Below are 52828 nucleotides of genomic sequence, written 5' to 3'. Positions count from 1 at the left end.
CATCGGATGCTGTCTCGTCGGGCTGCTCTGCGCCCTCCGCCGGAGCGGACTCTGCCTGCTGAGCCTGAGCGTAGATTGCTTCACCGAGCTTGACCTGGCTCTCGTTGAGCTTGTCGTACGCGGTCTTGACCGCGGCCTCGTCGTCGCCGGCGAGGGCGGACTTCAGGGCGTCGACGTCGGCCTGCACGTCGCTCTTGACGTCATCGGGCAGCTTGTCACTGTTCTCACGGATGAGTTTGTCGATCGAGTAGGCGAGCTGTTCGGCGGTGTTGCGCGTCTCGGCTGCCTCACGGCGGGCCTTGTCCTCTGCAGCGTGCTCTTCAGCTTCACGCACCATGCGCTCGATGTCTTCCTTCGCGAGCGAGGAACCACCGGTGATGGTCATCGACTGCTCCTTGCCGGTGCCCTTGTCCTTCGCGGACACGTGCACGATGCCGTTGGCGTCGATGTCGAAGGTGACCTCGACCTGCGGGATGCCACGGGGGGCGGGGGCGATTCCGGTGAGCTCGAAGGTTCCGAGGTTCTTGTTGTCGCGGGTGAACTCGCGCTCGCCCTGGAACACCTGGATCGCGACCGACGGCTGGTTGTCGTCAGCCGTGGTGAAGGTTTCGCTGCGCTTGGTCGGGATGGCCGTGTTGCGCTCGATGAGCTTCGTCATGATGCCGCCCTTGGTCTCAATGCCGAGGGAAAGCGGAGTGACGTCGATGAGCAGAACGTCCTTGCGTTCGCCCTTCAGCACACCGGCCTGGAGTGCCGCGCCGACGGCGACGACCTCGTCCGGGTTGACACCTTTGTTGGGCTCCTGTCCGCCGGTCTCTTCCTTCACGAGGGCCGAGACGGCGGGCATGCGGGTCGATCCACCGACGAGCACGACGTGGGCGATGTCGCTCACCTTGATGCCGGCCTCACGGATGACGTCCTGGAACGGCTTCTTCGTGCGGTCGAGGAGGTCGCTGGTCATCTGCTCGAACTGGGCGCGGGTCAGCGTCTCGTCGAGGTTGGCCGGGCCGTTCTCGGTGAGCGAGAGGTAGGGGAGCTGGATCGAGGTGGACATGCCGGAGGACAGTTCCTTCTTGGCCTGCTCCGCCGCTTCCTTCAGACGCTGCTTGGCGATCTTGTCGTTCGAGACGTCGACGCCGGTGGTCTCCTTGAAGCGCTTGATGAGGTGCTCGACCACGCGCTGGTCCCAGTCGTCTCCACCGAGGCGGTTGTCACCGGCGGTGGCACGCACCTGGATGGTCGAGAAGTCGTCGTCCTTGCCCACTTCGAGCAGGGAGACGTCGAAGGTTCCACCACCGAGGTCGAAGACGAGGATGAGTTCGTCTTCCTTGCCCTTGTCGAGGCCGTACGCGAGAGCGGCAGCGGTCGGCTCGTTGATGATGCGGAGCACGTTGAGGCCGGCGATCTCGCCGGCTTCCTTCGTGGCCTGACGCTCGGCGTCGTTGAAGTAGGCGGGGACCGTGACGACGGCATCCGTCACCGTGTCGCCGAGGTACTGCTCAGCGTCGCGCTTGAGCTTGGCGAGGATACGTGCCGAAATCTCCTGCGGGGTGTACTTCTTCGAGTCGACCGCGAAGGTCCAGTCGGTGCCCATGTGGCGCTTGACCGACGCGATGGTGCGGTCGACGTTGGTGACGGCCTGGCGCTTGGCGGTCTCGCCGACGAGCACCTCGCCGTCCTTCGTGTATGCGACCACCGAGGGGGTGGTGCGAAGGCCCTCGGCGTTCGCAATGACGGTGGGCTCGCCACCCTCGAGGACGGCAACAACTGAGTTGGTGGTTCCGAGGTCGATTCCTACTGCACGTGCCATGTGTTTTCTCTCCTTTGGACCGGTGAGGGTCTGTTCGATGTCGGCCGGGATGCGGCCCGCATATCAAGTTCGTGAGGCCGCGTCAATAGTTGAGCGGCGATGACTCAAGTTTACCGGCTGCCTGTGCGCTGTCAACTTTTCATGGCAAATCTTGAGCCCCGGCGGCTCAAGTTTCTCGATGTGATAGCCGCAAGAAACGGGCGGTCACCGCAGTGACCGCCCGTTCCGGGCCGGACGGATGCCGCTCAGTCGGTTCGCCGGAATGCGGCGGCGATCCCCGCGGCGACGAGGAGCACGCCGCCGGCGACGAGGGCGACGATGATCCAGGTGCCCGGGTCGACGATGAAAGGCACAATCGCGTTCGTCACCATGAACGCGGCGAAGACCAGCAGGATCACGCCCCAGAAGATTGTCCCGAAACGGGCCCGGAGGCGCTCAGGTTTCGCGGACGCGGCGGGGGCGGTCCAGGCCTGAGCGGGGAGCGGCCCCTGCCGTGCGCTGTCGCCAAACAGGACGTCGGTGGCATCCTGGTCCGCTACCGGCGTCGCCGGGCGGATCGGTGTCGTATCGTTTGCATCGGTCATCGTGTGCTCCTCGAGGTGTCAGCAATGTCGACGCTTCCGGCGCCGAGCCAGATCCGGACCGTTGTCGTGTCGTCGTCGGAGGTGTCACCGAAGCGGACAACTTCGCGGTAGACCGGCGCCCCGCGCTCACGTGTCTCGCCGTCTTCGGTCGTGTAGCTGAGCCCGGCGATGCCGCCGGCGACTTCGAGGACCACCGGGACGTCCTCAGGGAGGACCAGGTCGACCGTTCCTGCACCCAGCCAGAGTTCGACAACCCCGCCGACGTCCGCACCGCGGTCGTCGAGCGCGGAGAGGTCGAGGGTCGGTGATCCCGCAGCCATCGAGTAGCCCGTCGTGGTGCCCTCGGCGGCATCCTCCACTTCCCAGGTGGTGTTGCCGACGACCGAGACGGCGGTGCCGCGGGGGAAGACCCCGACGAAGAGCAGCACGAGGATGGCGACGACGGCGAAGAAGCCGAGCGCACCGCTCTCCTTGCCGCGGATGCCGGCGAGGATGGTTGCCAGGGCGATCACACCGAGCGCGGCGCCAACGCCGACCAGCACCGCGGTGTCCGAGAGTGTGGTGTAGCCGAGTGCGATGGCGGCGAAGACTCCGGCGAGCAGCGCCAGCCCGAGCGCGATCGAGACGAATGCTGCCCCCGGCTGGCGCCGGCGGTACCGTTCCTCGTGCTCACGTCGCTGCTCGGCACGCGCCGCATCGCGGGCACGCCGCTGGGCGTCGCGCTCAGCCTGACCTGGGGCCTGCGCCCAGGCGCCCGGTGCCGCGGTGCCGGATGCGGCGTGAGCGGCTTCCGGTGTCGAGTACCAGAAATCGGCGCCGCTCGTCATCGGCGCAGCTGTCGAGCTCGTCGCCCCAGCGGAAGCTGGGGTGTCCGCCGGAGCCCCGGTAAAGGGATCGAACGCCGACGAATCGGCCGGGGTGGCCGAGCTAGTGGGGGCGGTGCCCGTTGTCGCTGAACTGGTGGTGGCTGAACTCGTCCAGAAGTCCGCATGCGCGCGCGGCTCGGGAGCGAGCGGCGCGGTCGACCCGGCGGGAGTCCGCCTGGCGATCACCACCGTCAGCCAGATCAGGCCGGCGACCAGCGCGAGCACCCAACCGGACCGGAGGATGGACTCGAGCCACCCGGGCATGTTCCAGAAGTCGGGGACCCCTTGCCACCAGATGCCCTGCATGAACGGCACGAAGGTAAGGACGACGAGCACGCCGATGGCGACCATCGCCGGGTCGAAGATGCCCTTGATCGCCCGCTCGGCGTGGATGCGTCCCTGACTGTCCGGGAGCAACGCCCAGGCGACGGCGTAGAGGAAGAGTGCCGGGCCACCGAGGATGGCGACCACGAGGATGATGCCGCGGATGATCAGCGGGTCCAGGCCGGTGCGTCGTGCGATCCCGCCGCCGACACCGGCCAGCCAGGCCTCATCGGTGCGGACAAGCCCGGCGCTGCGGATCCAGTCAAAGAAAGAGCCCTGTGGCGCCGTCGGCGCGTTCGCCGAAGTCGGGCCAGGGGTGGGGGGTGCTTCGTTCATGACTCGAGTCTGGCGGCGGCTGCGGGCCGTCTGCCATGGGGTATCCCCCTGATCGGACCCTGAGATCGCCTGACCGGGTCCCTGCCCGGGGGTCGGGGGTGCTTGGATTGCTCCATGGACACCCCTCGCATGACCCGCCCGCGCGTGCGGCTCGTCGGCGGCGTGTGCGCCGGGTTCGCCGAGCACACCGGCCTTCCTCTGCCGCTCGTGCGAACGATCACGGTGCTCCTGACCGCGTGCGGCGGAGCCGGGTTGCTCCTCTACTGCTGGTTGTGGGCGACCACACCGATCGCCCAGGATTCGACTGACCCGCTGAAACGCGTGCTCACCCGTCCAAGCGATCCCGCGGCCGCTGACGGCGACGACGCTCCGGCCCGATCCGCACCGGTCACCGAGATCCTGCTCGGGGTCGCCCTCCTCGCCGCAGCGGGTGCGCTCGTGGCATCCCGTATGGGCGTCGACGTTCCCCTCGCCTTCGTCATCCCCGCGATCGTCGTACTCGGCGGCGCCGGGCTCGCCTGGCGGCAGTTCGACGACCTGCGCAGCCAGCGGTCATCGTCGTCCTCCGCGCTGCTCGTGCGTGCACTCGGCGCGCTGGTTCTCGTCGCGCTCGGCATCCTCTTGTTCTTTGTGACCGGCGAGGAGCCAAACGTCTGGACGGTCTTCATCGCGGCTATCGCTGTGCTGTTCGGGGTCGCCATCGTCGTCGCGCCGTGGCTCTTCCGGCTGACGCGCGACCTGGCCGAAGAGCGGGCGGCCCGCGTGCGCGAAGCGGACCGCGCTGAGATCGCCGCGCACCTGCACGACTCGGTGCTGCAGACGCTCGCCCTGATCCAGCAGAAGGCCGACCCTGCCAGCGACGCCTCCCGGCTGGCCCGCGCGCAGGAGCGTGAACTGCGGGACTGGCTCTTCGCCGGCTCCCCCGGATCGTCGGTCGACCTCGCCGATGAACTGCGCCGGCTCGCCGCGGTAGTCGAGCAGGAATACGCCGCCCAGATCAACGTGGTGGCCGCCGGGCAGAGCCCAAGTTCGGTGCCCGACGCGTTGCTGGGCGCCGCCCGCGAGGCCATGCTGAACGCGGCACGCCACGCCGGCGGCACCGTCTCGGTCTACCTCGAGTCGTCGCCGACAGCCGTCGAACTGACCGTGACCGACCGGGGTCCGGGTCTCAGCCTCGACGACATCCCCTCCGACCGGATGGGGGTGCGCGAATCGATCCTCGGCCGGATGCGACGGATCGGGGGCACGGCCGAGCTCTCGCCGGGACCCGGCGGCGCTGGAACCGAGGTCCGCCTTCTTCTCCCCCTGACCGATGGAGCACACCATGTCGATGTCTGATCCGAGCGCAGCCGACCTCACCGTGGTGATCGTCGATGACCACTCGATCTTCCGCTCCGGCCTGCGCGCCGACCTGGCCGACGGCATCCGTGTTCTCGGGGAAGCCGCCACCGTCGACGAAGCGATCGCCCTCGTCGTGGCCACCCAGCCACGCGTGGTGCTGCTCGACGTGCACCTGCCTGGCGGCGCAGGCGGCGGAGGGGCCGAGGTCATCCGCCGGTCCGCAGCGCAGGCGCCGAACACGCGGTTCCTGGCGTTGAGCGTTTCGGATGCGGCCGACGACGTGGTGACCGTCATCCGCAGTGGTGCCCGCGGGTACATCACGAAGAGCGCCTCGGGAGCCGACGTGTCGGATGCCGCCCGTCGCGTCGCCGACGGGGACGCCGTCTTCTCGCCCCGCCTCGCCGGATTCGTGCTCGACGCGTTCGGTGCGGTGTCCGGGGAGACCGCCGAAGCATCCGACGAACTCGACCGCCTCTCGGCACGCGAACAGGAGGTGATGCGGCTGATCGCCCGCGGCTACGCCTACAAGGAGGTCGCCGCCTCGCTGTTCATCTCGGTGAAGACGGTGGAGACCCACGTTTCGAGTGTCCTGCGCAAACTGCAGCTGTCATCACGTCACGAACTGACCGCATGGGCACTGGAGCGCAAGCTGCTCTGATCCAGCGAGAAATCCCGGGCCGACACGGATTTCGCGGTGTTCACCCGTACGTCTCCGGATGCCACTACCCTGACCTCATGACGAAGAACGCCAGCGACGGCTCACCGGATACGGCCGCACCCGCTCTCTCGGAGGCGCCGGCCAAAATCAGCCCGAAACGGGTGTTGGCGTGGGGGTTGTGGGACTGGGGATCTGCCGCGTTCAACGCCGTGGTGACGACCTTCGTCTTCACCGTGTACCTCACCTCGGACGCGTTCGGCGAAGAAGCCGTCGTCTCGGCCCAGCTCGGCTGGGCGCTGGCCACCGCCGGTGTTTTGGTTCTTCTCTTCGCGCCAGTCACCGGGCAGCGCTCCGACAGTGCCGGGCGGCGCAAATTGTGGCTCGGCGTCAACACGTACATCGTCGTCGCCCTCACTGCGTGCATGTTCTTCGTCGCCCCATCCCCGGACTTTCTCTGGCTCGGACTTCTGCTCGTCGCAGCCGGGAACGTGTTCTTCGAATTTGCCAACGTGAATTACAACGCGATGCTCGCCCAGGTCTCGACGCCGAAGACGATCGGCCGGGTCTCCGGCATCGGCTGGGGGCTGGGCTATCTGGGCGGAATCGTGCTCCTTCTGATTGTGTACTTCGGCCTGATCCAGCCCGAGGTCGGGATTTTCGGCATCACTGACGAGAACGGCATGGATGTCCGCGCCACCGTGCTCGTGTCGGCGATCTGGTTCGGCCTGTTCGCCCTGCCCGTTCTCCTCGCCGTCCCCGAGTACGAAGGCGTCGGCGCCCGTCGCACCAAGGTGGGTTTCTTCGCCTCCTACCGTCGTCTCTTTCAGGACATCCGCAAGCTCTGGCGTGAAAGCCGCCAGACCGTCTACTTTCTCTTCGCCAGCGCGGTCTTCCGCGACGGCCTGGCCGGAGTGTTCACCTTCGGCGGCGTTCTCGCTGCGGGCTGGTTCGGCTTCTCTCAAGGAGAAGTGATCATCTTCGCCATCGCGGCGAACGTCGTCGCCGGGATCTCGACCATCACCGTCGGCCTTCTGGACGACCGACTCGGCCCGAAACCGGTGATCATGGCGTCCCTCATCGGCCTCGTCGCTACTGGGCTGTTGATCTTTTTCCTCCATGACGGAGGCAAGCTCACGTTCTGGATCTTCGGACTCGCCCTGACCCTCTTCGTCGGGCCCGCACAGTCGGCATCCCGGTCGTTCCTGGCCCGGCTGATCCCGGCCGGGCGCGAGGGTGAGGTATTCGGGCTGTACGCCACGACCGGGCGTGCCGTCTCGTTCCTGGCGCCGGCCGCTTTCGCGCTCTTCATCACGGTCGGTGGTGAACAGTACTGGGGCATCCTCGGCATCGTTCTCGTCATCTTCATCGGGCTCCTGCTGCTCATTCCGGTGCACGCAAAGCAGCAGCAGCTGCGGTAACCCGCCGTGTGCCCCCACGAAGTCACTCAGTCCGGACGCACACACCCGGTGTACCGCGTGACCCCGTCCGCATCAAGTGACCTCGTGCCGGGCAGCGCATGCCTGCTCCCGTCAGAGGACGGGCCGCCGGTTACAGCCCGTCGGCGACCGCCGCCGTCACCTGCAGCCACGCCTCACGGGTCTGCGGGGTGAGCACCTCGACGTTGAGCGGTCCCCCGCTCTGGAATCCGGGGTCGTACGGAACTTCGAGCACCACCCGGGTGAGCGCTGAGAAATGTGCGTGCAGGCGTCCGGACAGTTCTGGCTGCGCAGCGTCTCCGGGTGCTGAGAGGATCGTCACCGCCTGGCTGACCTTGTCCTGGTGACCCTTCTGCCGCAGACCATCGAGCAGCCACGCCGCACTCGCCGCGGTTTCCTCATTCACCGTCGTGACCACGACGAGCTGGTCGGCCGCTTCGACCGCCGCCTCCCAGTTCGAGGCGCGCATGTTGTTGCCGGTGTCGATGACGAGCAGGCGGTAGAACCGGCTGAGCGTGGAGTGGAGGCTGTCGAAGGCCTTCGCGTCGATCGTCGACGACGCGGCGGCATCCTCGTCGGAGGCGAGGACATCGAACTGGGCGTCCCCCTGGCCACGCACGTAGTTGTCCAGGTAGCCGACACGCGCGGACTCCACGTCGGAGAAGAGGCCAACGTCGCGGAGCAGGTCCACCGCCGTGTTCGAATGCCGTGACGGCTGGGCGCGCCAGCCGAGCGTCCCACGGGTTTCGTTGTTGTCCCAGGCGAGTGTGGAACCGCCGCGGTGGATGCCGAACGTCGCCGCGAGCAGCAACGTCGCTGTCGTCTTGTGCGCGCCACCCTTCGGGTTGAGCACCACGATGGTGCGCGGCCCCTTGAGGCTGCGCTGGACGCGACGGATGGCATCCCGGTGCGCCTGCTCAGCCTTGCCCGGGCGCGGCGAGATCACACCCCCGGTGATGCGGCGGAGGAAGCCCTGCCAACCCTGCTTCGCCGGGCCCTCCGGGGCCGATGGGCGGGACTGGAGGAAGTCTTCGAGCGTCGGCACAGCTTCGTCCCCGGTATCGGCTGGCACCGAGAACACCGCGGGCTGGGATGGCGTCCCGGGCGAATCCCCGGCGTCAGCCGGTTCGTCTGCGGCGAACTCGGCTTCGAACTCGGCGATGGCCTCTGCCGCGGGCCGGTCGTCGGGCGTGGCATCCGGAGCGGAATCAGCTGTCGCGGCAATAATTCGCGTGGCGGTGTCGGCGGGCAGGGCGACCTCCGGCAGCGGGGGGAACGGAGCCCCGTGGAGGGGCGGGCCGTCATATCGGTAACCGAGGTCATCTGTGGAGTCCGGGATGCTTGGCTCGTCGCCCGGCGCCCGGAAGGTCGATCGTCGGGTCGGGGCGGGTTCGAAGGATGTGGCTGGCCGGCGTTCCGCTTCGTCGTCGGCGAAGTCGACGAGGTCCTCGATGCCGAACGGGGGCAGCGGGATCGCACCCTTCTCAACCGGACCGGACGATGGCACGTACGCGTCGTCAGTGACGTCTTCGTCGTGCTCGTCATGCTCGTCATGCTCGTCGTCGTGCTCGTCATCGTTGGGGGTGTCGTCGTCCTCGTCGTGCCGGTCGGCAGCCTCGTCGGCATACCCATCGTCGTCGACGAGGATCGCGCCTTCCGACTCAACGTTGCCGTCTGGGTGGACGATCAGCGCGTAGACGCCGTCGAGGTCGGTGGTGGCGACCCGGACCGGGCGGTCGCGGACCGCCGCTTCCTCGGCGACGCGGGCAATGACCCCGGCTCGGGCACCGGCAACGTCGGCCGCGTGCACCTCGGACCTGTGGCCGTCGACGGTGACTTCACCGGTACCGTCGGCTCGCACGATCGCAGTGATATGTGGCTCGTTCGACTCATTCGACACGTCGGGGCACCGTTTCTTTTCCACGGCCGAAGGACGCCCTGTCGGCGTCGAAGCGACCAGTTTCCGAGTACCAGTATTGCGCGACCCGCATCCGGGGGCCGAATTGAGCCCTTTGCCAGGCGGGTGAGCTCGTTGCTACGCCGGGATGAGGCCTCTCTCGCCCAGCGCCGTCCACAGCGTTTCGGGAACAATCTCGGCCATCCACACGGCATTCCGACGCAACTGTTCAGGCTTGCTTCCCCCGATCACGACGGAGCGGACGGTGTCGTCGCGCAGGGTGTAGTGGAGGGCAGCAGCGGGCAACGACACTCCGAATTCCCGGCAGATTTCAGCGATCGACCGTACTCGCTCGAGCACCGCCGCTGGCGCGCTGCCGTACTCGTAACGGCTGTCGGCATCCGGGTTCTCGGTGGCAAGGAGCCCCGAGTTGAAAACGGAGGCGGTGACGATCCCCACCCCCTGGGCGCGGCAGGCCGGTACGACGTCGGCGAGCACCGGCTGTTCGGCGAGCGTGTAACGACCGGCGACCATGAGCAGGTCGATGGCCCCGGTGTTCGCCGAGGCGAGGAGCGCGCCGGTGTCCATCGAGCCGACGCCGATCGCCCGGGTCACCCTCTGGTCCCGAAATCGCGCGAGCGCCGGAATCGCGACGTCCAGTCCCTCGTGGAGATCGTGGTTCTCCGGGTCATGCAGGTAGAGGATGTCGAACCGGTCGAGCCCGGTGCGCTCGAGCGATTCCTCGACGCTGGAGCGAATGCCGTCGGCCGAGAAATCCCACACCCGCCGGTGGTCGGCGGGTACAGCGAAGTTGTTCTCGGAGTCGAGCTCCGCGGCACCTTCGGGGTGCGGCACCAGCAGCCGTCCGACTTTCGTCGACACGACGTACTGGTCCCGGGGTTTCGTGGCAAGGAAAGCACCGAGCCGCCGCTCGGAAAGCCCGAGGCCGTAGTGCGGAGCGGTGTCGAAGTAGCGGATGCCGGCATCCCATGCGGTCTGCAGAATCTCCCAGGCCGTGTCGTCGCTCATCGCCCGGTACAGGTCGCCGAGATTCGCGCCGCCGTATCCGAGCCTGGGAAGGTGCAGTTCGCTCATGAGCCGCAGCGTACTCCGTCCGATTCGCCGAGCGCTCCCCCTGTCAGCCGATGCGGCGGCCTTCGTTGTGCTCGTTCAGCACCCAGGTCGCACCTTCGTCCTCTGAGACGAAGCTCTCCCAGATGTACGAGGTGTCGGTGATCTTCGAGAAGTTCCAGCGGATCAGAAGTCCGTCGTTGCGGGTCCCGTCCTGGCGGATGCCGTCCCGTTTGTGCGCGGTCGCGACCAGGTGGGCGTACTCCCCGCGTTCCGGCTCGAAGTAGCTGACCCGCCAGGCGCCCATGTCGCGGTCGTACACCCGCACGGCGGTGGCGAGCGCGTCGTAGCCGCCGTCCTCGCGAGGGTGCAGGGCGACATCCTGCACCGCCTTACCGTCGAGGATGAACGACATCACCCAGAGAAAATCGGTCTCGTGCCAGTGCCCGGTCTTTTCGTCCATTCGCTTCGAGTGCACCTGCCAGCGGCCGACCATGCGGCCGAACCGGGACATGCGATTGGGGTACTGCGTAGTAGCGGCATCCGAGATGAGGGCTTCAGCGAAGTGGAGGTCGGCGTTCTCACTCATGGCGGAGTCTTTCTGTTAGCTGCCGGGGCTTCCAACGTCGACGACGCCGACGTCTGTGCGGTGGAAGTTCTGGAATGAGCGGGATGCCGTCGGGCCGCGTTGCCCCTGGTACCTCGAACTGTATTCCGCCGAGCCGTACGGCTTCTCTGCCGCTGAGCTCAGCTGGAAGAAGCAGAGCTGGCCGATCTTCATGCCTGGCCAGAGCTTGATCGGGAGGGTGGCGACGTTGCTGAGTTCGAGCGTCACGTGCCCGCTGAATCCGGGGTCGATGAATCCAGCGGTCGAGTGGGTGAGCAGACCGAGGCGACCGAGGGAGCTCTTGCCTTCGAGGCGGGCTGCGACGTCGTCCGGCAGGCTGACCTGTTCGAACGTGGACCCGAGTACGAACTCGCCCGGGTGCAGGATGAACGCTTCGTTCGGCTTCGCCTCGATGAGACGGGTCAGCTCGGGCTGGTCTTCGGCGGGATCTATGTACGGGTATTTGTGGTTGTCGAATAGCCGGAAGTACCTGTCGAGGCGCACGTCCACGCTCGACGGCTGGACCATCTCGGGATGCGACGGATCGAGTCCGATGCGTCCGGAGGCCAGTTCAGCTTTGATGTCGCGGTCGGAGAGAAGCACGAGGTCAGTTTATAAGGGCCGGGCTTGATAGTATGGCGAGACGCCTCCGGGCGTAACGTGCGGATGTAGTTCAATGGCAGAACTTCAGCTTCCCAAGCTGATAGCGCGGGTTCGATTCCCGTCATCCGCTCCAGTACTGGGATCCAAGCCCCTCCGGTCTTCAAGCCCGAGGGGCTTTTTCGTGCCGATCCACGGTTTACTCACGGTATTGGCCGAAAACGTCGAGCTGCGCAGACCGATCGGTTCGCTGCATCTGCTGCTCGATGTAGTGCTTCCGCGTCACTCCCTCGTCGGCGTGGCCGAGCTGCTCCTTGGCCGCCTCCGGACCGAGGATCGTCGCGACAGCCTTCCGGCACGCCTTCGTCGTCATCCACTCCACAGGTGTCCCCTTCACTGCGACCGCCCACTGCGCCCGGACGTTCTCCGGCCAGCGGAGCTTGCCATTCGCTGACGGGAACACCCACTCGCAGTACGAGTTCACCCGCCTCGACACGAGCACGTCGATGGCGAACTGCGGGAGGAACAGGGTGCGGTTCGATTCCTCCGACTTGGGGAACGCCTGACGATGAATGCCCTTCCCGCGGGTTCGTGTCACGGTGCCGGAGACGGTGACCTTGCCGTGCTCGAGGTCGACATCGGACCAGCGCAGCGCGAGCAGTTCACCGATACGCCAGCCAGTCCCGACGAGCAGGTCGGCGATGTCGGCGAGATCTCTGATTGAGTTGCCCCGCGCCGGCGGCTTCGCATCGTAGGCGCGCATCACTGTTCTGAGCTCATGCACATCCTCGATGCTCGGCGCCCGGACGGCTTTGCGTTCCACGGGCGGCAGGAGGAGATCTCTGGCGACGTTGGAGTCAGCAGCGTTGTGTCGGACAGCGAGCCCGAACATGCCCTTGAGAACAACGCCCAGCATCCGTGCCTGGCCCTCACCCGAGCCCTCGGCGACGCGATCGACGAGTCGTTGCATCACAGGCACCGTCGCCTCACGGATCCGCACTGAGCCGACAGCCTTATTCACGTGCGCCCGGATCGTTCCCTCGTAGCGTTCCTTCGTGGCGTCGGCTCGCTTGGACTTGCGGATCTCGATGACCCACTGCTCTGCGAGTGCAGTCAGCGTCGACTCCCGGGTGAGGTATTCGTTCGTCGGGGTCAGCCGGTCACGGAGGGACTCACGCAGGAGGTTCGCCGCCGCGCCCTTCGTCCGGCCGAACTTCTGCGCCCGACGAGTCACCCCGTCGAAGTCGCGATAGTAGGCGACCGCTGCCGGCTTCCCGTCAATCGTCTTGGTCTTGATCTCGCCCCACGTTCCGAGAGGCAGTGGTGGGCGCGCCATCACGCCACCTCGATCAGTCGGACGAGTCCCGGGCGACCGCCTGCGCTGCTTCCTGCATGACGGACTCGAATGGCAACCCGAGCAGATCGCACAGACCTTGCACCTGGTCGACGTCGAGCACACGCTTGCCGCCGAAGATGCGCGAGATCTGCGCCTGCGACAGCCCAATGCTCTCTCCGAGCGCCGTCTGACTCACGCCCTGCAACTCCGCTTCCCGGCGCAGAATCGCCGCGATGTTGCGGGAGTACGCTCCCGGCGTTTTCTTGACTGACGGCACGCAAGCCAATGTAGCGAACATTCACCCCAGCACTCATGCTCGACGCACTATGCCATTTGGGATACCATCGGGGCATGATCCACACCACGCGGCGTGTCATGGTCGCCACAGCGATTATGGCGCAGTTGCGGGCGCAACGGATGACGCCAGAAGATCTCGCCCAGGCAATCGGGTTGCCTGCGGATGACCTTGCGGAGCGGCTGAACGGAGCCGTGGCGTTCGACGTCGACGAGCTTGATGCCATCGCTGTGGCTTTGCGGGTGGAGATCGACGCGCTGCTCGGTACCCGATAGCTTCCCGCCAATGTCGGTGGGTTAGTCGAAGCTGTGTTCGAACATGCCATTTGGCATCCAATGTTCCAGGGGGGACAAATAATGACTGTGGGATTCGAAAGTTCGAAGCTTGTCATGGGACGACTCACTGCCGCGGGGGCGCCGGTTGATCGAGTCGAGTCGCAACACCCGGACATGGTGCTGCTTGGCACGGTTCTAGGGTTGGCTGAGACGCTGGGCGCGGATTACCGGCTGTTGTTTGCTGCGCCGGTCGAGGATATTTCGGCGGCCTTCTTCTTGGCGAGACCCATCACTTCGCCCGGCTCCAGCCCGAGTGCGTCGACGAGCTCGAAGAACTGACCCATTCGCATGGGGCGCTCCCCACTGAGTAGTCGCGAGAAGGTGCGCTCGGGGATGCCTGACTTTGCAACGAGATCGTCGTTGCTCATGTTCAGCTCCGCCTTGCGTCCGCGCAAGATGGCCGCAATTGCCTGGGTATAGCTTTCGGTGTCCATATGGGCACTATATGGCCAAAATGGGCCGACTTCAAGGTGCCCCCCGGAGTGGGGTAAGCCCGATTTGGGCAACACGGCCCGTTTTGACTTGAGGTAGCCCGTTTGGGCCGTACATTGTCTGCATGGGCCGAATCAATCACACAGAAACCATCGCCAAGCGGGTGGACGCAAGCCGCTGCTCGCTCGACATCGCCGTCAATCGACTGGCGGAAGACTCGGGCATCCCCCGAACTACCCTTCAGCGGAAGTTGAAAGGCGCCGCTGAATTCACTGGAGGCGAGCTGATCGTCCTCGGCGACCAGATGAACGTCAATCCTGAGATCTGGATCCAGGGACTCGCGAAGGCCGCACAATGAGCGCCGACCGCAGCGGACCCGTTCTCGGCGTCAAGGCGGCTGCAGAGTACGTGCAGCGTGCGCCGAAGACGCTCTACAACATGAAGGCCGCCGGCGTCGGTCCGAAGTCGTTCAAACACGGACGACAGACCGTCTATTACCCCGCAGACCTGGACGCGTGGCTCAAGTCTCAGCTAGTAGCTGCCGAGTGAGCCTCTACACCGGCTCCGTTCTCGGCCTCGAACGCCCTGACACGGGAGAGGAGGACGAATACGAGCCGATCGATGAAGACGACCGCAAATCCGACTACGAGGACTAACCCCCACCAAAACGAATCGCCACCTGCTGGAACAGACGGCGACTCAGTGACACGAAAGGCACGAAAACCTATGTCAACCACAGATACTACCGCCCCGGTCCAGAAACCGCGCGGTTCTGCAACGAAGTTCACCGTCCCGGCTGTCCTTCTCCGCGACCTGGTCGCTGGCATCCTCCCCGCCACCTCGAAGGATGATGTCACTCCGGTTCTCTGCGCGGCGCAGTGGATCATCGAGGACTCCGTACTCCGACTGGTCGGCACCGACCGGTACCGGATCCACACGGCAACCGTCGCCCTCCCGGGCAAGCCGAAGGCGGGACACTTCATCGTCCCCCGGAGTGCACTGATCTGGATCTGGAAGAACGCCAACTTCTACGGACGCGCTCGGAGCAACGCAACGATCCCAGTCGTCGACATCGAGCTGACTGTCCCGGCGAACGCGGACTCGGCGAACCCGGGAACGATCACAGTCAAAGTGCGTCGGTCCGTCGATGAACGGCTGCACGTGCTCTCGTTCGCGGACAAGCTCGTCGTCGGCATCTTCCCTCCAGTGATGAAGCTGGTCGAGAAGGCGCGAGCGGCCGAGATCGCGTCGGCCACAGCGAAGGTGAATCTGCGATTCGTCGCAGACGCCCAGAAGATGGCCGGAAACGGCTACGTCGCCCCGCGGATCAAGTTCACGGCCGCCGAGGACGGTTCGTCGAAGCCCGGCGTAGTTCTTGTTGCGTTCGAGAACGACGACAAGACGCCGTACGCCGAGGCGCTCATCCAGCCGAATCTGGAACTCCGCTGATGCGCGCGCCGAAGTGGCTGGTCGCCAACGACCCGCACCCCGCGTACTCGGACTGGGACGGTCGTGACGGCCTGACCGAAACACCGAAGGTCATGGTCCGCATGGACGAGTACCCGCGGCTCGCACCTCAGCCGGTGCACCCGACTCCCCCGACCGAACCGGTCCTCCCGAAGACGCACGACGAGAGCAAAGCACCGTTCATCGCCTGCACCGTCGTCCTTGTCGTCGTGTTCATCATCCTCGGCTGGACGGCATTCGACCTCCTCGCCGCCGGCGTCAAGTACTGAAAGGCAACACCCACCATGACACTGCAAATCGTCAACCTCCAGGCCGAGAACTACAAGCGAGTCAAGGCCGTCAACATCACCCCTGAGGGGAACGTCGTCTTCATCGGCGGCCGAAACGCTCAGGGCAAAACGTCGGTCCTCGACGCCATCTGGGCCGCTCTCGCAGGCGGCGATGCCTCGCGGGCAACTCAGCAGCCAATCCGCGACGGGCAGGAAACCGCTGTCGTCCGCCTCGACCTCGGCGAGTACATCGTCACCCGCCGCTGGACGAAGGACGACTCGGGCACCCTCACTGTTGAGTCAGGCGACGGGGCGAAGTACTCCTCGCCGCAGAAGCTCCTCGACGAGGTTGTCGGCGCCCGAGCCTTCGACCCGCTGGCGTTCACCCGCCAGTCGGCACGCGACCAGGTCGCGACGCTGGTCTCCACGGTGAAGCTGCCGTTCGACCCTGCTGCCGTCGAGCGGGAACGCAAGGGCATGTTCGACACCCGCACCGAGGTCAAACGCGAGGTCACGAAGCTCGAAGGACAGCTCGCAGGATTCGCTCCGACCGACGAGACCCTCCCGGCTGAGGAGGTCTCCGCGGCATCCGTGCTCGACGAATACGAAGAGGCGAGCCAGCACAACGCAGCCATCGACCGCCTCTACAACGCGGCCGCTGACGCTCAGACGGAGCGCGAGAACGCCGCCAAGCACGTCGCCAAGCTGGAAGAGCAGCTCGACGCCGCACGCACGTACCTGACCATGGCGATCGAGACCGAGGAGACGACAGTCGCGAAGGCTGCGGCGAGCGTGCGGAAGGACCTCGCGGCGATCAGTGCCCGCCTGGCGTCCGTCGAAGCGACGAACGCGAAGGTGCGGGCACAGCAGCACCGTGCAGCCGTGGCCGCCGAGCTCTCGGAGCGGAAGCAGCGCGCGGCACAGCTCACGATCCAGCTCGAGCAGATCGATAAGCGAAAGGCTGGCGCTCTCGCTGCGGCGAACTTCCCCGTCGACGGTCTTTCGTTCGATGACTCGGGCGTGACGTACAAGGGCATCCCCTTCTCTCAGGCATCCGCCGCTGAGCAGCTCCGCGTCTCTGTGGCTCTGGCCATGGCCGCGAACCCGACGCTCCGCGTGCTGCGGATCCTCGACGGGTCGCTGCTCGACTCCGACTCGCTCAAGATCATCGGCGAGCTGGCGACGGAGAACGACTACCAGGTGTGGATCGAGATCGTTGACGAGTCCGGCAAGGTCGGCGTCGTCATCGAAGACGGTCAGGTGAAGGCATGAGCGCCGTCGACCACAAGGCCGAGGCGATCCGCCTCGACAACGAGGCGTACAAGACGCACGCGGGACCGGAGGTAGCGGCTCTATACGCCGCGCGGGCGCAGACGCACGCAACGCTCTTCGCCGCCGAGCAGCAGCGTCTCGCCAACCTCATCGAGTGGTTCGGAGACGGGGAGTTGTCCACGGACCCAGCAAAGCGCGAAGCACAGCTCGCGGTACAGCGGGAGACCGAAGAAGGACTGGGCCTCTCATGAGCATCAACGACTCCGGCGTTCTCATGAACGCAACCGCCGCCACTCCGACGCTTGTCTCGTGGGTGGTTGGTCTCGACCTCTCCCTCACCGGCACAGGCGTCGCGGTGATCGGCGAGGACGGCATCCGTACCTCGCTGGTTACCTCGAAGGGGAAGGCGGATGCGTCACTCCAGCAGCGCTCCGCCCGCCTCATCGACCTCTGCCAGCAGATCGCCGACCTCATCCCCGAAGGTGCGCTCGTCGTCATCGAGCAGCCCGCCTACTCGCAGACGGGCGGTTCACATCACGACCGCTCCGGTCTCTGGTGGCTGATCGTCGCTTACCTGCACGGCATTCACCATGTCGTCGAGGTCGCGCCCGGCACCGTGAAGAAGTTCGCCACCGGGAAAGGCAACGCCGGTAAGGACGAGATGCTCGCCGCCGCGATCAAGCGCTACCCCGGCGCCGACGTCGTGAACAACAACGTCGCGGATGCAGTGCACCTCGCGGCCATGGGTGCCCGGTTCCTCGGCCACCCGCAGGAGACCGAGACGGTGAAGATCGTCGAAGCGATGGCTGTGCCGAGGTGGACAGCATGAGCGCCTACGACCTCGACGACCCGAAGCACCCCGGCTACGCCGACCGCCTCTTCGAGCGCCGTGATGACCTCGTGAAAGAGGTGTGCGTCTTCTGCGGGTGCGTCGGCGGTCACTTCACCGGTTGTCAGGTGGCTCCGCGATGAGCTACCTCGACAGGGTCCTTCACGACGGCTCCGACCGGGACGGCTGGCTCGAAGCTCGCCGTCCTGTGATCGGGGCGTCGGATGCCGCGAAGCTCGCCAAGCCGGGATCGGTGGACAAGTACCTCGCACAGAAACTCGGCGACAGCGGATTCAGCGGGAACAAGTACACCGACTCCGGTAATCGGTGGGAACCGATGATGCTCGCGTGGGCTGGCATCCCCGAGAACAAGGCACTCATCCACTCCCCCGGAGAACGCGGTTTCGCTGCCACACCGGACGGGGCTGGCGGGACGGTCGGCGCCGAGTGTAAAGCAAAGCACGGTCGCGTCGTCGACGGCCCGTCGCTCGGTGAATGGCGGCAGCTCGCGTGGCAGTTCGTCTGCGTCCCCGAGTTCGAGTCCATCGAGTTCATCTGGGTCGAACTGATGGACGGCGAGATTCGCGCCGGCTGCCACGGCGAACCGAAGAGCATCACCGTGCGCCCCGACCATTCCCGAATCCGGGAGCTGACACCGTTCATCCTCCCCATCGCAACAGACCTCCTCGCGCGGCTCACCGCCGCGCTCGATTTCGAAAGGCAGCTCGCCTCATGAGCACTGACATCACCCCTTACCGCAACGCCTCGCTCGACGAGAAGTACCGCTACGCCCGCGCACTCGCTGAGGCCGGCGACCTCCTCCCCAAGGGCCTGTGGGCCAACGTCCGCAACGCTGAGACGGGTCTCATGGAGAACCGGCCGTCACCAGGCAAGGTGATGCTCGTCGCCGAGACTGGCGCCATGCTCGGCATCCACCCGATGGCCGCCCTGCAGGGCATCGACGTCATCGAGGGCAACCCGACGATCAAGCCGTCACTCATGACAGCACTCGTCCGCGAGGCAGGACACACGCTCCGCATTAAAAAGACCGGGACGATCGAGGGCGGCGACATCGCCGTCACAGCGACGCTCATCCGGTCGGACGATCCCGACTTCACGTACGAGTCGACTTGGGAGCCGAAGGACGCTATCCGCGCCGGATTGATTGATTCCTACAAGCCGAACGCCGAGGGCGTGTGGCAGGTCCGGGCTCGATCCCAGAACGACAACATCAAGCCGTGGGAGGCGTACACGCCCGCGATGCTCCGTTGGCGTGCCGTCGGCGACGTCGTCCGCGAGGGCGCGGAGGATGTGCTCCTCGGCGTGCACTACACCGCCGAGGAACTGACCTCGGGCCCGACCGACGCCGGCGAGATGGTCCAAGTGACCGCGGCCCCGGCCGAGGACTGGGCGGCCCTGATTGCCGCGGCAACCACGAAGACAGAGCTGACCGCGATAGCGAACCGTGCGAGGGCAGCCGAACAGTTCACCGACGCGATCCGGACGCTCGTGCTCGCCCGCTCCGGGATGATCCACCGCGGCGAAACACCCGCAGAGGAACCGACCGCTGAGGAACAGGTCGAAGTCGTGGACGGTGAACTGTCCAAGGAAGAGTACGAGCGCCAGTCGGCAGCCGAGCACGCAGCGGCGGTGCAGTCATGACTGTCGAGATGAAGCCGAACCCAGCGACCGGCGAGATTGCGAACCTCGCGGCCGACGACCTGGTCACGTACCAGCCGATGCACCCGCTCGACATCGAGCAGGCCATCCGTGCGATCGGCGAACGGCTCGAAGCATCCATCCCCGCACTGAAGGAACTGTGGGAGAAGCGCTACGCCGCCGAGCGTGCACTGATCAAGGCGAAGGCCGAGACCATGCTGCGTTCGAAATACGACACCGTCGCTGAGAAGCGCGCCGAGGCAGAGCTTGCAACGCTCGAGCTGCGTCGGGAGTTCGACGCAGCGAAGGAGATCCTTCACGCTGCCGAGGAACTCCAGAAGGCGTTGCAGGCGCGGATGTTCGGATTCCAGAACATCAACCGTGTCCAGGCGTCGCTCTACAACATGGGCGGTGGTCCCAGGTGAGCGCCGTGCTTGAGCGGGTCGGATACCGCCAGCCCGCCGTCGAGTGGAACGGCCTCACCGTCACGGACCTCTTCTGTGGCGCGGGCGGATCCTCCTCCGGTCTCGTCGCCGCCGGATTCAAGGTCGTCATCGCGGCGAACCACTGGGCGCAGGCGATCGACTCGCACCAGATCAACCACCCCGAAACGGACCACTCGAACGCTGACATCTCGCAGGTGAATCCCGGGTTCTTTCCGCGCACCGACATCCTTTGGGCGTCGCCGGAGTGCACCAACCACTCTGTGGCGAAGGGGGTGAAGCGTCAGCGAGTCGAGGACGCCGCACTGTTCGAGGCCGACGGCACTCGCCCGCTTCCCGACGAGGCAGCGAACCGGTCCCGGGCGACGATGTGGGATGTGCCACGGTTCGCCGAGCACCACAACTACCGGGCGATCATCATCGAGAACGTCGTCGACGCCGCCCGCTGGGTTCCGTTCCCGGCATGGCTTCAGACGATGGAGCTGCTCGGGTATGAGCACGAGATCGTGTGGCTGAACTCGATGCACGCTCAGGGCATGGGGCTCCCCGCCCCACAGTCACGCGACCGGATGTACGTCGTGTTCTGGCGGAAGGGCGAGCGCAAACCCAACCTCACGAAGTGGACCCGTCCGCAGGCGTTCTGCGAAATGCACGGCATCGTGCACGCGGTCCAGGCGTTCAAGAAGGAGGAACGCTGGGGCCGTTACCGGGCGCAGTACGTGTACCGGTGCCCGCGGGTTGAGTGCCGCAACGCGATCGTGGAACCTGCGTGGCTGCCCGCCTCCTCGGCTATTGACTGGTCCATCCCGGGCGAGCGCATTGGTGACAAGAAGAAGCCGCTCGCCGAGAAGACGAGGGCCCGCATCGAGAAGGGCATCGAACGGCACTGGAAGCCGCTGGTCGTCGCGGCGGCCGGGAACACGTACGACTCAGCATCAGGCAAGCCCGGCACCTATCTGCGGGCGTGGCCGACTGAGGAGGCTCTGCGCACGCAAAACGGCACCGCCGAGTACGGCGTCGCGGTCCCTCCGCTCATCACGGACGGCATCCACGGCGGAGGCACGGTTCAGTCGTCGGATAACCCGATGCTCACGCAGACGACAGCTCAGACGAAGGGCCTCGCGTATGCCCCGCTGATGATCCCCGTGGAAGGTCGCGAGGGTAAGAGCGCGGCGCCGACCACGGGACCGCTCCGCACGCAGTCAACCCGCAACGAGACGGCACTCGTCGTCCCGCTGCGAAACCACGGCGTCACGAAGCCCGCAACACACCCGATCGACACCGTGTCTGCTGGGGGCAACCACCACGCCCTGGTCATGCGGAACAACGAGGGCGGCGCGGAAATGTCGACGCCCGTCACGGAGGAGCTTCGGACGATCACCACGGCGGGGCATCAGTCCCTGCTGGTGCCGTACTACTCGGCATCCCTGACCGCGAAGCCGACAAGCGAACCTCACGGAACGCTCACCACGGGCGACCGGTTCGGACTCGTCGAGTCCGAGATCAGCCTCGACGTCGACGACGTCCTGTTCCGGATGCTGACCCCCGACGAGATCAAGATCGGCATGGCATTCGCCCCCGACTACTTCCTCGGCGGAACGAAGCGCGAACAGGTCAAGCAGGCAGGCAACGCGGTCACCCCTCCTGCTGCTCGGGATCTCGGGATGGCTGTGGCCGAGGCGCTCAACGGAACGAACCTGGAGCGTGCGGCATGATCCGGCAATCAGTTTCGCGTTCTCAGGTCATCCCAGTGCGCCATGTGAAGGGCCATTTCAAGGGAGCTGTGCATGTAACCCGTAATGTATCCGGGCGACCCATCCTGCCGCTCGTTCACAGGAAGGTCCGAGAAGTACGCCTCCACGGAGAAACGACGCTCGTCAGCAGCTTCGCCACGATCGAGCACATTGACGGTGACTTCTTCGTGTCCCATGAAGAAGGTGTAGGTAGTCAGCTTCGCTGGCTGCGCTCCGTCAACGAGGAGGGTGAGGAACTTCAGGGTTTCTTCTACGTCATCCATCCCCGCAGCCTATTGGCGGTGACGTCATGAGCGGGTTTTCTCCGGCGACGATCAAGGCGCTCAAGAAGCGGTCCCGTGGCCTCTGCGAGGGCTGCGGACTGGAGCCGGCCACAGAGGCACACCACGCCCAGTACAAGTCGCGTGGCGGCCCGGACACGCTCGGCAACGCACTGCACCTGTGCGGCTGGGGCAACCACACCGGCTGCCATGGCATCGCGCACTCCGGTGCACGGGGCGAGTCGCTCGGCTGGGCAATCCGTTCAGGGCACAACCCGCTGCTGGTGCCGAAGTTCCGGCGGTTCGATTCGAAGTGGTGGCGGTACGACGACGAGGGCGGCGCCGTCCAGGTGTCCGCAACAGACGCGATCGAGTACCTCACGATGATCGGCGCGATGAAGCAAGGGATCACCTAATGGCTTCACTCTCATGGGTCCGCGTAGACGCCGCGCTCGCGTCCAACCACAAAACGCTCGCACTTCTGGGGCAAAAAGGAGGAGATCGTGCACTCAACACCTACATTTTCGGCCTCGGACACTGTGCGTCGCAGGGCACTGACGGGTTCATCCCAACTGCCGCTCTCGGACTCATTCACGGGACAGCGAGAGCAGCGCAGCAGCTCGTCGAGGTTGGGCTGTGGCATCCGCTCCCTGGGGGCTGGGATGTCAACGATTACACCGATTATCAGCCGTCGGACGACGAGTCGAAGGCGCGTTCCGAGAAGGCCCGGAAGGCAGCCGAAGCACGGTGGGGAGCACGCAATGTCTGATGCCCCAAGCAATGCGCCAAGCATTGCTCAGCCGATGCCCGAAGCAATCCACGCAACGAACGCAACGTACGCAACTAACGCACGTGACCAAGACACACAGAGAAAACCTCGCGTTTATAACCGCGGGAGTGGGGCTGTGGATAACTCAAATCTGGCGACAGGAGAGAGCATCTTTCAGTCCGACATTGACCTCGCCGTGTTCCTTGCAACCCGAAATCCGAACCGAGTCCGTCACGAGAAGCCTCGACGAACCGCAGCGGAACGTGCCCGCCGGGAGTACGACCGCGAGACCACCAACCAACTGGCATTCATCCACGGCCAGCAGGCCGCCGAGACAGAGAAGAGAACCACATCATGAACTACTGGCCCAGCGGCATGAAGGTCGACCCGATCGGATCCTGGCCTTCAGCCCTCACTGAGAAGCGTCGCGCGTCGAACTTCGCCTCGACGATGTCGTCGACACTCGCCACGCTGCGCCGGGAGCTGTTCCAACTCGACGCGGAGGACGTCCGCCTGCAGGTCGCCATCCCCGCATCGCAGTTCCGCCTCGACGGCTACCCACGGGCGACGGCGAAGGCCGAGCATCCCGGAATCATCCTGACGATGCAGACGAACGTCGGCGCCCTCTCGTACCCGTGCGACACCTTCACGACGTGGGAGGACAACCTGCGCGCGATCGCCCTGGCACTCGAAGCGCTGCGGAAGGTCGACCGATACGGGGTGACGAAGCGCGGCGAGCAGTACCGCGGATTCATGGCGATCGAAGCCACCGCGGTGCCCGCAGGCTTCACCTCGGCCGACGACGCCCGCGAGTTCCTCCGGTCAGTCACCGGGGATCTCTGGAAGGACGTCTCGGCGTCGGACTCCCACCTGGTGCGAACAGCGAAACGGTGGGCGCACCCCGACATGCCCGGCGGCGACGCCGACAGATTCCAGCGAGTCACTCTCGCCGAGCAGTACCTCAAACAGAACGGAGCCATCTAATGGCCGGAGAAACAGTAATCACCGTCGTCGGGAACCTCACGAGCGACCCGGAGCTGCGGTACACGCAGAACGGCCTCGCAGTCGCGAACTTCACGATCGCGTCCACCCCGAAGGTGAAGGACCGCAACTCGGACGAGTGGAAGGACGGCGAGGCGCTGTTCCTCCGCGCATCCGTGTGGCGGGAGTTCGCCGAGCACGTCGCCGGATCGCTCACGAAGGGCTCCCGCGTCATCGCCACTGGCCGGCTGAAGCAGCGCTCGTACGAGACGAAGGAAGGCGAGAAGCGCACCAGCATCGAGCTGGAGATCGACGAGATCGGTCCGAGCCTTCGATACGCGACCGCCCAGGTGACGCGTGCGCAGTCGTCAGGCGACTCTCGTGGCCCTGCTGCGGTTCAGGACGAGCCGTGGGCGGCAACAGCACCCGGGGCCGCTCCTGCTGCGTCTCAGGAGCCGTGGAACAGCTCGGCACCGTTGGGAGGGTACGGAGATGACACCCCGTTCTGAAGCCAGCAGGTTCGTGCGGGCGATCCCCACGAACGGTGACGTCGTCCACGCACTGAAGGTCGATGTGCCCGTCTACTGGAAGTACCCGGGGATCCACAAGACCGATCCGAAGTCATTCATCGGCCGGTTGCTCGGCGGACGTTCGCTCTGCGGAGTCCGGGGAACCGACGCGTACGCCATGGGCGGCATGGCGGCAGTCCTTGATGCTGAGGGCGACCTGGTCGACTTCGACACCGAGAACATCCCGGAACCGAAAACGGCGTGGAACGGCGACACGATGAACGTCGTCTGCCCTCGCTGCGTCGGCCGCGTTCGCCGCATCCTCAAGAACCGGGGTGCCTGATGCTCGGCCACAGCCACCGTCCGAACCCACTCGCGTCGCAGATCGACTCCGAATGGGCACGCATCCAAGCGGAGATGCCCCGCAAGCCAGAGCACCTGTGTGCGAAGTGCAAGACACCGTTCGGCAAGTCCGCCGTCCGGTGTGTCAACGAACCGATAGGAACACGATGAGCACCTGTCATTGCGACGGACCACCGCACTCCTACGACCCGAAGTGGCGCAGGGAAGGCCGCGATAGCCAAGGCCGCCCCATTGCGCAGACCGTCTTTATCTACCCACAAGGAGGACGACGATGAGCCGCTCCACAGAGTCCCAGCTCGGCACAGCCCGGATGCTGCTCGCCATGTTCGACGCACAAATCGCCTCGTTCGATGAGCACATGAAATCCACTGAGGCGGTCAAACGCAAAGCCATCAAGGCGAAGAAGTTCGACCCGACGCTCCTCGAGCGTATCGAGGGGGTTCGGGAAGGCCGCGAGAAGTGGGCGGCCCGAGTCGAACAGCTCGAAAAGGAGACCGAAGCATCATGACACTCGTCTGCATAACGAACCAGATGCCGGAGGTCCGCGCCTGCACCATCACCGGTGAGCACTACGACACGTGCGACGGCGCCCTCTGCCACGGCTGCATCCCCCGGGAAGCGACCAACGGCCTGCTGTGCCACGGCTGCTACGTCCGCGTCCTCGACGCCCTCGGCAAGGTCGCCCCATGGTGGGAGGCACTGCAGGGTGTCGACCGGGCGGTGCAACGCGACAACGCCGGCGTCCGCACTCAGTCCGGCCCGCCGATCCCGATTCCACCGATCGGTCTCGCCATCGACGAGGTGTTCTCCTGGTACCGGTCGTACCCGGCGGACGTCGACCTGTGGGTGTCGTCGGTGGACGGCGCCCGTCACGCGATCATGTTCACGAAGACAGCGCTGGCAGCGTTCCGTGCTCACCCGATCGAGGAACGCACCACTCGAGTCGCCCGTATCCGGTGTGGGGAATGTCAGCAGATGAACCTCATCCACAAACCACCCCGCCACGTCGACGACAGCGTGCACATCCTGTGCCCGTGCGGAGTCACCCTCACGCTCGACGAGCTCGAGGTCGAACGAGAACGGCAGGTACGGAACATCGCCAACCCGATCATCGACGCCGGCCAACCAATCACGTTCGACCGGAACCAGGCGGAACCGTACTCGCGGGAGAACCCGGACCACGACCACCTCGACCCGCTCATGACACGCACCGTCAAGGAACTCGTCGCCGTCGCGGAAGGCCTCGAGGTTCCGAAGGCGCGCCAGCTCCGCAAGAACGAACTCATCACCACCATCCGAGAAAGGCAAACAGCATGAGCACCATGAAGCCATGGCTCACCGTCGCCGAGGCAGCCGTCCTCGTCAAGCGCCACCCACGCAAGGTGTACGCGTGGATTGAGAACGGCACTCTCAAGGCCCGCCGGTCCGCTGACGGCAAGTACGAAGTGTCGTCGACGGATGCGCTGCGGGTGGAGTCAGTAACGAAGCGAGGGCGACCCGCAGGCACCGCAAGCCACAACAGTAGCTCGATCGAGTAAGAAAGAGGCGGCCGCGACGTTATGGTCGCGGCCGCCTCATCCCTGCCTATTCGCGCTGGCCATCCGGGTCGCGTTCCGGCGCTACCGAATCTCGGGCAGCGGAATTGTCTGCGATTCACGACGCTTGCGACTGTACGGTGCACGCCACGTCACGGTCGCGTGCGGCTTTCCACTCGCGAGTACACTCTCGTTCCAATCGCCACGGGATATGACCGGCCGCATTGCTCGGTCTGTGCCACGGTAAGGAACGTCCGTCTGCCGGTCAACGAAGGACCACGTCCCTTTCGGCAGGAACACATGTCCGGGATCGAAGTCGATCACCATCTCGACGTCGTGAGCGCGACTGTCTCCCCTGTTGGACAGAGTCATAGCGATATCGATCCCCGAATCTATCGCCGATCGGTCAGCCTCGAGGACCCAGTAAGCGGCGCTGCTAACGGCTGCGCGACGGTATGCCAAGAAACTCACCACCAGAGCGAAGAGGGCAATAGCCGCGGCAATCCAATCAGGCCAACCAGCGTTCATGTTGCCGAGTCTAAGTGGGAGCGTGCATTAATTCGGCAATCACGGCACGATAAGAACTGTTAGCTGGAACACCCAGCCCGAAAGCCCCGCACAGAGCGATCCGGTCGGTGTGTTTCGGTCGTCAGCCAATCGTTGCCGCTCCTCCGCGAAGCAAGTCAACCTACAACGGTAACGACGGAACCCAAAGCGGAAGCGACGACACCGAGTCCAACCCACACCAGGTCGGAAGTTACGCTCGACAAAGCCTGCGCCAGGACCATGCGCCCCGCCATCGCCGGCGCGACATCAATATCCGCGTATCGCACCCTCGGGAGCCCCCAGAACTTCCATTGGCGCATTCGCCTGTCACTGGCCCAGCGCCGCCACGTGTCCCGCGCCCAGTCGTCCTCCAGCGCCCCAAACCGATCGAAGTCGCGGGAATAACGAGCATTGAGATACCGCATCCTGGCTTCCTGACGAAGCGCGCGGAGGTACTGGGTGCGGACAGTGGAATGAGCCTCAAGTAGACCAAAGATGGTCAGCGCAAGTCCCAGGACGGTGAGGGCTATCCCCCAACTTTGCGCGTTCATCGCCTCAGCGTAGCCTCGGCCGCGACTTAGGAGTGGGACATTACTTCGCTGTAAATGACTTGCAGAGTTGGGAAGCTCTGGGACGGCAGCTCACCGTGCAAGAAACGAGCAGCGACCATCTGACGGCCGCAACAACTTCATAAAACAGTCCACCCCGTGCTGGCATAACGGGGCATGAGAGCCGCCCGGACAGGTAACCTGTCGCTCTACGGCACACCGACCATCCGGGCGGCTCTCACACTCTCTTAGGTTCCGCGTCAACACGAGGTTTCATAGTGCCTGGTGAAGGACGTACCAAGATGTGCCGCACCTTTCCGGACGAGGCGTACCTGCGCGGAACTGCACTACTTCGATTCGACGGAGACCGCTCCCGGCTGCTGGCCGCCCACGACATACCGGAACGCAAGAGCGAGATCCCTCACGGCCGACGCCCGCCCAGCAGCGTTCATGTTCGCTTCAGTGACTCTGGCAGTCTCCTTCTCGATGATGCGCAGAATGGCAGCCTGTGCATCCGCCTTGGCGTCGATCATTTCGTCCCGGGTTACGGACATGGATTATTCCTTTCGTATAGCCACAGCAAGACGCGGCAGCTTTCGAACCGTACCGCCCGCCCCTGACACTCCTGAGGCCAACGCCTCCCCCGCAGCCACAAGAGGTGGCGAACCGAGGTGATGACCGATGCCGCGTTCACCAATGAACGAGCAAACGCGCACTGAGGCCCGAGCTTTGTTCGACGCCGGTCTGAGCCGCAACGAGATCGCCCGCCGTCTGGACCTTGATCCTGCGACGATTACTCGCTGGGCGAGGGGCGAGGGCATCGAGTTCGACCGCTCCGCTACTGAGGCAGCCGTGAAGGCTCACACCGTCGACCTCGCTGCTGCACGCATCACACTCGCTGAGAAGATGGCCGCCGTCGCAGAGAAGATGCTCGACGAGGTTGACGACCCGTACCTGGTCTACAACTTCGGCGGTAAGGAGAACGACTACAACGAGCACCTGCTGGACACTGCACCTGTTGAGGTGAAGCGCTCCATCGTCGTGACGGCGGGGATTGCGTTCGACAAGCTGACTCGGATCGTCGAGAAGTCCGACAACGGTCTTGAGCAGGCTGTCGGCGTGCTCGACACCATCGCGGAGGGCTTCGCTGCCGCGGCTGATCGGTACCGGGAAGAGACCACAACCAATGAGGCTTGACGCGCTCGAGCGGCTCGTGTCGCGGGCGCAGATGCTGTCCCTGGTCGATGCGCTGCAGTTCAAGCTCGCGCTTTGGTACGGGGCTGTGTCGTCGGGCAAGACGGTGATCAGCCTGTGGGCGTTTCTGCTCGCGGTGCGAGCCGCCCCGCGGACCGGCATCATCGTGATCGCGGGGCGAACGATGACGACGGTGTACCAAAACATCTTCGTGCTGTTCCAGAACACGTCGATCTTCGGATCGGTGATCTCGTCGCAGATCGTCTACACTCCGGGCGCCGCGTCGGCGCGCATTCTCGGCCGCGAGGTCATGGTCATCGGCGCACACAACAAAGAAGCCGTTGGCCGCATCCAGGGTTCGACTGTCGCGCTCGCGTACGTCGACGAGGCTGCGCTGATGCCGGAAGAGTTCTGGAACATGCTGATCTCCCGACTCCGAGTCGAGGGCGCGCGTCTTCTCGCGACCATGAACCCGGCATCCCGTAACCACTGGATTCGGAAGAAGTGGATCGTTCCCGGCGCGACCAAGAACCTCGTGTCGTTCCACTTCACGATGAAGGACAACCCGAACCTGCCGGCCGAGTACATCGCGGACATGGAAGCGTCCTTCTCCGGTGTGTTCTACGACCGGATGATCAAGGGTGAGTGGACGAACGCCGCCGGCGCCGTGTACCCAATGTGGGACGACAAACGCCACGTGATCCCGTTCGACAGCATGCCGCGCCTGCAGGACATTGTCGGTATCGGCATGGACTACGGAACCACGAACGCCACCACTGCGCTCATGCTCGGCATCACTGACGAGTACGACCCGCGGGGCAACCCGAAGGCGCGGCTCGTGCTGATGGACGAATGGGGTTACGACTCCAAGGCATCCAACGTCCGCCTCACAGACGCGGAACTGTCCAAGCGGTTCCGGGCATGGCTACCGCAGGAGCACACACCGTATCCGACAGCGTTGCAGCCACGGTTCATCATGCTCGACCCCGCGGCCGCATCGTTCCGGCAGCAACTCCACAACGACCTCCGCGGTCAGTCACTGTCCCCCTGGGCGGCAGACAACAGTGTGCTCGCCGGCATCGCCACCATCGGCAACCTGCTCGACCGTGACCAGCTGATCGTCACCGACCGGTGCGAAGGATTCCAGTCCGAAGTGACGGAATACCGCTGGAACGAGAAGGCATCCGCCAAGGGCGAAGACGAAGTGGTCAAGGAAGACGACCACTACCTCGACGGCAGCCGGTACATCACCCACTCCACGAAGAACATCTGGTCACCGTACGTCCAGACTCACGTGGCTGCTGCTTAGTTGGCGACGACCGCGGCCGCTTGAGCGAATGGCCATAACGACAGTAAAACCAGCGCCGCGCCCAACAGGATGTACTGATTCACGACTTGGTAGTTCGCCATTGGGTGCTCAGACATCTCGTTCTGCACGTTGAAATCCAGGATGCGCGTTTTCGTGGGCTCAGGCAGTCCGTAGGCCCGTTGGAGCTTGAGATCCAGTTCCCGTTCGTACTTCTGCACCTCCAGGTATCCTCCAGCGAACGAGTAGTCGCGAGTCATCACGAATTCCTTGATATGGGTCCTCACTCTTCGCTCGCGTCGGAGCTGATGACTGCGAACCAGCAGTGTCAGTCCCGCATACAGCGATGCGGCTATTGGTAGCAACGCGGCTGCGTACTGCGCCGCCGTCAACCAGAAGTTCATTCGTGCCTTTCATACAGTCAATTGAACCTATCTACTTGGAGGTGCACGATGGCGCTTCCCGAGCCGAATTCAGCATGGCCACCACCCGCATGGGCTGCCGCTTACGCCACATACGCGGAGAACGAAGCGTGGTACCTCGGCGACGTCGACAAGCTGACGAAGGTGTACCAGCGGAACGGTGCAACACGCCCCGTCGAGGTGCGTGGGCAGCGGAACGGTGGCGTCGTCGGTGCGGTGTCCCGGTTCTTCTGGGGCCGCCCGGTCCCCGCAGGGCAGAACCGCACCCGGCTGCACATCCCCGCACCGGCTGACCTTGCCACGCTCTCGTCGGACCTGATGTTCTCCGAACCGCCCGAGGTTCGCATCGAAGGCCTCACCGCACTGCAGCAGGCCCGGCTCGACCTCATCGCGAACAGCGACGGGGCACACGCCACGTTCAACGAGATGGGCGAACTGAAGGCTGCTCTTGGCGCGACCGTCATCGCTTCCGAGTGGGACCAGGACGTCGCCGATCACGTGTGGCTGGAGTCGTACGGTGTCGATGTCGTGATCCCGGAGTTCCGGAAGAAACGTCTCCTCGCAGCCACGATGTGGACCGAGTACGTCGACGGAAACCGGTACTTCCGGCACCTCGAACGGCACGAGCGCGGCATGATCGAGCACGCCCTGTACGAGGGCACCGCTGACAAGATCGGCCGCCGTGTACCACTGCAGGATCGTCCGGAAACGGAACACATCGCACTGATCGTTGACGCTGATTCACGCATCCTCACCGGCCTCGACCGTCTCACAGTGTCGTACAACAAGAACATGCCGACAATGGCGTGGCGGAAGAAGGGCGAACTCGCTGCCGCGGGCCGCTCCGACTTCGCCCAGCTGCACCCGCTGTTCGACGCGCTCGACGAGACCTGGTCCTCGTGGATGCGTGACCTGAAGCAGGGCGCCGGCAAGGTGCTGGTCCCTCAGGGTGCTGCGACGGCGGGCGGCCCTGGCACTGGTGCGTCGTTCGACACAGGGCAGGAGTTCTTTGTCGAGCTGAACGCTCCCGGCGAGATCGGGAAGGTCTCATTCGACAAGATCCAGTTCGACATCCGTGTTGAGCAGCACGAACGCACCGCGTACGCCATCTACCGTGAAATCCTCCGCAAGGCCGGCTACTCTCCATCCGCGTGGGGCGACTACGGCGCGAACGGTGCGATCACCGCCACGGAGATCGACGACCGGTCGCAGGGCTCTGAGCGGACTCGTGACAAGAAGGCGCTGTTCGACAAGCAGGCCATCGGCGAGCAGGCATCTGTCGCGCTCGAGCTCGACGGGCTGCTGTTCCCCGGCAAGGGTGGCGGTAGGCACGACAAGCCGATCACGGTCGAGTTCCCCGAGGTGTCTCAGGAGGACCCGGAGAAGCGCGCTCGCACGCTGCAGATGCTCGACGCGGCACGCTCCATCTCGACGGAGGCTCGCGTGCGGTACCGCCTCGAAGGCGAGAACCTCACCGAGCCGGAGATCCTGGCGGAGATCGAACGGGTGCAGAAGGAGCAGGGGGAAGCTGCCCCGGACCCGACGACATTTACTGGCTGATCCAGTCCGACCCGGGGTCGAAGCTGATCGAGTCGCCAGCGATCGTGATTCCCATGGTCCGCTGATACAGCGGTCTCGTTCCAAACAAACCGTTTGTTGCCGCCCGCGATGTCACGCGCCAGTTGACACGAACGTGGCTGTCTTTCAATGGGACGTCTACAGATTGCTTCGGTCGCAGCTTCTCGGCAAGAACATCCTGCTGCATTGCCCCCGGCACGTCGTAGGTCAGGGCGTACACCGAATGCGTGGACCGGTTCACGAGCGTGATGGAGCGCGCCCCATCACGAAGAAGCACCCGAAAGGTGGAGGGGGCGTCCGGGAGTTTGCGCACCCACTTCGCGCGATTGTTACTACTCCACGCGGAGACACGAGCCCACACCGGCGGGAACCCCAGCGCAGCGAGGATGAGGCTGGCAGCTCCAATCACGAAGACAAGCACATCGAATGCAGACATGTGCTCATCGTAGTGACTACCGAATGGGGGAAAAGTGGCGCTCTACGTCCCCGACCCGGACATCAGCACGCCTGACCTGATCGACGACCTCGGTCGGGTTCTCGCGGGCCGGTACATGAACGCCGAGGACGAACTCATCCGTGAGATCGCCCAGCGCGCATACCGGGACATCGAGTTGCAAGCACGCCTCGCGGATGCCGCCGAAGACCGGGTTCAGGGGTACGCGTACGCGATCCAACGGAACCGGGAACTCGCGAAACTCGCCGGCGAACGGGCCAAGAGCATCCGTGAACTGCAGGCACTCGCCATCCAGGTCGTCGGTCGACTCCGTGATGAGAACCTCGCTGAGGAACTCATCCGGGTCGCCGCCGAGCAGGGGGAAGCGGAAGCTGCTGCACGCCTCTCGCTGGCGCGCAGGCTGCCCGCTACGACGACGTTGAACGGCACAGCCTCACAGGCGGTCGCTCAGGTGACGCTGTCGCTGCAGTCGAGGCTGGAAGCGTTGAACCAGCGCATCACACGGTTCCCACAGGACGCGTACCAGCACATCGTGTCGCTCACCTCGCCGAATGTGCTCCTCGGCACGTCCACGAAGATGCTCGCTCAACGCCAGGCGGTGCAGAACTTCCTCGCGGACGGCATCACCGGGTTCGTTGACAAGGCAGACCGGCGCTGGCGCATCGGCACGTACGCCGAGATGGCCGGCCGCACGTCAGTCGCTCGAGCGTTCAACGACGCCGGTGTGTGGCGGATGCAGCAGTCAGGCATCAACCTCGTCACCATTCAGGGCGGACTCGCCTCGTGTGCGAAGTGCGCACCGTGGGTGGGGAAGATCCTCTCCACGGATGGCAGCACGGGCACGATCCTTCTCCCACATGCGACGTTGAACGAAACGATCCCGGTCACCATCGTCGGAACCACTGACGAGGCGCGCTCGGCCGGGCTGTGGCACCCGAACTGCTCCCACAGGGCAACCGCGTACCTCCCGGGGCTGTCGATCCCTCAGGCAGGGTTCGAGTACTCCGAGGAAGCCGACAAAGCGCGCGAGCGCCAGCGTGACCTTGAGGTGCAGATCCGGTCAGCGAAACGTAAGGCCGACGTAGCAGGTGATCCGGTCACTCGGCGCCGCGAGCTGAACAAGGTGAAGGGCAAGCAGCAGGAGCTACGCGACCACCTGGCCGCCACTGGTCGGAAGCGCAACAGTGCACGCGAGCAACTGCACTTCGCCGGGAACTAGGTCACTGCCCCGCCGCGAGCGTGCTTCGGGTCTGACGCTCCTGCCATTTTTCCTCGGCGTAGGAACGGGCGACCCACACAAGCACCCACACGCCGCCCGTCGTGAACGCCGCGATCGCCCACGACGAAGGGAATGGTTCGCTATCGAGCGCCGCTAGGGCTGCGCCAAGGAACCACGAGGCCAAGAAGAAGATCACCCACTGAGACAGACCAAGCGCACGTATCCAATATGGCGGACTAAGCAACGCTGCCGCCGCGCGGTGTGCCAGAGCTCGCCGCGCCGCGACCAGTTCCTTCTCGCCGTCATCTTTCGGCTCATACCCGGTGATCAGTTCATTCAAGAGCTTCAGCATACGAAGTCGTCGAGGCTCACCGAGTCGAGTGACGAGTTGCGCGAAAATCGCAGCGATGGCGGCGATCACGGCGGCTGCGACAGGAATCCATGCGGCAGAAGCCGTTTCTGCTGCCGCGGTATGCATGGCGGGACCACACTCCTTCCACAAGGTGAGACTCCCTCGCATTCTCTCGGTATGGATCGGCAGAACGCAACCGGTATGCGGGCGGCCACCACAGAAGAGTTGCAGCGCGCCATCCACCATCGCCCACATTCCCCTTGCCGTCGTCCTCCCTGTCACGGCGGCGGCAAGCCCCACTCTTTCTACGCGCAGGGCGTGGAGAACCAATGAGCAGGAGGCTCACGTGTCCAAGCGCACAGCACCACCCGTCATCCGCGACCGCGACGGGATGGCCGTCATCGGCCGCACCCTTCACGACCTCCGCGGCATCCGGTACGACAACGGAGAAGGCGGAAACACACCGCCCGCTCCGCCTGCACCCCCGGCGCCGGCTCCCCCGGCACCTCCCGCGCCTCCGGCACCCACACCGCCCGCTCCGACACCTCCGACTCCGGTGAATCACCGCGGCGACCCCGACGACCACGTGCGCGAACTGCGACAGGAAGCCAAGGAACGCCGTGAAGCGCTCGAAAAGCTGCAGGGCGAACACCAGACCACCCAGCAGGAACGGGACGCGGCCGCCGCCGAACGTGACCAGGTCAAACGGGAGAACAAGCTCCTCCTTGTCGCCCCCACGCTCGGCGCGAACGCTGGCGCACTGCTCGACTCCAGCAGCTTCACCAAGACTTTCGCCACCGTCGACCTGAACGATCAGGCCGCCGTCGAAAAGGCGATCACAGACGCGCTCGAGAGGAACTCGGCGTTCAAGGCCGGCCCGGTACTGCCACCAAGGAGTGGCGGCGGACACCAGGGCGGCACACCCACATCAAAACCAACGCTCGAAGGCGCCGTGAAAGCGCGCCTCACCCCGAGCGCCTAGCTCCCTAAGGAGATGAAATGCCAGTAACTCTTCAAGAGTCCAAAGCCAACGCGGCCGAGGATCTCGATGTCGCAGTGATCGACGAGTTCCGGAAAGAGACGGCTGTCCTCGACACCCTGATCTTCGACGACGTCGTGAACCCGGCCGGTGGAGGCGCAACCCTCGACTACGGGTACCGTCGATTCGCCACGCAGCGCTCCGCTGCTTTCCGTGCGTACAACACGGAGTACACGCCCGAGCACGTCACCACTGTCAAGGTCAGCGTTGAGCTGCACCCCCTCGGTGGTTCGTTCGAGGTCGACCGCGTTCTCGCGAAGATCGGCCCCGCCGCGTCGGGGAACGTCGCCCTGAACCTGTCGCAGACCGTGAAAAGCACGGTCACGAAGTTCCAGGACGCCGTGATCAACGGTGACACCGCCGTCGACGCGAACGGGTTCGACGGCCTCGACAAGGCCCTCACCGGTTCGTCCACGGAGATCGGCGTCGGCGCAGTCACCGACTGGACCGACTTCGACACGGACAACCGGGCCGAGCACAAGGCGCTCGACGCGATCGACGACTTCCTGTCCTACCTCGACGGTGCACCCACCGTGATCCTCGGCAACGCTCGCGCGCTCGCCCGAGTTCGCGCTGCAGCCCGCCGTGCGGGGATGTACACGAAGAACCCGATCGACGACCTGCTCGACTCGAACGGTCGCCCGATCGTGCGCGAGACGTACGGGAACATCGTGTTCATGGACCCGGGCAACAAGCCCGGCACCAACAACCCGATCATCCCGATCGTCACCCGCACCGTCGCCTCGGTGTCCACCACGGGTCTCACCGACCTGTACGCCTACCGGGTTGGCCTCGACGGCTTCCACGGCGTGTCCACCATCGGCGGCCAGATCGTGCAGACCTGGCTCCCTGACTTCTCCACGGCTGGCGCTGTGAAGAAGGGCGAGGTCGAGATGGGCCCCGTCGCCGTCGCTCTCAAGGCAACCAAGGCCGCGGCTGTTCTCCGGAACATCCGCGTGCAGAACTAGGAGGCTCAGCATGGCTAAGCACACCATCGAATCCCCGGTGAAGGACTTCAACGGCACCGTCGTTGGGGTCCAGTTCACCGACGGCAAGGCGAGCACTGACAACGAGGGCGCGATCGCGTACTTCGAACGTCAGGGCTACACCGTGGCGGGTGAGGTGCTCGACGAGGTCGAGCGCGACTACCCGCTCGGAGATCCGTCCGACAAGTGGACGATCAAGCAGCTCACCGCGTATGCGACCGAGCGGCAGATCGACCTCGGGAAGGCCAAGTCGAAGGACGAGGTCTGGAACGCGATCAAGCCCGGAGGCACGCCGTACAAGGGCGTGACCGAGCCTGACGGCACGGCGATCGTCGCGATTCAGGGTGACCTGAACGACGAATCGACGAAGCTGCAGGCTGATCTGCCCGACAACGTCAAGTAGTACCCCTGCGGGTCCGGTGGTGTCTTCCACCATCACCGGGCCCGCACCCAAGCCCCAAAGCAGAGTGGCGCTGCAGAACTCGCACAGCCCGCGGCTCCGTGCGAGAGACGAGGCGGGGTTCGATTCCCCGCAGGGTACGAAACGAACACGAAGGAGGCCGTCATGGCTCGCATCACTCACCCCACGTTCGCCCCCGGCCGGTCGAAGGGTCTCGCCGGTATCGAGTTTATCGACGGGTTCGCCGAGGTGGATCTCGGTGACAACGACATCCTGCGCCAGGCGCTCGTGCAGCACGGGTACGGCATCGACGAAACGGTTGGTCTCGACGAGCGCACCGTCGCCGAGCTGCGCGCCGAACTCGAAGGTCTCGGGTACGACGTGAAGACGTCATGGCGGAAGCCGGAACTGATCGAGCGCCTCGCCCAGCACCGCGAACTCAACACCGAGAAGTTCGCCACCGCCGAGCTGCCCGACGGCACGGTCATCGGAGACGGGGAATCGCTCGCCACCCTGCCCGTCGCTGAGGACTAACCATGGCCGAGTTCGCCGACGGCGGCATTCTCCACGATGGTGGTCGCGCGTGGGCGGAGCCCGAAACAGGGACCGAGTGCTACATCCCGATCGCCTTCGACGCAGAGCGTGCCGACCGCAATGCACGCATCCTCGCCGAGGCACTCGAACGATCGAGAGACAAGGACTGACATGGCTCAGCGCACATTCGCCACCCCCACCGATTACGCCCGCCTCGCCGAGGATGCGTTCGACGGCGACGACGCGAAGCTCCAGAAGCGGCTCCGGTCGGCATCCATCGAGGTCGAGTCCCTCACCCGCCTCGCCGGGTATGTGACCGACGACGACGGGTACGCCACGGATGCTGACCTGTCCGACGCGTTCACCGAGGCGACGTGCGCGATCGTCGAGTACTGGGAGGAAACGGGCGCCCCGACCGGCGCTGGCGCGCACGAGGGTGCGATCAAGATCGGTTCCGTGTCGCTCGGCACCACCAGCTCCCGCGAATCCGACGGCGACGCGCAAGAGCGCCGATTCGGTGCGAAGGCGATCAACATCCTCCGCAACGCTGGCCTGCTCACCCCACTGGTGAGCTACTAATGGCCCGCCTCAAAGAGAAGCACCTCCCGCACCGGGTCGACATCGTTCGCCTGCTCGGTGAGGGCGGCGAGGGCGAGCTGTGGTCCGACCCGGACACGGAACGGCCGGCGTACGTCGAGCAGAAGTCACGCCTCGTCGTCGACCGCCGCAGCACCTCATCGACAAGCGGCCAGGAGATCACCTCGACGATGTTCGTCGTGCTCCTGCCGACTGACGACGTGCAGCCCCGCTCTCGGGTCACGGTGTTCAAGGGCACCCCGCGGGAACGAACCGCAGAGGTCATCGACTCCGCATGGTTCGACTACAACGCGCGCACCCCGAATCACGTGGAGCTGTACCTGGCCTAAGAGGCTGCCATCGCAGCTTTCAGCGATCCGAGCAGCTCGCCGTACGGAAGCGCGACGTCGGGCTGAGGCGTTGCGCTTCCCTTCTCCCACATCTCGACCAGTGACTCATCGACACCGAGAACTGATGCGACCTCATCGCGAGTCAACTCGGCTGCTTCACGGATCGCGCGAGCCTCACCAGATTTACACATCCGTCGAAGCTGTGAGATCTGAACGAGCGTCTGAGCATCCATAGCTGAATGCTAGCCAGAAAGCGGGGACCACCATGGGCGTTCGCGTGCAGGTCGACCTGGTGTCCAACTTCCCGCAGATCTACAACGAGGCGATGGTGCACATCGTCAACGGAGAGAACCGCGCCGCCGAACGCCTCCTCGCGCTGTCCTCCACACGGGCACCCATGGACGACGACGGGACGCTCGTCGCCTCCGGGCAGGTCGAACTCGCCACCGATGCCACCGAGGGCGCAGGCGTCGTCTACGACACCGCGTACGCCGCCCGTTGGCATGCCGACCAGGCACTGGTCGACTCCCTCGGCCGCCGCTACTCCGGCGGGTCGAACTTCCAGAACGGCCGCCAGTCGCACTACGTCGAGGAACCGGCGATGGAGAACAAAGACGTGCTCGGCGCGATCATCGCGAAAGGTTGACCATGGCTGACCCGGTATCCCAAGAGGTCGAACTGAAACGGGCTCTCGCCCAGTATCTCCACGACCAGCAGGTGGGTGTGTACAAGGCGGGGACGATTCCCTACACCGCCACCGAGCGGGGCATCTTCACGAACGGGCCGGACCTGCCGACGACGCTGGACAACTGCATCGTGCTCACGTCACGCCGACCGATCCCTGAGGGCCGCTCGAACCTCGTGTTCCCGATCGACATCCTGTCCCGCGTGAAGGGCAACAGGATCGCCGCCGGCAACCTCGCCGGGTTCATCTTCGACGCGCTCGATCACAAGGAAGGCGTGCCGCCCGGCATGCACATCAGCTGGGCGTGGGAGTTCTCCCGACTCGACTACAGCGCCGACTCAAACGGCCGCACGGCGAGCATCCAGACGTTCTACTTCCGCGGGCGCCGACGCGGCGCGTAACCGCCAACAGACACCCCAACCGGGGCACCCGGCCCACCTGGGCATCAATCGATTAGGAGTACCACAATGGCCGACCACAGCCTCTACAACACCACCACCCCGAGCGCCGGTTCGCTGGCTCTCGCGCACCAGAAGATCCTCCGCGTCAAGCTCAACGGCGCATGGGTCAACACCACCGGCGACATCAACAACCTCGCCGGGAACCCGACCCCCATCGAGATCAACCGCGAGGTGTACGGCACGAAGGGACGCCAGTCGAAGGACGTCATCGGTTACAACTTCGCCCCGTCGTTCTCCGTCGAAGGCGTCCGCGATCCGGTGACGAAGAAGATCGTCGCCGCGCAGGCATGGCTCGTCGACCTCATCAAGGCCGCCTACTCGGAGGGTGAGGACAACAAGCGCGAGTTCCAGTGGTTCGACGCGCTCGACGAGGACCTCCCGGCTTTCGAGGGAAAGTTCTCGATCGCCGTCTCCGACCTGAACACCGGGTTCGCTGACAAGGGCGGCTGGACGTTCACTCTCACCAACGATGGCGTGGTCGACCGGATCGTCTCGCCGATCGCCGGAACGGGTATCCCGATCCTGGAGTCGGCAACCCCGGCCGGCCAGAGCGTCGGTGACCTGATCGTCGTCCGCGGTTATGGCCTCGCCTCGGCAGTGTCCGCGACCATCGGCGGCGAGCCCGTCACCGAGCTCCGCATCGTCGACAACTACGCGGCAGTCATTCAGATCCCCGCCGCCGTCGCCGGTTCGGCGCCGATCATCGTGACGAACGCAGCTGGCGCGTCGCTCGCGCTGCCGTACAACGCGGCGTAGCACCCACCCCTGAGGCCGCGACAGACAGGCTCTGTCGCGGCCTCACCCATTCACACGAGAGACAGGCTTTCAGTGATCACAGCAACACAGGTTGGGCGCGATCTGCACCTGACCGTCGAGAACATCCCCGAACCATTCATCATCAAACCGCTGCCCGGCAAGGTCGGCGTGCAAGTCACCGACTCATACCTGAACGGTGCTGTCGGTGCCGCCCCGGACGAGGAGATCACCGACGCGCTCATGATGTGCGTCGACGGTGCCCAGTTCGATCCTGAGACCGGTTTCTACATTCCTCTGCCCGAGAGCGAGCGGCACGTCTACAACCGCATCAGCGAGGAGCTGAGGCTCGGCGAAGCGGAATCGGTGCTCCTCCCGGCGTTCTTCTGGCAGACCGTCCTCGGCATCGACGGAGTCACGGCATTCGTCGAGGCAGGTGAAGGCGTCGCTGGTGGGGTAAAAGCACTCTGGGCGTTGGTAGCTCGTTTGGGTCTCTCACCCTCGAGGACATCGCCCAGTTCGGCATTGGAAAACCTGATCCAGCTACAGGCCAGTTCCCCGAGTACGTCTACCCCGCAGGGTGGCGCGAAGCCCGGGAAGCAGCCGCAAGACAGGCAGCCGGCAAAGCCGAAGCCGAGCGCGGGATAACGACCCGCGAGTTCTGGCTGCTCGCCCTCCCGCAGCTGTTCGGCGAAGTCGAGCTTGACCTGGCACAAAACCAACTGATTCCCGACCTTGATCGGGCTCTCGACACACGCCCGTGGCACTTCACGCGTTCCGCGATCGAACGCCTCCGCGACATTGATGCCTCATGGCTCCGAAAGCAGGTGAACGCCCATGTTCGAAGCCGGCGCTCTGATCTACCGCATCCAGACGATGGGCGCGGAGGTCTTCGAGAAGGAACTCAAGGCGAATGATGCTGCGCTCGCGAAGGCGGGCGCCACAGCGAAGGCCACCGGTAAGTCGACGGAGGAACTCGGCAAAGCGCAGGACGGCACCGCGAAGAAAACGAAGACTGCGGCGAAGGAGACCGACGAACTCGGCAAGTCGCAGACGGCGACGAAGCAGAAGACCGAAGAGGCCACAAAGGCTACCGAGAAAAGTGGTAAAGCCCTCACCGGCATGTCGGAGGACGCCAAGCGGACATCTCGCGAGGTCGGCCAGGCGGCCGTCGGCATCGGTGCAGCGTTCGTCGCTGTGGCTGGTCTGTCGGCGAAAGCTGCCATGGACTGGGAGTCGTCGTGGGCTGGCGTCACCAAGACGGTTGACGCACCCGCAGCGAAGCTCGACGAAATCGAGGAAGGGCTCCGCGACCTGACGGCAGTCCTCCCAGGCACGCATGACGAAATCGCGGCCGTCGCTGAGGCTGCTGGTCAGCTCGGTGTGGCCGCCGACTCGATCGTCTCCTTCACGAAGACGATGGTCGACCTCGGCGAAACGACGAACCTGACCTCGGACGAGGCAGCGACGGCCATCGCGCAGTTCATGAACATCATGCAGACCGCGCCCGACGACGTCGACCGGCTCGGCTCCGCCCTCGTCTCGCTCGGTAACAATGGTGCGTCCACGGAGAAGGACATCATCTTCATGGCCCAGCGGATCGCTGGCGCCGGAAAGATCATTGGCCTCAGCGAGGCGGAAGTGCTGTCGTTCGCGAACGCACTCGCCTCCGCAGGTATCGAGGTCGAGGCCGGTGGTTCGGCTATCTCCCGCATCATGACGGACATCGCCAAGGAGGTCTCCACCAACGGTGAAGACCTCGAGAAGTGGGCGTCCGTCGCGGGAATGTCCGCGGACCAGTTCGCGACGAAATTCAAGGGTGCCCCGGCTGAGGCGATCAACCTGTTCATCCAGGGTCTCGGCAAGATGGCCGACGCCGGCGGAGACGTGTTCACCACGCTCGACGACCTCGGCCAGAAGGACATCCGTGTCTCGAACGCGTTGCTGTCGATGGCCAACGCTGGCGACCTGCTCACCGACTCCCTCGCCACAGGCAACAAGGCGTGGGAGGAAAACAGCGCCCTGCAGCAGGAGGCGTACAAGCGGTACCAGACCACCGAGTCGCAGATGGCGATCGTACAGAACCGGGTCACGGAAACCGCGATCCAGTTCGGTGAGGTGCTGCTCCCCGCGGTCCGCGACGTAACGGCGTTCATCGGCGGTCTCGCGGACGGTCTCGGCGGCATGGACCCTGAGCTGCAGTCGGTTTTCGTGCAGACAGGGCTCGTCACTGGTGCGGTACTGCTCATGGGCGGCGCCATGCTCCTGGCAGTTCCGAAGACCGTCGAACTGATCGGTGCCGTCCGGGCGCTCTCAGTGATGATGCCCACCGCTACCGCCCGCATGAAAGGCTTCGCGTCATTCATGGGTGGACCGTGGGGTCTTGGCCTCGCCGCCGGCGTTGTGTCGGTGATGCTCCTCGAGCGTCACCTTGACTCACTGAAGGCGACATCCGAGGAAGTCGAGAACGCGCTCTTCACTGCGAAGACCGCGGCAGACATCTTCGACGACGTCGGCAAGGGCCGCGAGTGGAGCGCGTTCCGCGACGTCGAGGCGGACCTGAAGAACATGTCCGAGATGCTCGACAAGGTGAGCGCGCAGGACGACAACGTCTTCCTGCGGTTCACGACTGAAACCATCGGTTTCCGAAACGCACTGAAGACCACGGGTGAGCGGCTGGGGGTTATCGCCCAGTCAGCTCTACCCACGGCGCAACGTGCGTTCAAGCTGATGGCCGACGAGACTGACGGCTCGCAGAAGCAACTCGGGGTGCTCCTCCGCCAGATGCCCCAGTACCGTGAGGCGCTCGTTAAGCAGGCGAAGGAACAAGGCATCAACGTCACCACTGACGACGAAGCTCTGAACCTGAAACGGCTTCTCGCCCTCGCGACCGGTGACACCACCACAAAGACGAAGGCGCAAACGGAGGCCACGGAACTACTCGTTGCCGCTGAAGAAGAAGCCATCGCCAAGGGTGAAGAGTGGCGCGCGGAGATTCAGGAGCAAGACGCTGCGTTCGTCTCTCTCGGCGGGACATACGACGCCGTGGTTCAGAAGAACCAGGACGTTGCACAATCCACTGCGGATGCCACGAAGGACACGAAGGATTCGTGGGAGACGTTCTACGACGGTGTATCCATCGCCATCAGCGACTACATCACGGAGTTGCAGACTCAGGTCGACGCCCAGAACAACTGGGAATCGAACATGGTTCTGCTCGCTGGGCGGGTTTCGGAAGGGATGCTGGACGAGCTTGCGAAGCTCGGCCCGGAAGGTGCCCCGCTCGTTGCCGCACTGGCTACGGCATCTGATGAGGAGCTGGCGAAGCTGGAACCACTGTATGCGGAGAAGGCAGCGGCAGCGACAGGTGCGTTCGCGACGACACTTGCGAACTCTCAGGCGGTCATCTCGGCTGCGTCCGCGCAGCTCGGCGAGGAAGCTGCACGCGAGATCGCGACGAAACTGTCGAACGGTACGGCCACGGTCGAGCAGATCATGGCCGAGTACAAGCTGGAGATCGAGTCCTCGGACCCGAACGTGACAGTTGACGCGGATACCGGTGATGCGACGAGGAAGCTCGACAACTTCAAGATCCTGATGAACTCGATCCAGCGTCGATTGCAGATCACCCTGAGCGGCGGCGAAACCGGCGGCGGCTCGGGCATGGCCGACGGCGGCCGGCTCGACTTCTACGCCAACGGTGGCCGGTCGGAGAACCACGTCGCACAGTTCGCTCGCGCGGGCACCATGCGGGTGTGGGCGGAGCCTGAGACCGGCGGGGAGTACTACATCCCCATTGCCCAGGCGAAGCGTGGACGGTCCACGCAGATCCTCGCTGACGCCGCGAACGAGTTCGGTTACCAGCTGGTGCCGGTTGGCGCTCAAGCGTTCGCCGACGGCGGCCGCACGGGCAGCACTGCACCGGTCGTCGCCGGCGGGCCGCTCATCGGACAGGTCACTTTCGAGAACACCTCCGAGGAACACGCCCGCGACGCACTCGAGGAACTCAGTTTCTTCCTCCGCACGATTCAGAGAGGCGGCAGACATGGCCGGTAAATGGCTGGTGTCGTCCGGAACCGCGACAGTGGAGATCTGGGAATCTTCGGGTCACCCCGTGGTACTCACATCGGCACCGGAGATCGGGTACGGCGTCCGAACGGATGACGTGAGCATGCCAGGCGGCGACGGGATCATCTTCGGCGCCGACGAGCTTGACGGTTCCTCGATCCTGCTCACGTTGGACATCGGCGATCTCCTCTCCGAGTCCGCGGCTGTCTCGGCGCTGCAGCAGGTCCGGCAGGTGTGGCGTGCCGATCAGGTACGCCGCACGCCCGGGGCAGTCTCGACTCTCGAGGCACCGTCCGGGCGGCTCACGTTCGGTCGACCCCGACGGTTCTCCCACGACGATACGTACCGGAAGCAGGGCCTCATCCGGGCAACCTGCGACTTCACCGCCACCTCCGACCTCTGGTTCTCCGGTGTGGAGAACGAAGCATCGGTGACGCTCGTGCCTTCCCCCGGCGGCGGGCTCATCGCTCCACTGCAGTCGCCACTCGCGACGACGGAAACCTCGGATCGCTCCACGGCGTTCACCGTCACCGGGGAGGTGTCGACCTGCGGAATCTACGAGGTCGAGGGGCCGCTCATCGACCCGGTGGTGGAAGTCGTCGGGCTGTTCCGGCTGGAGTACCGCGGCACCCTCGCCTTCGACGAAGTCCTCACCATCGACACTCGCCCTCACGTACGCACCGCAAGGCGCAACGGGGCATCCGTGTCGCTCGCTCCAACATCGACCCGCATGTCTCAGACGGCGCTCCCTCCGGGCCGGCACGAACTCGTGCTCCGGGGTGCGTCCGAAGCAGGCACAGCTCGCGTCACCGCTCGGTGGCGGGACGCCTTCACCACGTTCTAGAAAGCAGGCACACATGTTCGATCCGGTCCCTTGGTTCGTCGGCGGCGGGGCGCAACACTCCCCTGAAGTCGCGCGACTGTTGGCCTACGCGGCAACCGGAGGCGTGGAAGGGGTGATCACCCCCACCGACCTCAAAGTGCTGCCACTGGCGGTTCCTGGGGGTGCAGTCCGCGCTCTACCGGGAGCCGCGCTGATCCTCAACCGCGCCGTCGGCGGCGCCCAGCAAACCTATGTGTCACGGATGCCGACGGAGACGCAGGTGGGGATCGCAGCGACGGGTTCGGGCGCCGGCCGGTCAGACCTCATCGTCGCCCGGGTCGAAGATCCGTTCATGGCGGGCGAGCCTTGGCAAGATCCGAGCGACCCGAAGGTGGGACCGTATGTCTTCCTGCGGGTGATCCCGAACGTGCCGGCGGACACTACCCGTTTGCAGTCCGTGAACGGTTATGAGGGAAGCTCGGCGATCACACTCGCTCGAATCGACATCCCTGCGTCCACGGGAACGATCACGGCCGCGATGATCAAAGATGTTCGCGGCATCGCGCAGCCCAAATCGGCGATGGAGGCATGGTCTGTCGTCGGGCCAGGCGCGAACACTGACCTGCCGACGAGCGCAGCGTGGACCACACTTGCGTCCCTCACCGCGTCCGGGCGTATCCCCGAGTGGGCGACGCGCGCGTACGCGAACATTTCGGTCTCCGGCCTTCTGGTCAATTCCGGCGAATGGCGTGGGTTTTTGCGCGTGTCGATCACCACAGCGGCGGGCACCCGCAGTTCGACTCCCGTGGCAGTCACGGAGACGAATGCCACGTACAACTGGCCCGGGCGGCGATTCTCGTTGCCTCTCGGATCATTCCTTGAGGATCTCAGTGCTCTCTCCGGGCAGCCCGCGACGGTCAAGGTGGAACTTCAAAAGGCTGTCGGCACCGGCATCATCAACCACGGGCCGACGACAGTTACCGGTGTCAGCTTGAACTACATGCAGGCCGCGATATGAGCGGGTGGAATTACATTGCTCAGCGGGCGACGACGGGCGAGTTCTTGAGCATGGAGTTACCGCTGACGGCCACCCCTAAATGGGCGCTGTCCGGCACCGGCTTTCTCACCGGCACGATCGCCCCCGACCTCGGCCGTCTACGTGCCTCGGACGGCTGGCTGCTGTTGGAGGAATGGGGAACTCTGATCTTCGCGGAAGCGGACGGCATCATTCGGTGGGGCGGCATTGTGATCAGTTCCGAGTTTGACGGGCCGGAGTGGAAGGTGGTGGCAGCGGAGTTCTCGACCTACCCACACGGTATGCCCTATGGCGGTTCCTATTCGCAGATCGGTGTTGACCCGGCATCCGTGGTGCGGCATCTGTGGGAGCATCTGCAATCGCACCCGGATGGCAACTTGGGCGTGACGGTGGTGGGCTCAACCCCGGTGCGAATCGGTACAGACCCCGAGGATGTGAGCTTTACGACAGGTGCCGGAACGGATGTCGCATTCCGCGCTGGCCCATACGAACTGAACTGGTGGGAGTCCCCCGATATTGGGCGGGAAATCTCGGCCTTGTCGAACCAAACCCCGTTCGATTTCGTGGAGCAGCACCGCTGGAACGCCGACCGAACCGACATTCACCACGAAATCGTTATCGGTTACCCACGGGCTGGTCGCCGCCGCTCTGACCTTTCGTTCATCCAAGGCGACAACGTGACGAGTGTCGTGACACCGGAGCTCGACGGCGACGAGTTCGCCAATGAGGTCGTTGGACTCGGCGCCGGAGAGGGCGCTGGCGCGGTGCGTCGTAACACCGCTGTGCGCGACGGCCGGCTCCGGCGCGTGTACGTCTACTCCGATAAGGGGGTGTCTTCTGTCGAACGGATGGATGCTCTGATCCGTGACGAGTTGACGGTGCGGCAGCGCACTCTCAGCATCGATTCGATCACTGTTCGGGAACACCCGAACGCACCGATTGGGTCGTGGGCGCTCGGCGATGACATCCGCGTCCAGGCGACGGTTCCCTGGCTCGGCGAGGTCGAACTGTGGTGTCGGATCACGGCATGGGAACTCACTTCTGAACACACGGCAACGCTGTCACTGGCGCGTTCTGACTCATTCGTATACGGAGGGTAAGCATGGCTAACGCAGCCGAGAAACTGGCCAGGGAGATCGCCGATCTCAAGCGACGGTTGAACTCCCTGGACCGGAGCGCACAACTTGCCCGCTCGACGATTCGCATTGGCGAGGAAGACGTCGGGGTCCCCGCGGCGCTCGTGGCCGGCGTGGAGGCGGCGGTGAAGGTCAGCGAGTTCGATCTGCTGATGAAGCAGTTGCGAGAGGATTTGGACAATGCTGCGGAGCTGATCGAGTCGTCGGGTGTGCAACTCGATGGGCGACTGTCGGAGGCGGAGGCTGCGCTGACTTCCACGGGTGAACGGCTCACCTCGGCGGAGGCGGACCTGGTTGAGGTGTTCGGAAAGGTCGAGAACCTCAGTGACCCGACGGAGCAGATCGAGGCGGCTCGGGTCTCGGCCGTGGCTGAGGCTGCTGCGGCTGCGCAGGTCATCGCGGATGCTGCTGAGGCTGAGGCGGTCGCTGCTGCGGCTCTGGCGGCTCAGGCGGCTGCAGATGCTGCGGAGGCGGCGGCGATCTCTGCGGCGGCCACGGATGCCACGCAAAAGGCTGCGAAGGCAAAGGCTGACGCTCTCGCGGAGGCCGCGCTCGACGCGACGGGGAAGGCGGACGCTGCGAAGGCTGCAGCGAACACTGCTCAAGAGCAGGCGGATGCCGCTCACGCCCTCGCTGGCACGGCGGAGGGTAATGCTCAGGCGGCGCTCACTGCTGCCGGCAACGCGGCGACGGCAGCGGGGCTGGTGTCGAAGAACCTGTTCTCGACGTCGAGTCCGTCTGGCACTGCGCCGTTCGGGTCGACGTGGTTTCAGGTCAACGGCACAGGGCAGGTCATCGGCCAATGGCAACAGACCGCCGCCGGTATCGCCTCGACATGGACGAAGCGCGACGTAACCTCGGACACGATCGCAAACCTCGACGTCGGCAAGCTCTCTGCCGGTACGGCGAACCTCATCGCCGCCGTTGCACAGAAGATCGCAGCAGGCACGGCCGACATCCAGACGGTCAACGCCTCCAACCTGTTCGTCACGGGTACGGCGAACCTGAATACTGCCGTGGTCGAGAAGATCTGGGCCGAGGTCGTTCGGGCGAAGATGGTCGTCGCTGACGAGTTCATTGGCACCAACGCCATCCTTTCGGGTGCAGTGAAGGCCGCGCAGCTTGACGGTGAAGCGGTCAACGGTAAGACGATCACGGGTGCCACCGTCCAGACCACGACCGCAACCAACCGGGGTGTGCAATTCGATAACAGCGGAATCCAAGCGTGGAACTCATCTGGCACTCGGACGGTGTTCGTCGATGCTGCCACCGGGGCGCTCATTGTCGGTGCCGGAACCTTCAACGGAACGGTCAACGCCACCGGTGGCACCATCGCCGGCGACTTGATTATTAGCGGCGGCGGAAGACTCAAATCCAGCGCCTCGGGAAACCGGGTCGAGGTCCACACGACCGGACTCTCCTTCTTCTCTGCGAGCAGTGGCGGGAACGTAACTGGACTGTCCTCGTCCCCGAACACCCAGATCCCAACTAGCCCCCTTTTGCATATCGGGTCTCCGGGGATAACAGTGGGTTCCCGATATGTCAACGGCGTGGATGGCACCAAGGGTCAATTCAGCGTCTCATTGGACACCGTGGAGCTGTCGACGGTCTTCTTGGACACGGTCGGCCTTCGTGAGTCCAACGTGCGCGGCAATGGTGGGACCAGGCTGACCATCCCGCGACGCTTTGAGACGAAGACCGCGAGGGATGCGCTGGCGCAAAAGCCGGAACAGGGCGACCTCGTCGTCATCGCACAAACGCAAGACCGCGGCCTTTACATGTACGACGGCATCAACAACGACTACACCCCCCTGGCTACCGACACCGACTGGATTCAGATCACGCCAACCTCGGGGCAGGCGGTCTCGGACAACCTGTTGTACTACCGCCGAATCGGTCTTGTTGTGTACTTCAAGGGTCGCGTCCAGAACGCAGTAGTTGGTTCGCCCATCATTACGATGCCGGCCGGATTCATCATCGACGGTGGCCCAGACAACGTATTGATTCTCGACCAGGGAGGCTCCGCGCGTGTCAACTTCAAGAACAACGGGCAGGTCATCCTCCTAGGCGCTGTGTCTGGATTTCTGACCTTCGCCGGCACGAGCTATGTCGCTGCAGCAACCTAGGAGGAACCGATGAATCTCTACGAGCTCAAATGCCGCACGCGGGCGTACGGTGTGTCTCGCCGGTGGCGGGATGCGTTCGGTCTGTGGCGATCCGAGGCGAAGCACAAGGGCGACGACTATGCCGCGACCTATGGTCACGATCCGGTCTACGCCATCCAGCCGGGAAAGGTGGTCGCTGTCGGCTGGTCTCCGATCTTCGGGTACTTCCTGCAGGTCCGTCGGGACGCGTTCGTGGTGGTCAAGTACCACATGTTCGAACGGCAGCCGGCGTTCGTGAAGGGCGACCAGATCCTCCCGGGTGACTATCTCGGGCGGACTGGTGCCAGCGCGGATAACGCGAGCGGGAACCACATTCACATTCAGGTCGAGCGGCTGTACTTCACGGTCGACCCGCGTCCGTTCGTCACCGAGTATCTGGGGACGCCTGCCTCCGCAGGCGCCGTCGCTTTTCCCACCAACCCTGAACCGTTCGAGGAGGACGATATGTTTACAGATCAAGACCGCGCGGAGGCTGCCGAGACGCTCCGGCTGCTGCGCACTCGGAACCTTCCGGTGCTGGTGAAGACGGGCAGGTCCAACAAGGTGTGGCTGTCCGACCTCGTCGTGCGTCGGCTGGTGGCGTCGGAGGATGAGCTTGCGCGGACGAAGGGCTCGCTCCAGTCCCGGTCGCTGTCTACCGTCGTGAATGTCGTTGCAGATCTCGACGTGTTCGGTGTGCCGGTGCTGACGGACGCTCAACGGGAGTCGTTGACGCAAGCGCAGATCGACGGCGAAGCCTGATGCGTTGTCGCCGTCCGTGCGTGTGCCCGTCGGAGTGCCGCGGATGCACGCCGACGACTGACCCCTGCAAACACACAGGAGGTCAAGGGTGAGACGTATCGTCAACGCCTGGGGTTCGATCCGCGAACCCCGCCACATCAAGACTGTCTTCTTCTTCTACTATCTCGTGGCGATCGCCACGGGCATCGTGACGTTGACGATGCCACCCGATCTGGTCGAGCTGGTACTCGGCGTGGTCCTCGCTCACGCCTTTTCGGTGTTCCTCATCCTCGGCGGCTTGGCCTGTGCTGTCTCGGTGTTCCCCGGCTGGTGGTGGCTCGAGCGGATCGGTTGCTGGTCCAACCTCGTCGGGATTTCGTTGTTCCTTCTCGTGATCGTGTCTCTCACCGTGAATGACGCCGCCGACGCAGGGCCCACGCAAGCGGGCGTCGGGATGCTGTCAACGGGTGTGTTCGTGATTCGGCTGTTGATGATCCGGAAATACAGCTTCGAGCCACGACAGGGGTAACTGATGACCGCACAGGACTGGGCGCTCATCATCACCGCGATCGGTGGCGGTGCTCTCCTCAAAGAACTCGTCGTGTGGGCACGCAGAGCATTCACCGGATCCGCGTCCAAGCGTCGCTCCGAGGTTGACCGCATCGCAGCCGAGGCAGCGCACGAACGCCGCCTTCGACGCGCAGCGGAGAAGAACGCCGACAGTGAAGCCACCAAGCGCCGAATCATCCAGGAGTACGCATCGCGGCTCCGTTCCGCCTACTACGAAGCAGGCCGCACCCCTGAGGCGTGGCCCGAGATCGAGAAGACCCTGACCCCGGAAGAGGTCATGCAACTGAGAACAGAGGAGTAACCATGCCCGACCAAGCAGCACCTGAAACAACGATCAGCCCGAAGGTCATTGCACAGGCTGTCACTGGCGTTGCCTTGACAGCCCTCGTCGCGGGCATCGCGGCCGTGACGCCCGACCACTTCGCCAGCCTCGGGATCTGGGGCCCGATCGGTTACGCCGCGATCGTGTCCATCGGTGGCAGCATCGCGGGATACATCAAACGGGATCCGCTGCGCGGCACCGGCACGTCGTAGCCGCCTTGAACGGCGAACGCCCCCTCATCATCTTCGGATGGTGAGGGGGCGTTTTTTTGCATTCTGAGGGCTGCTGCCTGTGGATAAATCTGTGGAGAATCTGTGCAAAGCTCTGTGCAATACTAGAAACACGACGAGCCGGTTACCGGAGCGTTGTCCGCCTAGGACCCCGCGATGCGGGGTTTTAGTGCTTAAGGGTCCCAGCGCCAGACGTGGTGCCTGATCGGCTGAACTTTCTCCCACAGGCGCTCTACCGCACGCCTTGTGCGTTCATGCTTCTCGACGTGCGCGTCCAATCGCCGGTAGAGGTAGACAGCGAGATCGGCCGACTGCACGCCGGGCGACTCCGAAGACTTTCCGAAAACGATAGGCATCTCAATCTGCACCAGCTTTGACGAACGATATCCTCCGGTGCCGCTCACTTGATACTGCGCAGTCTGCAAGATGTGCATCGCTTGCCCCTGAACCTCGTCTGCGATGACGGTGACGACGTCTCCCACTGAAGCCGCATACTCGTTTACCGCCTCAAGTGCGTGCTGGAGCGCGATCCGATGAGGTGCATACGGGTATCGGTAGCGCGCGTTCAGCCGGGTGACATCGACTCCGCGGATGATCATCTTGATGGGAAGCTCCGCTAGACGATCAAGTGCGTCGCCGTAGATCGCCAGCGCAGCCCGGGTCTTGCCGCGCACCGGGGCCCAGCACCCGACACCGGACATGATTTCGTGGGCATGAAACTCCACGCTTGGGCTGTCGATTCCGAAGCCACGGGCGTATTCGCGAGACGCTTTCAGTGCGCCGGACACGTCGCTAAGGTTCTCAGTTCGCACCACGATCGCCCCAACGTAGTAGCGGTCGGCGGTGTAGGACTCGTCCAGAAATGCATAAAGCATCCCCCCATCATGTCGTGCCGTGAGGTTGGACGGCGCGGGTGCCGCGCGGAGGCTTCTAATGGGCGATGGTAGGGCCACTCAAGTAAGCGGTGCGACATTCGGGGCAGACGTAGTATGGATGCCGCTCGGTGCCATCGATCACGAGCCCGACCAGGCAACGGGGACAGTTCGGGCTGTCGAACGGGTCGTCTTCCATCCCGGCAGTATGCGCCGCTCCCCCCACGGCACGCCAGCCCTCCACCCGCTATGGTTAGGGCGTCCGGTGGATGCCCCCTCACCGGCCATGTCCTCTCGTGCCGCTTCGGGTGCGTCACGAGAGGACACCCGCTAGTTCGCTCCCAAGGGTGCTTCTTCCCGATCTTCCTCGACCTCTGCTGTTGCGAGGACGGCGATCAGAGTTGCGGTGAGCACTCCAACCGACGCGCCGGCGCAGAGCCACGCGACTGACCCCCACAAAGCTCCGAGGCCACTGTGCTCAACGCCGAGCAGCACCAGCCCGAGGCCCACGAAGGAACTGACCAAGGCCGCCACCGATAAGAACCGGAACCATCTCAGACGACGGATCTTCAAATCAATGGAGCGTCGCTCGACAGCGACGGTCAGCATAACGATGGGGAAGACAGCCGTCAGCACGGCGCAGGTATCCTCGTTCACGCTGTCGACCCTATCGGGCGAGTTGCGCCAGGCATCAGGACAAGGGCGGCGTCTTCGGTCTCGTTAGAGGAAGCGGCTCGCGCCACGTCGATCCTGAGGATGCGAGGAACTGAGGTGGCAGCTTGCGCTCGTACAGCCCGTAGACGTTCTGCGTCGCCTCGTTCAGTGACCCCCAGTAACCGATCAGCTCACGCTTGGTCGGATCCACGTGCCAGGTGATCGCCCGGTAGTAGGTGGTGCGGCCGGCGCCGAGCTGCAGCTTACGGATGAGCGCGATCGGATCTCTTGAGGTGCTGTGAACGATCGCCCACTCGATGGGTTGTGTGACGTTCGAGAGGTCCGGCATGTTTCGAATATACGTTCGAGAGCTGCAATCGGCAAACCCTCAACTGAAGCAGTAGTGAGGCCCACGACCTCACTACTGGCGAACTCGGCTCTGGTTCGTGAAGAAGGCTCCGGCGCCGAACGCCAGGATGATGACGCCGAGGATCAATGCCACCGGACCGGAGCGCTCGAGCATCGCGAGCCCGGCGAGGGTGACGATCCCGCCGAGCACGAGGCCGACGATTGAGAGGAGCCACATGCCATCCGCGCGAGGTTTCATGAGGTCAGCGTATCGGCTGACCATTTACCCACGGTAATGGGTGGGCAAGCGTGGGAACTCACGGGAACAGCGAGAGCGCAAAACCCCAGACCACCGGCAACTTAGGGAACTCTGGGGAAACGTCACCTGAGAACTTCAGCTTCCCAAGCTGATAGCGCGGGTTCGATTCCCGTCATCCGCTCCA

70 protein-coding genes and 1 tRNA gene (1 of these 71 cut by a window edge) are annotated in these 52828 nt (G+C 64.5%); 50 read left to right on the top strand and 21 right to left on the bottom strand.

The genetic code is table 11. The features are described from left to right. From dnaK to BM197_RS07850, 3 genes are all read right to left on the bottom strand, one after another. On the bottom strand, positions 1-1810 hold the 5' portion of the coding sequence (dnaK, locus tag BM197_RS07860; protein WP_090710381.1) for a molecular chaperone DnaK. 62 nt of this gene lie to the left of the window's left edge; 1810 of the gene's 1872 nt are visible here — the first part of the coding sequence; the start codon lies at positions 1808-1810; its stop codon lies beyond the left edge, outside the window. Positions 1811-2055: 245 nt separating this feature from the next. Continuing rightward, positions 2056-2394 (bottom strand): hypothetical protein, encoded by a 339-nt coding sequence (locus BM197_RS07855; RefSeq protein WP_090710379.1) that lies wholly within the window; start codon positions 2392-2394, stop codon positions 2056-2058. Further along, positions 2391-3920, bottom strand: coding sequence for a PspC domain-containing protein (locus BM197_RS07850; RefSeq protein WP_090710378.1), 1530 nt, complete (start codon positions 3918-3920; stop codon positions 2391-2393). Before BM197_RS07850 ends, BM197_RS07855 begins: the two co-directional genes overlap by 4 nt. Before the next feature lie 114 nt (positions 3921-4034). Between BM197_RS07850 and BM197_RS07845 the strand changes: the two genes are divergently transcribed. The 3 genes from BM197_RS07845 (at position 4035) to BM197_RS07835 (ending at position 7337) form a co-directional block, all read left to right on the top strand. Next, a complete protein-coding gene (locus tag BM197_RS07845; RefSeq protein ID WP_090710376.1) occupies positions 4035-5258 on the top strand; it encodes an ATP-binding protein in 1224 nt (407 codons plus the stop codon). Beyond that, positions 5245-5919, top strand: a complete 675-nt coding sequence (locus tag BM197_RS07840) for a LuxR C-terminal-related transcriptional regulator (RefSeq protein ID WP_425435697.1) — start codon at positions 5245-5247, stop codon at positions 5917-5919. Before BM197_RS07845 ends, BM197_RS07840 begins: the two co-directional genes overlap by 14 nt. Before the next feature lie 77 nt (positions 5920-5996). After that, positions 5997-7337: an MFS transporter gene (locus BM197_RS07835; protein WP_090710374.1), complete on the top strand. Its 1341-nt coding sequence runs from the start codon at positions 5997-5999 to the stop codon at positions 7335-7337. 130 nt (positions 7338-7467) lie between these two features. Here BM197_RS07835 and BM197_RS07830 read toward each other — a convergent pair whose 3' ends face one another. From BM197_RS07830 to dcd, 4 genes are all read right to left on the bottom strand, one after another. Next, the gene (locus BM197_RS07830) at positions 7468-9216 is read right to left on the bottom strand and encodes a MinD/ParA family ATP-binding protein (protein ID WP_143095036.1); all 1749 of its coding nucleotides are present in this window, start codon (positions 9214-9216) and stop codon (positions 7468-7470) included. Between the two features lie 174 nt (positions 9217-9390). Beyond that, on the bottom strand, positions 9391-10347 hold the full coding sequence (locus BM197_RS07825) for an aldo/keto reductase (protein WP_090710370.1): 957 nt from the start codon (positions 10345-10347) through the stop codon (positions 9391-9393). A 43-nt stretch (positions 10348-10390) separates the two neighbouring features. Further along, complete coding sequence (locus BM197_RS07820; protein ID WP_090710368.1) at positions 10391-10912, bottom strand: hypothetical protein; 522 nt, start codon at positions 10910-10912, stop codon at positions 10391-10393. 15 nt (positions 10913-10927) lie between these two features. After that, on the bottom strand, positions 10928-11533 hold the full coding sequence (gene dcd / locus BM197_RS07815; RefSeq protein WP_090710367.1) for a dCTP deaminase: 606 nt from the start codon (positions 11531-11533) through the stop codon (positions 10928-10930). A 59-nt stretch (positions 11534-11592) separates the two neighbouring features. Here dcd and BM197_RS07810 point away from each other — a divergent pair. Further along, positions 11593-11666 (top strand) — tRNA-Gly (locus BM197_RS07810). A 63-nt stretch (positions 11667-11729) separates the two neighbouring features. Here BM197_RS07810 and BM197_RS07805 read toward each other — a convergent pair. Next, positions 11730-12866 (bottom strand): tyrosine-type recombinase/integrase, encoded by a 1137-nt coding sequence (locus BM197_RS07805; RefSeq protein WP_090710365.1) that lies wholly within the window; start codon positions 12864-12866, stop codon positions 11730-11732. Between the two features lie 13 nt (positions 12867-12879). Then, entirely contained in the window at positions 12880-13143 is a 264-nt protein-coding gene (locus BM197_RS07800; protein ID WP_177216772.1) for a helix-turn-helix domain-containing protein, read from the bottom strand. Positions 13144-13217: 74 nt separating this feature from the next. On the opposite strand from BM197_RS07800, the gene BM197_RS07795 reads away from it, so the two are divergent. Further along, positions 13218-13436 carry a helix-turn-helix domain-containing protein gene (locus BM197_RS07795; protein ID WP_177216771.1) on the top strand — a complete coding sequence of 73 codons (219 nt, stop codon included), beginning with the start codon at positions 13218-13220 and terminating at the stop codon, positions 13434-13436. Positions 13437-13660: 224 nt separating this feature from the next. Here BM197_RS07795 and BM197_RS07790 read toward each other — a convergent pair whose 3' ends face one another. After that, a complete protein-coding gene (locus tag BM197_RS07790; protein ID WP_090710360.1) occupies positions 13661-13930 on the bottom strand; it encodes a helix-turn-helix domain-containing protein in 270 nt (89 codons plus the stop codon). A gap of 122 nt (positions 13931-14052) precedes the next feature. Here BM197_RS07790 and BM197_RS07785 point away from each other — a divergent pair, with 122 nt between their 5' ends. The 12 genes from BM197_RS07785 (at position 14053) to BM197_RS07735 (ending at position 21582) form a co-directional block, all read left to right on the top strand. Next, positions 14053-14286, top strand: a complete 234-nt coding sequence (locus tag BM197_RS07785; RefSeq protein WP_090710358.1) for a hypothetical protein — start codon at positions 14053-14055, stop codon at positions 14284-14286. Continuing rightward, a complete protein-coding gene (locus BM197_RS07780; RefSeq protein WP_090710356.1) occupies positions 14283-14477 on the top strand; it encodes a helix-turn-helix transcriptional regulator in 195 nt (64 codons plus the stop codon). Before BM197_RS07785 ends, BM197_RS07780 begins: the two co-directional genes overlap by 4 nt. Before the next feature lie 177 nt (positions 14478-14654). Further along, positions 14655-15377 carry a beta clamp domain-containing protein gene (locus tag BM197_RS07775; RefSeq protein ID WP_177216770.1) on the top strand — a complete coding sequence of 241 codons (723 nt, stop codon included), beginning with the start codon at positions 14655-14657 and terminating at the stop codon, positions 15375-15377. Then, positions 15377-15664: a hypothetical protein gene (locus BM197_RS07770; RefSeq protein WP_090710353.1), complete on the top strand. Its 288-nt coding sequence runs from the start codon at positions 15377-15379 to the stop codon at positions 15662-15664. The genes BM197_RS07775 and BM197_RS07770 overlap by 1 nt, the downstream gene beginning before the upstream one ends. 15 nt (positions 15665-15679) lie before the next feature. Next, positions 15680-16936, top strand: a complete 1257-nt coding sequence (locus tag BM197_RS07765; protein WP_090710351.1) for an AAA family ATPase — start codon at positions 15680-15682, stop codon at positions 16934-16936. Next, a complete protein-coding gene (locus BM197_RS07760) occupies positions 16933-17187 on the top strand; it encodes a hypothetical protein (RefSeq protein ID WP_090710350.1) in 255 nt (84 codons plus the stop codon). Before BM197_RS07765 ends, BM197_RS07760 begins: the two co-directional genes overlap by 4 nt. Further along, positions 17184-17765 carry a RuvC family protein gene (locus BM197_RS07755; protein ID WP_090710348.1) on the top strand — a complete coding sequence of 194 codons (582 nt, stop codon included), beginning with the start codon at positions 17184-17186 and terminating at the stop codon, positions 17763-17765. The genes BM197_RS07760 and BM197_RS07755 overlap by 4 nt, the downstream gene beginning before the upstream one ends. Beyond that, a complete protein-coding gene (locus BM197_RS16270) occupies positions 17762-17908 on the top strand; it encodes a hypothetical protein (RefSeq protein WP_177216769.1) in 147 nt (48 codons plus the stop codon). Before BM197_RS07755 ends, BM197_RS16270 begins: the two co-directional genes overlap by 4 nt. Continuing rightward, a complete protein-coding gene (locus BM197_RS07750) occupies positions 17905-18501 on the top strand; it encodes a hypothetical protein (RefSeq protein ID WP_090710346.1) in 597 nt (198 codons plus the stop codon). Before BM197_RS16270 ends, BM197_RS07750 begins: the two co-directional genes overlap by 4 nt. Next, entirely contained in the window at positions 18498-19427 is a 930-nt protein-coding gene (locus BM197_RS07745; RefSeq protein WP_090710344.1) for a hypothetical protein, read from the top strand. The genes BM197_RS07750 and BM197_RS07745 overlap by 4 nt, the downstream gene beginning before the upstream one ends. Beyond that, positions 19424-19849, top strand: coding sequence for a hypothetical protein (locus BM197_RS07740; RefSeq protein ID WP_090710342.1), 426 nt, complete (start codon positions 19424-19426; stop codon positions 19847-19849). Before BM197_RS07745 ends, BM197_RS07740 begins: the two co-directional genes overlap by 4 nt. After that, positions 19846-21582, top strand: a complete 1737-nt coding sequence (locus BM197_RS07735) for a DNA cytosine methyltransferase (protein WP_090710341.1) — start codon at positions 19846-19848, stop codon at positions 21580-21582. Before BM197_RS07740 ends, BM197_RS07735 begins: the two co-directional genes overlap by 4 nt. An 8-nt stretch (positions 21583-21590) precedes the next feature. On the opposite strand, the gene BM197_RS07730 is transcribed toward BM197_RS07735, so the two are convergent. Continuing rightward, a complete protein-coding gene (locus tag BM197_RS07730; RefSeq protein ID WP_090710339.1) occupies positions 21591-21884 on the bottom strand; it encodes a hypothetical protein in 294 nt (97 codons plus the stop codon). A gap of 26 nt (positions 21885-21910) precedes the next feature. On the opposite strand from BM197_RS07730, the gene BM197_RS07725 reads away from it, so the two are divergent. From BM197_RS07725 to BM197_RS07685, 9 genes are all read left to right on the top strand, one after another. After that, positions 21911-22297, top strand: a complete 387-nt coding sequence (locus BM197_RS07725) for an HNH endonuclease (protein ID WP_090710337.1) — start codon at positions 21911-21913, stop codon at positions 22295-22297. Then, positions 22297-22650, top strand: a complete 354-nt coding sequence (locus tag BM197_RS07720) for a hypothetical protein (RefSeq protein WP_090710335.1) — start codon at positions 22297-22299, stop codon at positions 22648-22650. The genes BM197_RS07725 and BM197_RS07720 overlap by 1 nt, the downstream gene beginning before the upstream one ends. A gap of 136 nt (positions 22651-22786) precedes the next feature. After that, positions 22787-23008 carry a hypothetical protein gene (locus BM197_RS07715; protein WP_090710331.1) on the top strand — a complete coding sequence of 74 codons (222 nt, stop codon included), beginning with the start codon at positions 22787-22789 and terminating at the stop codon, positions 23006-23008. Then, positions 23005-23634 carry a hypothetical protein gene (locus BM197_RS07710; RefSeq protein WP_090710329.1) on the top strand — a complete coding sequence of 210 codons (630 nt, stop codon included), beginning with the start codon at positions 23005-23007 and terminating at the stop codon, positions 23632-23634. Before BM197_RS07715 ends, BM197_RS07710 begins: the two co-directional genes overlap by 4 nt. Beyond that, positions 23634-24140: a single-stranded DNA-binding protein gene (locus tag BM197_RS07705; RefSeq protein WP_090710326.1), complete on the top strand. Its 507-nt coding sequence runs from the start codon at positions 23634-23636 to the stop codon at positions 24138-24140. The genes BM197_RS07710 and BM197_RS07705 overlap by 1 nt, the downstream gene beginning before the upstream one ends. Beyond that, a complete protein-coding gene (locus tag BM197_RS07700) occupies positions 24124-24483 on the top strand; it encodes a hypothetical protein (protein WP_090710324.1) in 360 nt (119 codons plus the stop codon). The genes BM197_RS07705 and BM197_RS07700 overlap by 17 nt, the downstream gene beginning before the upstream one ends. A 291-nt stretch (positions 24484-24774) precedes the next feature. Then, on the top strand, positions 24775-25011 hold the full coding sequence (locus tag BM197_RS07695; protein WP_090710322.1) for a hypothetical protein: 237 nt from the start codon (positions 24775-24777) through the stop codon (positions 25009-25011). After that, complete coding sequence (locus BM197_RS07690) at positions 25008-25820, top strand: Rho termination factor N-terminal domain-containing protein (protein ID WP_090710320.1); 813 nt, start codon at positions 25008-25010, stop codon at positions 25818-25820. Before BM197_RS07695 ends, BM197_RS07690 begins: the two co-directional genes overlap by 4 nt. Beyond that, positions 25817-26041 (top strand): helix-turn-helix domain-containing protein, encoded by a 225-nt coding sequence (locus tag BM197_RS07685; RefSeq protein ID WP_090710318.1) that lies wholly within the window; start codon positions 25817-25819, stop codon positions 26039-26041. Before BM197_RS07690 ends, BM197_RS07685 begins: the two co-directional genes overlap by 4 nt. A 680-nt stretch (positions 26042-26721) precedes the next feature. Here BM197_RS07685 and BM197_RS07675 read toward each other — a convergent pair. Both BM197_RS07675 and BM197_RS07670 read right to left on the bottom strand, forming a co-directional pair. Continuing rightward, positions 26722-27135 (bottom strand): hypothetical protein, encoded by a 414-nt coding sequence (locus tag BM197_RS07675; RefSeq protein WP_090710315.1) that lies wholly within the window; start codon positions 27133-27135, stop codon positions 26722-26724. 344 nt (positions 27136-27479) lie between these two features. Continuing rightward, a complete protein-coding gene (locus tag BM197_RS07670) occupies positions 27480-27686 on the bottom strand; it encodes a hypothetical protein (RefSeq protein ID WP_090710313.1) in 207 nt (68 codons plus the stop codon). A gap of 142 nt (positions 27687-27828) precedes the next feature. Between BM197_RS07670 and BM197_RS07665 the strand changes: the two genes are divergently transcribed. Both BM197_RS07665 and BM197_RS07660 read left to right on the top strand, forming a co-directional pair. Next, positions 27829-28329, top strand: coding sequence for a hypothetical protein (locus BM197_RS07665; protein ID WP_090710312.1), 501 nt, complete (start codon positions 27829-27831; stop codon positions 28327-28329). After that, complete coding sequence (locus tag BM197_RS07660) at positions 28319-29635, top strand: PBSX family phage terminase large subunit (RefSeq protein ID WP_090710309.1); 1317 nt, start codon at positions 28319-28321, stop codon at positions 29633-29635. The genes BM197_RS07665 and BM197_RS07660 overlap by 11 nt, the downstream gene beginning before the upstream one ends. Here BM197_RS07660 and BM197_RS07655 read toward each other — a convergent pair. Further along, a complete protein-coding gene (locus BM197_RS07655; RefSeq protein WP_090710308.1) occupies positions 29632-30036 on the bottom strand; it encodes a hypothetical protein in 405 nt (134 codons plus the stop codon). The genes BM197_RS07660 and BM197_RS07655 overlap by 4 nt on opposite strands. A gap of 48 nt (positions 30037-30084) precedes the next feature. Here BM197_RS07655 and BM197_RS07650 point away from each other — a divergent pair, with 48 nt between their 5' ends. Next, entirely contained in the window at positions 30085-31614 is a 1530-nt protein-coding gene (locus tag BM197_RS07650; RefSeq protein ID WP_090710306.1) for a phage portal protein, read from the top strand. Here BM197_RS07650 and BM197_RS07645 read toward each other — a convergent pair. Then, the gene (locus BM197_RS07645) at positions 31604-32068 is read right to left on the bottom strand and encodes a hypothetical protein (RefSeq protein ID WP_090710304.1); all 465 of its coding nucleotides are present in this window, start codon (positions 32066-32068) and stop codon (positions 31604-31606) included. The genes BM197_RS07650 and BM197_RS07645 overlap by 11 nt on opposite strands. 34 nt (positions 32069-32102) lie before the next feature. On the opposite strand from BM197_RS07645, the gene BM197_RS07640 reads away from it, so the two are divergent. Beyond that, positions 32103-33305 (top strand): phage minor capsid protein, encoded by a 1203-nt coding sequence (locus tag BM197_RS07640; RefSeq protein ID WP_090710303.1) that lies wholly within the window; start codon positions 32103-32105, stop codon positions 33303-33305. 1 nt (position 33306) lies between these two features. On the opposite strand, the gene BM197_RS07635 is transcribed toward BM197_RS07640, so the two are convergent. Next, positions 33307-33912 (bottom strand): hypothetical protein, encoded by a 606-nt coding sequence (locus tag BM197_RS07635; RefSeq protein WP_218151849.1) that lies wholly within the window; start codon positions 33910-33912, stop codon positions 33307-33309. Between the two features lie 91 nt (positions 33913-34003). Between BM197_RS07635 and BM197_RS07630 the strand changes: the two genes are divergently transcribed. The 7 genes from BM197_RS07630 to BM197_RS07605 all read left to right on the top strand — a co-directional run bounded on the left by BM197_RS07630 (position 34004) and on the right by BM197_RS07605 (position 37542). Next, positions 34004-34639 carry a hypothetical protein gene (locus tag BM197_RS07630; RefSeq protein ID WP_143095035.1) on the top strand — a complete coding sequence of 212 codons (636 nt, stop codon included), beginning with the start codon at positions 34004-34006 and terminating at the stop codon, positions 34637-34639. A gap of 17 nt (positions 34640-34656) precedes the next feature. After that, positions 34657-35664 (top strand): major capsid protein, encoded by a 1008-nt coding sequence (locus BM197_RS07625; protein ID WP_090710298.1) that lies wholly within the window; start codon positions 34657-34659, stop codon positions 35662-35664. A 10-nt stretch (positions 35665-35674) separates the two neighbouring features. Further along, positions 35675-36085: a hypothetical protein gene (locus BM197_RS07620; RefSeq protein ID WP_090710296.1), complete on the top strand. Its 411-nt coding sequence runs from the start codon at positions 35675-35677 to the stop codon at positions 36083-36085. 162 nt (positions 36086-36247) lie between these two features. After that, positions 36248-36616, top strand: coding sequence for an SAP domain-containing protein (locus BM197_RS07615; RefSeq protein WP_090710294.1), 369 nt, complete (start codon positions 36248-36250; stop codon positions 36614-36616). A gap of 2 nt (positions 36617-36618) precedes the next feature. Beyond that, entirely contained in the window at positions 36619-36786 is a 168-nt protein-coding gene (locus BM197_RS16265) for a hypothetical protein (protein WP_177216768.1), read from the top strand. 1 nt (position 36787) lies between these two features. Beyond that, positions 36788-37195, top strand: a complete 408-nt coding sequence (locus BM197_RS07610) for a hypothetical protein (protein ID WP_090710293.1) — start codon at positions 36788-36790, stop codon at positions 37193-37195. Continuing rightward, complete coding sequence (locus BM197_RS07605; protein WP_090710291.1) at positions 37195-37542, top strand: hypothetical protein; 348 nt, start codon at positions 37195-37197, stop codon at positions 37540-37542. The genes BM197_RS07610 and BM197_RS07605 overlap by 1 nt, the downstream gene beginning before the upstream one ends. On the opposite strand, the gene BM197_RS07600 is transcribed toward BM197_RS07605, so the two are convergent. Beyond that, the gene (locus BM197_RS07600) at positions 37539-37775 is read right to left on the bottom strand and encodes a helix-turn-helix domain-containing protein (protein WP_090710289.1); all 237 of its coding nucleotides are present in this window, start codon (positions 37773-37775) and stop codon (positions 37539-37541) included. The genes BM197_RS07605 and BM197_RS07600 overlap by 4 nt on opposite strands. Positions 37776-37807: 32 nt before the next feature. Here BM197_RS07600 and BM197_RS07595 point away from each other — a divergent pair, with 32 nt between their 5' ends. The 13 genes from BM197_RS07595 (at position 37808) to BM197_RS07535 (ending at position 50493) form a co-directional block, all read left to right on the top strand. Next, positions 37808-38188, top strand: coding sequence for a hypothetical protein (locus BM197_RS07595; protein WP_090710288.1), 381 nt, complete (start codon positions 37808-37810; stop codon positions 38186-38188). A 2-nt stretch (positions 38189-38190) separates the two neighbouring features. Further along, positions 38191-38628: a hypothetical protein gene (locus tag BM197_RS07590; protein ID WP_090710286.1), complete on the top strand. Its 438-nt coding sequence runs from the start codon at positions 38191-38193 to the stop codon at positions 38626-38628. Positions 38629-38694: 66 nt separating this feature from the next. After that, the gene (locus BM197_RS07585; RefSeq protein WP_090710284.1) at positions 38695-39444 is read left to right on the top strand and encodes an IPT/TIG domain-containing protein; all 750 of its coding nucleotides are present in this window, start codon (positions 38695-38697) and stop codon (positions 39442-39444) included. Between the two features lie 72 nt (positions 39445-39516). Next, a complete protein-coding gene (locus BM197_RS07580; protein ID WP_090710283.1) occupies positions 39517-40089 on the top strand; it encodes a hypothetical protein in 573 nt (190 codons plus the stop codon). A gap of 189 nt (positions 40090-40278) precedes the next feature. Continuing rightward, complete coding sequence (locus BM197_RS07575) at positions 40279-43497, top strand: phage tail tape measure protein (RefSeq protein WP_090710281.1); 3219 nt, start codon at positions 40279-40281, stop codon at positions 43495-43497. Further along, positions 43487-44353, top strand: a complete 867-nt coding sequence (locus tag BM197_RS07570; RefSeq protein WP_090710279.1) for a hypothetical protein — start codon at positions 43487-43489, stop codon at positions 44351-44353. The genes BM197_RS07575 and BM197_RS07570 overlap by 11 nt, the downstream gene beginning before the upstream one ends. Positions 44354-44366: 13 nt before the next feature. Further along, a complete protein-coding gene (locus BM197_RS07565; protein WP_090710277.1) occupies positions 44367-45350 on the top strand; it encodes a hypothetical protein in 984 nt (327 codons plus the stop codon). After that, positions 45347-46468, top strand: coding sequence for a hypothetical protein (locus BM197_RS07560; RefSeq protein ID WP_143095034.1), 1122 nt, complete (start codon positions 45347-45349; stop codon positions 46466-46468). The genes BM197_RS07565 and BM197_RS07560 overlap by 4 nt, the downstream gene beginning before the upstream one ends. A 2-nt stretch (positions 46469-46470) precedes the next feature. After that, positions 46471-48630 (top strand): autotransporter outer membrane beta-barrel domain-containing protein, encoded by a 2160-nt coding sequence (locus tag BM197_RS07555; protein ID WP_090710273.1) that lies wholly within the window; start codon positions 46471-46473, stop codon positions 48628-48630. Positions 48631-48639: 9 nt separating this feature from the next. Beyond that, positions 48640-49410: a M23 family metallopeptidase gene (locus tag BM197_RS07550; RefSeq protein ID WP_090710272.1), complete on the top strand. Its 771-nt coding sequence runs from the start codon at positions 48640-48642 to the stop codon at positions 49408-49410. An 88-nt stretch (positions 49411-49498) separates the two neighbouring features. After that, positions 49499-49918 (top strand): hypothetical protein, encoded by a 420-nt coding sequence (locus BM197_RS07545; protein WP_090710269.1) that lies wholly within the window; start codon positions 49499-49501, stop codon positions 49916-49918. 3 nt (positions 49919-49921) lie between these two features. Then, positions 49922-50260 carry a hypothetical protein gene (locus tag BM197_RS07540; protein WP_090710267.1) on the top strand — a complete coding sequence of 113 codons (339 nt, stop codon included), beginning with the start codon at positions 49922-49924 and terminating at the stop codon, positions 50258-50260. Between the two features lie 2 nt (positions 50261-50262). Continuing rightward, positions 50263-50493 carry a hypothetical protein gene (locus BM197_RS07535; protein WP_090710265.1) on the top strand — a complete coding sequence of 77 codons (231 nt, stop codon included), beginning with the start codon at positions 50263-50265 and terminating at the stop codon, positions 50491-50493. A 191-nt stretch (positions 50494-50684) separates the two neighbouring features. Here BM197_RS07535 and BM197_RS07530 read toward each other — a convergent pair whose 3' ends face one another. The 4 genes from BM197_RS07530 to BM197_RS16110 all read right to left on the bottom strand — a co-directional run bounded on the left by BM197_RS07530 (position 50685) and on the right by BM197_RS16110 (position 52668). Continuing rightward, positions 50685-51386 carry a DUF3800 domain-containing protein gene (locus tag BM197_RS07530; protein WP_090710263.1) on the bottom strand — a complete coding sequence of 234 codons (702 nt, stop codon included), beginning with the start codon at positions 51384-51386 and terminating at the stop codon, positions 50685-50687. Positions 51387-51713: 327 nt separating this feature from the next. Then, positions 51714-52040 (bottom strand): hypothetical protein, encoded by a 327-nt coding sequence (locus BM197_RS07525; protein WP_143095033.1) that lies wholly within the window; start codon positions 52038-52040, stop codon positions 51714-51716. A gap of 34 nt (positions 52041-52074) precedes the next feature. Further along, positions 52075-52386: a hypothetical protein gene (locus tag BM197_RS07520; protein ID WP_090710260.1), complete on the bottom strand. Its 312-nt coding sequence runs from the start codon at positions 52384-52386 to the stop codon at positions 52075-52077. 72 nt (positions 52387-52458) lie between these two features. Beyond that, positions 52459-52668 (bottom strand): hypothetical protein, encoded by a 210-nt coding sequence (locus BM197_RS16110; protein ID WP_143095032.1) that lies wholly within the window; start codon positions 52666-52668, stop codon positions 52459-52461. Positions 52669-52828: the final 160 nt, after the last annotated feature.

The sequence above is a fragment of the Mycetocola miduiensis genome, assembly GCF_900115155.1.
GTDB lineage: Bacteria > Actinomycetota > Actinomycetes > Actinomycetales > Microbacteriaceae > Mycetocola_A > Mycetocola_A miduiensis.
Note: the sequence above shows the minus strand (reverse complement) of the source record. Positions and strands in the feature narration are given on the sequence as shown.

Bases quoted from the DNA above. Each gene is read 5' to 3' on its own strand.
- BM197_RS07855 (WP_090710379.1), bottom strand. From the start codon at position 2,394: ATGACCGATGCAAACGATACGACACCGATCCGCCCGGCGACGCCGGTA.
- BM197_RS07850 (WP_090710378.1), bottom strand. From the start codon at position 3,920: ATGAACGAAGCACCCCCCACCCCTGGCCCGACTTCGGCGAACGCGCCG.
- BM197_RS07845 (WP_090710376.1), top strand. From the start codon at position 4,035: ATGGACACCCCTCGCATGACCCGCCCGCGCGTGCGGCTCGTCGGCGGC.
- BM197_RS07840 (WP_425435697.1), top strand. From the start codon at position 5,245: ATGTCGATGTCTGATCCGAGCGCAGCCGACCTCACCGTGGTGATCGTC.
- BM197_RS07835 (WP_090710374.1), top strand. From the start codon at position 5,997: ATGACGAAGAACGCCAGCGACGGCTCACCGGATACGGCCGCACCCGCT.
- BM197_RS07825 (WP_090710370.1), bottom strand. From the start codon at position 10,347: ATGAGCGAACTGCACCTTCCCAGGCTCGGATACGGCGGCGCGAATCTC.
- BM197_RS07820 (WP_090710368.1), bottom strand. From the start codon at position 10,912: ATGAGTGAGAACGCCGACCTCCACTTCGCTGAAGCCCTCATCTCGGAT.
- BM197_RS07805 (WP_090710365.1), bottom strand. From the start codon at position 12,866: ATGGCGCGCCCACCACTGCCTCTCGGAACGTGGGGCGAGATCAAGACC.
- BM197_RS07795 (WP_177216771.1), top strand. From the start codon at position 13,218: ATGATCCACACCACGCGGCGTGTCATGGTCGCCACAGCGATTATGGCG.
- BM197_RS07790 (WP_090710360.1), bottom strand. From the start codon at position 13,930: ATGGACACCGAAAGCTATACCCAGGCAATTGCGGCCATCTTGCGCGGA.
- BM197_RS07785 (WP_090710358.1), top strand. From the start codon at position 14,053: ATGGGCCGAATCAATCACACAGAAACCATCGCCAAGCGGGTGGACGCA.
- BM197_RS07780 (WP_090710356.1), top strand. From the start codon at position 14,283: ATGAGCGCCGACCGCAGCGGACCCGTTCTCGGCGTCAAGGCGGCTGCA.
- BM197_RS07775 (WP_177216770.1), top strand. From the start codon at position 14,655: ATGTCAACCACAGATACTACCGCCCCGGTCCAGAAACCGCGCGGTTCT.
- BM197_RS07770 (WP_090710353.1), top strand. From the start codon at position 15,377: ATGCGCGCGCCGAAGTGGCTGGTCGCCAACGACCCGCACCCCGCGTAC.
- BM197_RS07765 (WP_090710351.1), top strand. From the start codon at position 15,680: ATGACACTGCAAATCGTCAACCTCCAGGCCGAGAACTACAAGCGAGTC.
- BM197_RS07760 (WP_090710350.1), top strand. From the start codon at position 16,933: ATGAGCGCCGTCGACCACAAGGCCGAGGCGATCCGCCTCGACAACGAG.
- BM197_RS07755 (WP_090710348.1), top strand. From the start codon at position 17,184: ATGAGCATCAACGACTCCGGCGTTCTCATGAACGCAACCGCCGCCACT.
- BM197_RS16270 (WP_177216769.1), top strand. From the start codon at position 17,762: ATGAGCGCCTACGACCTCGACGACCCGAAGCACCCCGGCTACGCCGAC.
- BM197_RS07750 (WP_090710346.1), top strand. From the start codon at position 17,905: ATGAGCTACCTCGACAGGGTCCTTCACGACGGCTCCGACCGGGACGGC.
- BM197_RS07745 (WP_090710344.1), top strand. From the start codon at position 18,498: ATGAGCACTGACATCACCCCTTACCGCAACGCCTCGCTCGACGAGAAG.
- BM197_RS07740 (WP_090710342.1), top strand. From the start codon at position 19,424: ATGACTGTCGAGATGAAGCCGAACCCAGCGACCGGCGAGATTGCGAAC.
- BM197_RS07730 (WP_090710339.1), bottom strand. From the start codon at position 21,884: ATGGATGACGTAGAAGAAACCCTGAAGTTCCTCACCCTCCTCGTTGAC.
- BM197_RS07725 (WP_090710337.1), top strand. From the start codon at position 21,911: ATGAGCGGGTTTTCTCCGGCGACGATCAAGGCGCTCAAGAAGCGGTCC.
- BM197_RS07720 (WP_090710335.1), top strand. From the start codon at position 22,297: ATGGCTTCACTCTCATGGGTCCGCGTAGACGCCGCGCTCGCGTCCAAC.
- BM197_RS07710 (WP_090710329.1), top strand. From the start codon at position 23,005: ATGAACTACTGGCCCAGCGGCATGAAGGTCGACCCGATCGGATCCTGG.
- BM197_RS07705 (WP_090710326.1), top strand. From the start codon at position 23,634: ATGGCCGGAGAAACAGTAATCACCGTCGTCGGGAACCTCACGAGCGAC.
- BM197_RS07700 (WP_090710324.1), top strand. From the start codon at position 24,124: ATGACACCCCGTTCTGAAGCCAGCAGGTTCGTGCGGGCGATCCCCACG.
- BM197_RS07695 (WP_090710322.1), top strand. From the start codon at position 24,775: ATGAGCCGCTCCACAGAGTCCCAGCTCGGCACAGCCCGGATGCTGCTC.
- BM197_RS07690 (WP_090710320.1), top strand. From the start codon at position 25,008: ATGACACTCGTCTGCATAACGAACCAGATGCCGGAGGTCCGCGCCTGC.
- BM197_RS07685 (WP_090710318.1), top strand. From the start codon at position 25,817: ATGAGCACCATGAAGCCATGGCTCACCGTCGCCGAGGCAGCCGTCCTC.
- BM197_RS07675 (WP_090710315.1), bottom strand. From the start codon at position 27,135: ATGAACGCGCAAAGTTGGGGGATAGCCCTCACCGTCCTGGGACTTGCG.
- BM197_RS07670 (WP_090710313.1), bottom strand. From the start codon at position 27,686: ATGTCCGTAACCCGGGACGAAATGATCGACGCCAAGGCGGATGCACAG.
- BM197_RS07665 (WP_090710312.1), top strand. From the start codon at position 27,829: ATGAACGAGCAAACGCGCACTGAGGCCCGAGCTTTGTTCGACGCCGGT.
- BM197_RS07660 (WP_090710309.1), top strand. From the start codon at position 28,319: ATGAGGCTTGACGCGCTCGAGCGGCTCGTGTCGCGGGCGCAGATGCTG.
- BM197_RS07655 (WP_090710308.1), bottom strand. From the start codon at position 30,036: ATGAACTTCTGGTTGACGGCGGCGCAGTACGCAGCCGCGTTGCTACCA.
- BM197_RS07650 (WP_090710306.1), top strand. From the start codon at position 30,085: ATGGCGCTTCCCGAGCCGAATTCAGCATGGCCACCACCCGCATGGGCT.
- BM197_RS07645 (WP_090710304.1), bottom strand. From the start codon at position 32,068: ATGTCTGCATTCGATGTGCTTGTCTTCGTGATTGGAGCTGCCAGCCTC.
- BM197_RS07635 (WP_218151849.1), bottom strand. From the start codon at position 33,912: ATGTGGGCGATGGTGGATGGCGCGCTGCAACTCTTCTGTGGTGGCCGC.
- BM197_RS07625 (WP_090710298.1), top strand. From the start codon at position 34,657: ATGCCAGTAACTCTTCAAGAGTCCAAAGCCAACGCGGCCGAGGATCTC.
- BM197_RS07620 (WP_090710296.1), top strand. From the start codon at position 35,675: ATGGCTAAGCACACCATCGAATCCCCGGTGAAGGACTTCAACGGCACC.
- BM197_RS07615 (WP_090710294.1), top strand. From the start codon at position 36,248: ATGGCTCGCATCACTCACCCCACGTTCGCCCCCGGCCGGTCGAAGGGT.
- BM197_RS16265 (WP_177216768.1), top strand. From the start codon at position 36,619: ATGGCCGAGTTCGCCGACGGCGGCATTCTCCACGATGGTGGTCGCGCG.
- BM197_RS07610 (WP_090710293.1), top strand. From the start codon at position 36,788: ATGGCTCAGCGCACATTCGCCACCCCCACCGATTACGCCCGCCTCGCC.
- BM197_RS07605 (WP_090710291.1), top strand. From the start codon at position 37,195: ATGGCCCGCCTCAAAGAGAAGCACCTCCCGCACCGGGTCGACATCGTT.
- BM197_RS07600 (WP_090710289.1), bottom strand. From the start codon at position 37,775: ATGGATGCTCAGACGCTCGTTCAGATCTCACAGCTTCGACGGATGTGT.
- BM197_RS07595 (WP_090710288.1), top strand. From the start codon at position 37,808: ATGGGCGTTCGCGTGCAGGTCGACCTGGTGTCCAACTTCCCGCAGATC.
- BM197_RS07590 (WP_090710286.1), top strand. From the start codon at position 38,191: ATGGCTGACCCGGTATCCCAAGAGGTCGAACTGAAACGGGCTCTCGCC.
- BM197_RS07585 (WP_090710284.1), top strand. From the start codon at position 38,695: ATGGCCGACCACAGCCTCTACAACACCACCACCCCGAGCGCCGGTTCG.
- BM197_RS07575 (WP_090710281.1), top strand. From the start codon at position 40,279: ATGTTCGAAGCCGGCGCTCTGATCTACCGCATCCAGACGATGGGCGCG.
- BM197_RS07570 (WP_090710279.1), top strand. From the start codon at position 43,487: ATGGCCGGTAAATGGCTGGTGTCGTCCGGAACCGCGACAGTGGAGATC.
- BM197_RS07565 (WP_090710277.1), top strand. From the start codon at position 44,367: ATGTTCGATCCGGTCCCTTGGTTCGTCGGCGGCGGGGCGCAACACTCC.
- BM197_RS07560 (WP_143095034.1), top strand. From the start codon at position 45,347: ATGAGCGGGTGGAATTACATTGCTCAGCGGGCGACGACGGGCGAGTTC.
- BM197_RS07555 (WP_090710273.1), top strand. From the start codon at position 46,471: ATGGCTAACGCAGCCGAGAAACTGGCCAGGGAGATCGCCGATCTCAAG.
- BM197_RS07550 (WP_090710272.1), top strand. From the start codon at position 48,640: ATGAATCTCTACGAGCTCAAATGCCGCACGCGGGCGTACGGTGTGTCT.
- BM197_RS07540 (WP_090710267.1), top strand. From the start codon at position 49,922: ATGACCGCACAGGACTGGGCGCTCATCATCACCGCGATCGGTGGCGGT.
- BM197_RS07535 (WP_090710265.1), top strand. From the start codon at position 50,263: ATGCCCGACCAAGCAGCACCTGAAACAACGATCAGCCCGAAGGTCATT.
- BM197_RS07530 (WP_090710263.1), bottom strand. From the start codon at position 51,386: ATGCTTTATGCATTTCTGGACGAGTCCTACACCGCCGACCGCTACTAC.
- BM197_RS07520 (WP_090710260.1), bottom strand. From the start codon at position 52,386: ATGCCGGACCTCTCGAACGTCACACAACCCATCGAGTGGGCGATCGTT.
- BM197_RS16110 (WP_143095032.1), bottom strand. From the start codon at position 52,668: ATGGTCAGCCGATACGCTGACCTCATGAAACCTCGCGCGGATGGCATG.